This is a genomic window from Paenibacillus sp. JCM 9796, from assembly GCF_055379675.1.
The window spans coordinates 5291141-5348811 of sequence record NZ_AP043723.1; the positions used below are offsets into that span (position 1 = coordinate 5291141).

The following is a 57671-nucleotide window of genomic DNA, read 5'->3' on the forward strand; positions in this document are numbered from 1 at the left end:
TTATCCCGGTCATCTCGCGCGTCATGGCCGCTGCCAGATTCGCCGGCCTGATGATCGTTCATACCCGGGAGGGGCATCTGCCCGATTTGTCCGATTGTCCGCCGTCCAAGCTTAGGCGGAGCCGGAGACAGGGGGCCGGGATTGGAGACGAGGGACCGATGGGGCGAATTCTGATTCGTGGAGAAAGGGGACATGCTATCGTTCCCGAACTCACCCCCGAAGCGGGGGAGATCATAATCGACAAGCCTGGAAAAGGAGCGTTTTTTCAAACGGATTTACAAGCGATTCTTGAAGAAAACCGGATAGAAGCGTTAATTTTATGCGGGGTCACGACACATGTTTGTGTGCATACCACACTCCGGGAAGCGAATGACCGGGGGTATGAATGTCTTGTGCTGGAAGATGCAACAGCCGCCTTTGAACCTGAAGATCATGCGGCTGCACTGCGAATGATTTGGCAGCAGGGCGGAATTTTCGGGTGGACGTCGATGTCGGAGCCGGTTGTAAAAAGCCTGCGAAACGCTTGACAACGACTGCATTGAAAACAGACACGAAGTGCGCACCGGGAGGAATAAACGATGGAAAAGGAAGCTGTGTACGGCTTTACTGTAAAAGATCTTTTCTCGATCCCTCATTTCAAGGAGGCTGTTCTTCTTGGGGGACGGTCCGGCTTGGAGCAGACGATAAGCAGAATCAATGTGATGGAAGTTCCCGATGTGATTAATTGGGTAAAGCCTGGCGAGTTCTTAATGACAACGGGGTATCCCTTAAAACATAATCCGGAATTGTTTGTCACCTTAATTGAGCAGCTTGTGCAAAAGGGCGTAGTCGCTCTGGGCATCAAGACGAAACGATTTATAGACACCGTGCCCGACTCGGCTGTGAAGGCCGCCGAGTTTCATGGACTCCCCTTAATCGAGCTTCCCCCGGATACCGCATTCTCCGATGTTGTCCGCGAAGTGATGGAACGCGTTCTCGTCACGGAAGTAAGACAGCTAACGCTTCTTCAAAGCCGGGTCCAACGCCTGTCCCAAGTGCTATTGCACGGGGATGGGCTTCATGCGTTTTTACACCATCTGCAGCTTCTCATTCAAAACCCGGTTGTATTGCTGGACCCGGGCAATCGCTGGATGGCTTCACCTTCAGCTGAGCATTTATGCAGGCAGGTAGACGAGGCCGGATGGGAGAGACTCAGGGAGGACCGAACCCTTGAAACCAGTTTCATCCAGGCAGGGGAGCAAATGATTCGCGTATACATTACATCGGTGCCCGATGGACAAGTGCAGCAGCCGTCTCTTTTGCTGATGCTGGAGCAGCAAAGCGAATACGGAATTGTCGATACGTTGACGATGAACTGGGCCAGCGAGCTAATCGGCTTTGAAATAAACAACTCGCAAGTCAGGAAGAAAATTGAGGCCAAGTATATCGACCAATTTCTGCAGGATTGGATAGCCGGGCGCATCGTTTCCCCCGCGGATTTGCGGATGAGGGCGGAAGCATGCGGACGCCCGTTCATCGAGGGATCGTCCTTTTTGGTAGGCGTCGTAACCTTTCATGAACGAAAGCCGGAGGTGAGCGACCTTCAGGAAATAGCCCGAAGATTAAACTGGGATGCCGCCGGTAAAAAAGATATGATTTGGACGGTTCTCGAAGAGAGCTTAGTCGTCCTTATCACGTTGATAAACAGCGGTGAGAAAGATCAGAAATGGAGAAAAGATGCGCTGGGAGACGTATGGTCTCTGCTGCGCCCCAAACTTCTGGAGAAGCGCGCGACATTATGCTTGGGCCGGGAGGCTCAAGATCAAAGCGGTGTACCGGCCAGCTTTCGCGAAGCCAAACGCGCAGCGGAAGTATGCCGTGAAAGCCATGTGAATGATGCGATTGTTCATTATCGCGATTTAGGCATATATCTTTTGCTGTACCGCTTGCAAGGAACCGAGGAACTGGAGGAATATAAGCGAATTTTTTTACAGCCGCTAATCGAATATGACCGTAAGCATCAAGGCTCGCTTTTACAAACATTGCGAACTTATTTTCTTAGTAATTGCAATGTAAAAGAAACTGCGGAGCGTTTGTTTATTCACTATAATACCGTCAATTACCGGATCGAACGAATACGCAACGAGCTGGGATTTCATCTTGATGATCCGGAAACGAGGCTGCAGCTGCAAATTGCCGTCAAATTGGACGGATTAAATGGATAGAGGGCAGCAGACATGCAAAAAAGCGCGCAGTCTATCCATTCGATAGAGCTGCGCCTGAGGAACTATTGCCAACTCCGGTTCAGGAAGGCTTTCGTTCGGTCAAACCGGGGAGTTGTAAAGAGCTGCTCCGGATGGCCGGTTTCGATGATCTCTCCATGATCCATGAACATCACCTGATTGGCCACTTCCTTGGCGAATCCCATTTCATGCGTCACGACAATCATCGTCATATGCTCTTCGGCGAGACTCTTCATCACCTGCAGTACCTCGCCGGTCAATTCCGGATCGAGGGCGGAGGTGGGTTCATCGAACAGCAGGATCTCGGGATTCATCATTAGCGCCCGGGCAATGGCGACACGTTGCTTTTGGCCGCCCGAGAGCTTGGCCGGGTAAGCCGACGCCCGTTCGGCGAGACCTACCTTTTCCAGCAGCCCGGTGCTTCGTCTGCGAAGTTCCGCACTCGGCTCTCTTTTGACCATTTTGGGAGCGAGCTCCAGATTTTCCTGGACCGTGAGGTGCGGGAACAGATTAAAATGCTGAAACACCATGCCCATCTTGGAGGTGATCCGCTTGATCTCCTGAGGCTTGGAGTAGACCCCGTCCTTGACAAGATAGTCTCCGGCTACGTTGATGCTGCCGCCATTAATCTGTTCGAGATGAACCAGACTTCGGAGCATCGTGCTTTTCCCGGATCCGGAGGGGCCAATCACCGCAACCACATCGTTTTTATTTACTTGAAATGTAATCTGCTTCAGCACATCCAGCGTGCCAAATGATTTTTTGAGGTTGGTTACTTCAATGATAGCCACGTTCGCCATTCCTTTTATTCAAATTTAAATCTTTGTTCCAGCCATTTGAAGAGTGCGGTTAACAAGAGCGTCATGAGCAGATAAATCATACCGGCTATAAAGAAAGGCACGATCGTAAAGTCCCTGTTCACTGCCGTCTGGGCAAAGTGCAGCAGTTCCGGAACGGCAACGGCATACAGAAGCGCGGTATCCTTGATCAGCGTAATCGACTCGTTGGACACTGCAGGCAGTGCAACGCGGAACATTTGAGGCAGAATAATTCGTGTCATGGTCTGCCATTTGTTCAAACCCAGCACCTGTGAGGCCTCATATTGGCCTTTATCAATCGCCAGCAGACCGCCGCGGAAGATCTCGGCAAAATACGCCGCATAGTTCAAGATAAAGCCCAGGCATGCAGCGGTAAACCGGTCCAGCACCAGATATTCGCCGACCAGCGGCAGCATCGGCAGCCCGAAGCAGATAAAGAGCAGCTGCAGAAGCAGCGGCGTCCCTCGCATGATGTAGATATAGGAATGGGCGAGCCAAGCGATAGACTTGATGCTGCTTTTTACAGCTAGCGTGAGCACGAAGCCCAGCGGAATGGATACCACAATGGCGATTAGAAACAAGAGGACCGTCATTTGGGCCCCTTGCAGCATCGGCTTGATCATGGTGGTGATGTAATCTGCGGACATGAAGAAATTCCCCCAAAAACAAAACAGGATTTCCGAGAAGAAATCCGGCTTGCCTGATCATCATTCGGTTTTGTTTACTTTAATACTTTGTCTTCGCCAAACCATTTTTGCGAGATTTTCGACGCGGTGCCGTCCTGGTTCATTTCGTCAAGCGCTTTTTGCAGCTTCTGAAGCAGGGCGTCGTTGCCTTTCTTTACGCCGATTCCGTACTCTTCCGGAGCAAGAGATTCACTGAGCAGCTTGAAGGTGCCCGTTTCCTTGGCCATATAATACTTAATCACGACCTCATCAATGACCACCGCATCGACACGGCCGATCTTCAGATCGCTCAGGGCGAGGACGTTATCCGAAAACTCCGTAACGGTTTTGATCCTGGATTTGATAGGGTGGTCATTCAAGGCATCTGCTGCGGAAGAAAGCGATTGAAGCCCTACAACCTTGCCTGCCAGATCATCGAGCTTGGTCAGGTTGGATTTTGCCAATGTCACAACCACCTGCGCATTTTTGAGATAGGGCTTGGTGAAGAGGACTTTCTCTTTGCGCTCGTCCGTAATCGTATATCCGTTCCAGATCAGATCGATCCGCCCGCTGCTCAGCTCGGATTCTTTTGTTTTCCAGTCGATAGGTTGAAATTCCACCGTGGTGCCCATTTTCTCGGCAGCCGCTTTGGCATAGTCGATATCAAACCCGACGATCTCATTCTTCTCATCCCGGAACCCCATCGGTGCAAATTTGTCGTCAATGCCAATCACCAGTTTGTTGTCCTCGCCTGCCGAGCCCTTCGAACCGGAGCATCCTGCAAGGAGGGAGAGCGATGCTGTGATAACCATAACCATAGTTGCCAAACGTTTCATCGAATGAAAAACCACCTTTTACTAAGTATCCATTGCTTTATTGCGTTACCACTTTATCAAGAATTATATGATATCACACTCTTGTAAATAGTGTCGATAGTTGATAATGAATGTCATATATTTCCTAATGTTTAAATGGGGACGAGTAGGGAACCGGAAAAACGAATAGTAGTATATAGACAGGAAAAGGATCGGATGGGGGCGGATTGAAAGACTAAATAAAATAATTAATCAAACATTGTCATATTAAGGGGCGTAAATATTCCGTAGCTGACTGGAGGAATTGACATGGCCGAAGACAACGCAGCAAACAACAAAAGCCATCCCGTAGGATGGCTTTCTCACGCAGCTTGCTGAGGATTAATTAAAAAACGTCACTAACTGTTTCTTTATTTCTTCGTTGGACCCGCCGACAACGGTCTGGATTTGCGGTTTGTCGAACAGCGCCTGGATTTGCTCGGGGTAGGTCTGACTGATATTGCGCAGCCGGATGGCTTCGTCGAACTTCGCCGGGTGGGCGGTTGACAGAACAACCGTGACCTCTCCCTCCGCCGCTGGCTTGTCGGATGCTGCTGCGCCGCAGGCGGTATGCGGATCCAGCAGATAACTGTACTTCTCATAATACGCACTGATGGTGTTTAGGCATTCTTCGTTCTCCACGCTGTAGGCCGAGAAGTCGGCTTGCACTCGCTTCAATACGTCTCCGGTGATGACGATGCGGCCTTCCGCTTTGAACTGCGCCATGAGAGAGGTCACGGTGTCAGCGTCCTCTCCATACAGGTAAAACAAATATCGCTCGAAGTTACTTGCTACTTGAATGTCCATGGACGGACTGTATGTTCCTCGGAAAGCGCCCGGTTGATATACGCCTTCATTCACAAAGCGTGCCAAGATGTTGTTCTCGTTCGTCGCCAAGATCAGTTTATGGATGGGAAGTCCCATTCTTTGAGCCAGGTAACCGGCAAATATATCGCCGAAGTTCCCTGTCGGTACGCTGAAGCTGATCTTATCGGCATGCTCTTTGTTCGCTACCTGGAAGTAAGCATAGAAGTAGTACACCGTCTGTGCGAGAATCCGGGCAATATTAATGGAATTGATGGCACGCAGGTGGTACCGGTGTTTGAAACTAACGTCGGCGAATAGTTCCTTAATGATTCGTTGGCAGTCATCAAAGGTGCCTTCCACGGCGAGGTTAAGCACGTTGGCGTCATTGACCGTGGTCATCTGAAGTTCCTGCACCTTGCTCACCTTCTGGTGTGGATGCAAGATACAGATGCGGATTCCTTCTTTGCCGCGCACGCCCTCGATCGCCGAAGCGCCTGTGTCACCCGACGTCGCTCCAAGAATGTGGATGATGGAGTTCGTTTTACGGGAGACGTAGGAATACAGATTGCCAAGAAATTGTAACGCGACATCCTTGAAGGCGAAGGTTGGGCCATGGAACAGTTCCAACACATATCGACCGTTGTCGAGCCGGCGTACGGGTGTTACATCCTCGTGGCGGAATGTCGCATAACTGTCGTCGACCAGTTTCTTCAGATCCGCACGTGGAATTTCATTGTTTACATATAAGGAGAACACCTCTAGGGCGAGCTCCGGATAAGTGAGTTTCTGCCATTGTTTAAGGGTATCGTCCGATAATTGCGGAATGTGCTCAGGCACGAGCAAGCCGCCGTCGTCGGCCAGTCCCATCAGAATCGCGTCGATAAATCCTGTGGGGGATACTTGTCCCCGGGTGCTGATATATTTCATAAATGATCCCCTTTTGCTATTGAGTTAGTATTATTGTAACTTATATGGGGTCCAGTGGTCGACAAAAAATTTGCCGTTACAGACAGTTAGGAGAATTCGAATCGCAGTAAACGAGAGGAATTGGTTAAACTTGGCATATTCGGGGGTATATTTCCCTTAGATTATGTGACAGAAAATATAGCATCCTACTGACATTGACAGTCAAAAAAAAATCCGATATAGTAATTTTATCCATTATGTAAGCGCATACAATCATAGATTATATTTAAGTATATAAACTATTTTAGGGGGGATGGAAGGTGAATGAAAAGAATGAATTACTCGATTATTGGGTAAAACTTGCGCCTAAAATAAAAGAGGGAATTCCTTTTGATGTGATGATTGGAGTAACCGATACCGAAAAGTTTCTATTATATCTTCCTGCTTCAAACCTGAACCTTGGTGCTATTGACGGGATGGCTGTTCCAGAAGGCGATGCTATTTATTTAGCTATGAAGTCCAATAAAGCACAAATGGTTAGTGTGCCTAAAGAGGCTTTTGGCATTGCTTTTAAAGCAAAGAGTGTACCCATCACAGATGAGCATGGAAAAGTTATTGGGGGTTTTGGAATCGGTATCAGTTTGGAAAATCAACAAAAACTAAGTTCTGTAGCTCAGCATTTCGCCTCTACTTCGGAAGAAATTGCTGCATCTACCCAAGAGCTTTCTTCCTCGGCTCTCGAGTTAGCTAATTTTATGGAATTATTGGGCACTGCGCAAAAAGAAATGAGCGAACAAGTTGATAAAACGGCAAAGATCTTAACATTCATCAACTCAGTCGCAGGGAAGTCTAAAATTCTTGGTTTAAACGCAGGTATTGAAGCAGCCAGAGCAGGGGAACATGGAAGAGGCTTTGCCGTTGTTGCCAAAGAAATTAGAAGCCTTGCTGAAGATAGTGCCAGATCGGTAGATGAAATCCGTGGTGTACTCCGTTTACTCAATCAAAAAGTAGAATTTATCGCTAATTCAGTGAAAAAAGCAACTGAAATCTCACACAAGCAGTCGGCTGCGACAGGAGAAATTTCCTCCGCAATTCATGGGTTGGTCACTTCAGCTGAAGATATAGAAGAATTATCCAGGCTGTTATAAGTGAATTTTCATAGTAGACAAACCTTTTTGCTAACGAAGAACGATAGCTCAATAACAGCGGCAGTCCAGGCTTCCTTGAATAGATTGTTGCTGCTGGAGGGATCTGCTATGATTTGGATAGTACGCTTGTTTGCAAAGGTTGAATACAAAGTCGGTCGTCGAGCGCGAATTTAAAAATGTGAACAAAGATGTCATCGTGGACTTTACGTATGCTTCTTTACCGGCAGTTACATTGACCGGACAGGAGATCCGGTTTAACCCCGAAACCGAGGAAGGGCTCGGGAGGGTGTCTGCATTTGTAGCCGGATTTGTGGGAAATTGGATAACGCCGAACGGAGTGGACCGCTTGTATAACGTGACGCTCAACAACTCCAGATTTCCGGAGGAGGACATCCGTTACTTTTCCGGTTTTTCGGCAGGCTCTTCGAACGAGCGGGAAAGCGGCGAGCTGGCTTTACTGGAGCTCCCCGCGTCCCAATATGCGGTTTTCCACTATAAAGAAGGCATGGGCAGCGTATTTCAGACCGCCATTCCGATTGTTTAAATGCCCGGCGCTGGCCGGGCTTTTTCTTTGGCTATGTTAAATTTTGTTGTTGATTTTGGGGGCCAAAAAGAAAACCGCCAACTGAAAAGGCGGTTAATCAACTATAGATATCCGTTTGTTGAATGAAAATCCATTACCGAATGTTCTTTTAGGCAATCGGTGTACCATTTTTAACTGGTTCATCTGGTTTTAATAGTACAACATCACCTTCCTCTGGAACACCTCCAATTACCAACACTTCAGATTCAAAACCAGCAATTCGCCTTACTGGAAAATTTACTATTGCGACCACTTGATTACCTATAAGTTGTTCTGGTTCATATCTTCTCGTTATTTGGGCAGAAGAGTGTTTGATACCGATTTCACCAAAATCAATTTCTAATTTTATTGCAGGTTTTCGTGCTTCTGGAAAAGGTTCTGCTTTAGTCACAGTACCTATACGGATATCTAACTTTAAAAAATCGTCAATTGTTGCCACGACGTGTATTCACTCCACCTTTTATAGATTACTTTACTTTAACTTTCTTACCCGTTTAATTGAGACAAAAGAAGTTTGTCGAAGTTTGGTGTCTGTCTCTTTTACAGTAAGCAGGCAAGAGGTGACCAACATATTTTTCTTATTCGACGTTGTGTTCTCATATTCCTTGCTGTCTAACTAGCGGAACCAAGCCAAATAATGTTGCAAATACTTGGTTGCAACACCATTAAAACGGTCGATCCAACGTTTCAAACGATTGTGATAGCTGGTTTACATTCTGAATGCGGTAAACTCCTTTAACACGTTGTTTTCCATCGGACTTAAAGCGGTAATGGTCTAAGCCTTTCGAATTCGCATAGGAACTAAATGCCCTCCACGAATCAGTACAAAGTACATTTGACTCAGTTAAATGACTGCCAATAGCCTCATCCAATTTCATTGTCCGAATTCGTTCACGCCCAAGTACGCCAGAAAAAGTCATCTTCTGACGGTCACGAGCAACCAACACACATATTTGGTCATTACTGATGCCACGATACTTAGCTTTGCCACCACGTTTACGAGGCTTGCGGTCAGATATATTCCGATATGATTATACCCATTATTGTAGAACGATTGTTCGTATATATCAAAAATCAACATTGAGAATTAACATAGCCTTTTCTTTTGAAAGGAATGAATTGCTGTAAAGAATGTCAAGAAGCGGGGAAAACGGAACGGTATACTGAAGTCAAATCAAATTGGCTTTGGAAGAAAAGGAGAGTAAACATGAGTACTGCTTGGCATATCTGTAAAGGCGAAACTAACTTCGTAGGCAAAAATCAAGATGTTATTTATGACGGGGTGTATATGTACACCAACCAGAGAGGGCTCGCCAAAACGGCATTCATCCTGCCGCCGGATCAGCCGGCATCTTGGGTGTCCATATATGGAAACTTGACCGTATCCCAAATCGGGAAGGAGTGCCCGAACGGCGGCATGAATGAGGAGGGACTCGTTGTCGAACAAACGACTCTATGGCAAGCCGCGTATCCGGCCCCGGATGAGAGGCCGGCGGTATCGGAGCTTCAATGGATTCAATATATGCTCGATACGTGTGCGACAGTTGGCGAAGTGCTGGAGGCAGCCTCCCGGGTTCGCATTGCCCAGAACCAATCGCATCTGCACTATATGGTGTGCGACAAGCGGGGAGACCGGGCGATCATCGAATTTCTGAATGGCGAAATGGCTGTGTACAAGGATGCCTCGCTTCCATGTCCCGTTATGGCTAATTCCCTGTACCAGGAAACGATTCGTACCAGGCATGAGCCGGCCGAGCAGGAGGAAGCGACCGGGGATTACGAAGCCAACTCCATGCACCGGTTCCGTAAGGCAGACCAATGGATTGCCAATAAGTTTGAGCTTCCGTCGATCAGCATCGAGGACGCATTCGAAGGGCTGCGGGAGATGCGCAGACCGGATACGGTGTTTAGTCTCGTGTACGATTTGAACCGAATGGAGATTCATTTTACGACAAGCCGTAATCCGGTATGTACAACCGTAAGAGTGACGGATTTCGACTATAGCGCCAGTTTGCCGGGCCATATACTTAACATGCAGCTTGTTCACGACCGTGGAAGCCGAATCGCTCACTTCGACCGTTACAGTGCAGCGGCTAACAAGCAGGCGGTCAGCGGCTTTTTTAAAGATCCGATTCTGACGGAGGTGTTCGGCTGGAGCATCACGGAAGAGATGATCGACTTTATCGCGACCTATCCGGACGCTTTCAAGAAAATATAGGGGAGGAATTAAAGGAGTCAAGCCCGCTATATAGATTTCATCCAGCATCTCGTGAATCACGGGACGTACCATCGAGGGAATGTCACCGCCATGCTCAGGCAGCTAGGACATCCTGGTACGGGTTGTAAAGCGTTGAGGCAAGAAACAGCCTGGACCTCATGTCCCAGGCAGTTTCTTGAGATTGACAAAGATCAGCTGTTCAGTAAAAATTAAGTATCAGACAGAAAAATAAGTTACTGGACGGTAAGTAACGGAGAACAATAGCTCAATTAACGATGCAGCCTGCCGCGGATCCAACCGGGCAGGCTGCACAATTTCCATGAGTTTACAAAGTCTAGATTAGAGTTACGAAAAATCAATACTGGAGGGGTCCATTGTGATTTAGAAATATTTTTGAAAACGAATAATATTTATGATCCAGAATTAAATCTTAACCATCCACCAAACAATAAATAACTCGATGATTACATATTTGTCGGATGGGTTTACTTTCGGCCCTTTTGCAATGCCCACAACACATTTCGCCCATGAAAAATCCCCTTTAAGTATAACGGTAAGAAATGATTCTTCTTACTGCCTACTTGAAGGGGATAATACCGGTTCAATCGCAGCCGGTTTTATTCATGCTACCCTAATCTATCTCGAATTGCACAAAGTCATTGGGGTTACTTCGTATACATGTACCTATGATTTTATGTGTTATCCATACGGCCTCGTGAAGGTTATCGAAAAGAGGTTTTACAAGAGACATCAATTCAGGATCATGATGTAGATCATTAGCTGAAACATCGAAATTTTCTAAACTCCTGGGGTGATTCCTTTTTTTAAGAATCTCTTCCAAACTCTCTAAGACATGCAGGGTGTTGCGATCACCGAAAAAACGCAACCCGCTTTTTAGCCCTGACCATCTCTCGGGTTGCGCCATAAAATAAGCACTCCACCAATAAAAATTAGCATCAGATTTCATGACGTGATTGTAATAAGCACGAAACACGAATAACGCTTTTTGTCCTCTTGATAGTTCTTTAAAAAGCCCTGTGCTGAAATCGTCTCCTCGAGTCTGGATTTCCTTATAAGCTTTGATGAGCGGCTCGACACAAGCAGTCCCGAGTGCCTCATCGTCTAATGCGTTGAATGCCTCTTGCCTCATTTTAACTAACAATATATGATCGCTCCTTCAACCCAATTATATATGAATTGGATAGAAAGAGGCAAGAATTGCATTGTCTACGGAATCAAGCAACGGGAAACGAAACGCAGTTTATCTTTGCCGGCTACATGAGGGCTATATAACGACGGGTAACCCCGCTTGCCAAAGTGGAAGTTGTTAGCATACGGATGGCCTCGTCGAAGGGAATACGGCGATAAGTCTCGGCTGCACGTCCGCCCTCCATTAACGCATCACGTTTCGCGCACAGCTGCTCGCGCTGCTCGGTGGTCAAGCTTTCGGAACTGTTGATCGAGGCGATGACAACCTGTTCGGCAGCCAAACAGCTTCGTATGAGGACATCGGCCCGGCGGGTTCGGCCGGTCGAAGAATACGCCACAGCGGATAGGATGCGCTGTTCGGCGCTGCTCACCGTTTCTTGAAGAAACGTTGCCGCCGACGGATTTATTTGATCCTCACGAATGGCCTCATACAGGGTAACGGCTGTTACGGGCGGGGTGTCCGGAACGAGCAGACGGGTTATTGCGCGATCGTTAATCGCTTCCAGAATTTGCTCGGGATCGTCGATAACCTCGACTTCCTTGTGCGGCGGCCATATATCCATCCAATAATGATCCATATGCCTCTGACCGACATGAAACACGTAGAACTCCGGATAAATCCTTAACTTACCGGGGGTATTGCCAAGCTTAGGCCGATAAAAGTCATAGACTTTGGCCATCGCCGCCATGATCAAAGCGCTGGCGCCAATACCTCCTCCGGACTCGCGAACCACGATGCCTACACGATCATGGGGCTTCATCCCGGGGAAGATGTCCTCAAGGGTTGCAGGCTGACCGTCAATGACGAAATCAAAATCGGCAGAACTGATCATAACGGTAGTATGCATGCGGCGATCGCTCCTTTTTATCCCATCTTGCAGTTATTTTATCCGGATGGCTTGACTTGCGGTAGGCCGTTTTATGAATAAATGAGAAACATGGAAAAAAATCAATGGTTCGGGAAATGAGTTATGTATATGTAATGGATAGTAACATTAAAAGATGAATCTGCAAAAAAGTTACGATATTATCAATAGTTGGGAAAGGAAGATATCTACAAACTCAAATTCATGAAATAATCATGTCATGTAAGATGACAAAAAATAACTTTGATGAGGGAGTGGATGGTGTGGCGGTCGATAAAGCAATCGATGATAGTCTGCTGATGAAAATTCCTGCATGGTGGAACTGTTTGCCCGGGTTTGAGCAAATGCATGCCGAAGCCAAGCTGATCGGCGAACAAGTTCTTCGGCCCAATGCCGACATCTCCGATCGGGAAGGGGTCTATCCCAGAGTCAGCCTGCAAGCCATTGCCGATGCGGGGTTTGGCGCCGTTACCGTACCGGAAGAATATGGCGGACTTGGGGCCGGTTGCACCGGATTTGCGGTATTGGCCGAAACTTTCGCCCAGTACTGCGGTTCAACTACGATGGTTTGGGTGATGCATACGGCCGCCGTTCAGACGCTGTTTATGGCTGGATCGCACGAACAACGGCTTCGCTTCATTCCGAAGGTTGTACGGGGAGCCGTCGGAGGTCTGGCATTTAGCGAACCGGCCACCGGAAGTCACTTTTGGAATGTGGTAAGTAAAGCGCCCCGTAGTGGCGAAGGATATATGCTGAACGCGGACAAATCCTTTGTGACAAGTGCGGGCGAAGCGGATTGGTACATTGTGGAGACGAATTCGCCGGAAAGCGCCAAGGCCGACAAGCTGATGTTTCTGATTGTGGAGAAAGGTCAGGACGGTGTGGAGGCCTTCCCGTTCGATGCACTCGGCTTAAGGGGGAACAATAGCGGTCCGATGAAATTCAAGGATGTGTTCGTTCCGGCTTCTAATCGTCTGGGAGAAGAGGGCGGTGCCGGTTACTGGAACGACATAGTCATCGATCCGTTCTTCCTGCTAGGATCAAGCGCCTGCTGGGTAGGGATTGCCCAGGGAGCCATCAGCGCTGCGGTCGAACAAGCGAAAAGAAAAGTTCATGCGGATACCGGTAAATCGGTGGCCGGTTACCAAGTGATTCGACATGAGATGGCTAAAGCGCAAATTCTCGTAGACAGTGCAAGAAGCATGTTGTACCGGGTCGCTGACAAGCTGGATCAGGCGGCGCTAAAGGGAGAAACGCTGGATTCCTGCCTGTACCCGCTATGGGAGCTGAAGACGCATGCAGCGGATATCGTCATTGACGTTACGAACAAGGCTTTGCAAATTTCCGGAGGTCGCGGTTACTTGCGCGGGAATGTAGAAAGGTTTATGAGAGACGGAAGAGCGGGCGCTATAATGGGGCCTACGAATGAAGTTTTGCGTGAATGGATCGGGAGAACATTAATCGGCGTACCGTGGCTGGAATAGTACAAACCATCTACTAGGAGGAATTGACCATGGCAATGAAAGTTGTGAAAGAAGCGATCAAAAGCGAGAAGCCTTCAATGGGAGTACCGGATACGAAAGCATTTCTTGTGGATACCCTAACGTCCGCTAACCCTGAAAAAACAATTACGAGCGGATTTTTCCGGATGGAAAAGTCCAAGCCGCTTTCCTATACCTATACGTACGATGAAATGAAAATTATTGTTGAAGGCGAGATTTGGATTACGGATGAAACGGAAAGGACAGTGAAGGGCATTCCGGGCGATGTGTTTTATTTTGAAAAAGGCAGCGAGATTACCTTCGACTCACCCGACTATGGAATCGGATTTTTCGTAGGGCTGCGCAAGGTTGGGGAGGCGTAATCACACAAAAGAAGATTTGATGCGGATGACGATCTATCTGACGGACTCTGCCCAATCTTATGCCGCGGATAGATCGTCGTGCGCGATGATCAGGGGGGACATGATCAACAGGCCCCGGCCATTCAAAGAACGCCTAGGCATTCTTGGGTGAACGGCGCCTGTTATTTGTCATCACTAACATTGGAGGAATAAGGCATGGATCAAATGATGGATATATCCGAAAGCAGACAGATGAACAACTGGCAGCTATTGGAAAGGTTTCCTTTTCCGTTTCAAGGGGACTCCTATCGGTACTCGAACAATTCCCGGGCATTAGTGCCCCCGATTTGCACGGACATTACGCTTGAGTATGTGGAGGAAGTGCTCGAGAAGAGGCGGCTTCTGGAGCGTTATCCCGAACGGACCTTCCAGTCGTTTGCTCATACACTGAATGCCCAGTGGGAAATTCTAGATATGCTGATGCATGAGCTTTCCGGTGTCTATGCCGATTATTTCAGTTTGGATAAACAAGGCGATCGATGGACATTTCGCAATCATTTGTTAAATGAAGAGCAGGCGTTCACCTTCGGCGACGTCTCCACGCTTCCGTGTGAGCCGCTCGATTTCATTGGGCGTCACATGCAGGAGGATTTGATTTATTTGCAGCAGCGGGACGGCGATTTATATATGGATGCCGGGCAATTGTGCTTTCCTGCGAATTGGTCTCTCGCTTTCGATCTGGGGATGACCTATCTGCAATTTCATTCGCCGGTTCCCATCTATTCGGACAGCGGCCTTGCGGAAAAGGTGCGCGGATTTCTTCTGAGAATGGAGGCCGGCAAGCCGTGGACGCGGTTAAACTGGACGATTAACGTCGGAACCCGGCTGGATACTTCTCCGGAGGCGTTTGGAGAGTGGGGGCGCGGTAAATTTGACTTGAATGCGGAAAATGTAGGCCGTGAGGTTCATCTTCGGACGGAGGATCAGCGATTATTCCGTATTCCAGGCAGCAATGGCATTTTATTCAGCATTCATACCCATCTGCTTCCGCTTGAGATGTTAGTGCAGAACCCGGACTGGGCACAAAGGTTTTATAAGGTCTTGGAGGATCTTCCGGACCCTATTGCCGAATACAAGGGATTTATATCCTATAAACCGTTGATGCTTGAATACTTGCGGACATTCGCAGGGGCTGAGGGATAAGATCGGGAGGTTTTCAAGGTGGAAACGGGTTATCATATCTTGCAGCCGGGAACGATTAGGTCCTCACCGTATGTTTAATTCACCGCTGAATTGACTCATGGGGAACTGGAGGCTCCGGTGGGTGTGGTTCGGGGTCTGCGGCTCCATAATGTGCGGATCGATCAAGAGGCTTCATTTGTCCGTTTAAGCACCGGGACAGGCGTTCAGGTAAGGCTGTATGTGGATCTGAACGATTGCCCGGATCAACAGACGACCGAGCTGCTGCGCGAATCACATTCGGGAGAGATTCGTTTAGATCCGCCGGCGCGGAAGATTTTCGTGAATTTGCATAAACATAAGTATATTTTGTTTGTCGATGAGAAGGGTATTCTTGGCTCCATCCCCCTATTACTGCTGTTGGCCAAACAGGGCATTCAAACGGAAGTATACTATGTTCAGAGCTATGCAAAGGATTCACCCAAGACGCTTAAGAGGTACGCCAAAAGTCTGGACATTCCGGTCCGTATCATTCGGGAGTGGAAGAGACCGTCCTTATCCTTATTGCTGGCTGAGCGGACGATTGACACCCAGCTCGTCGTGATTTGCCGCTGGCCCTTGTACAATAATTTGGTCAAGCTGGCGAGGGAATTAGGGTTTGCGAAGGAAGATATCGAAGGATATGATAACGGCGACAAAGAAGAAAGCGTGTTTTGCGTACGTTGCTACAAGCTACAGAGAAAGCCTGTCGAATCGGAGACCTCTTGCTTGCATTGCGGGGCCTCTCTTTCGATTTCCAATCATTATTCAGAGCGGTTAGAGGCTTATCTGGGTTATGTTCTGTGTAAGGAATAAGAGTGATCGTATAAGGAGGCGGGTAGGCTTGCAGAACCCGAGGCTAAAGGTAACCGTAGCTGAAATCGTCCAGGAGACGCCTGTGGTCAAAAGCTTTAAGCTGGTCGGCGCTCGCGGGAGGCTTCCGCGTTTCTCAGGCGGTGCGCATATTACGACGTATTTTACCGTGAATGCCGAAACCATGGAACGCCACTATTCCCTGGTTGGCAACCCTCAGCGGGATGATTATTATACGATAGCGATTCGGCGCAGTGAAACCTCGCGTGGCGGCTCCGTGCACTGGCATGACCAAATTCGAACCGGCGATGAAATCGAAATCAGTTATCCTAAGAATCACCTGCCTGTAAGCTTTGAAGCGAAGCATCATGTATTCATAGCCGCCGGAATCGGCATCACGCCTTTCATGGCCATGATGTCGGAGCTTGCGGCGTCCGGCAAGTCCTTTGAGCTGCATGATGCGGCCGCTTCCGAGGCGTATTGCCCTTTCTATGAAGAAATCCGCAAGAGGTACGGAGAACGGGCCAAATTTTACTTCTCCGGCAAACAGCAGCGTCTGCCCGTCGCCGTCATGTGGAAGCAGCCGATCGGAACGCATGTGTATTTCTGCGGACCGGAGGAGATGATTTCGCAGTTCAGACAAGCGGCGATTCATTATGGTTACCCGGCATCCAATATCCACTATGAGCTGTTTAGTCCGCCTAATGTGGGCCCGAGCTATCCGTTTCAAGCCGTTCTTGCGAAAAGCAACGTCACGTTACAGGTGCCGGAAAGCAAGAGCTTGCTTGAGGTGATGCTGGAGCAAGGGATCGCCGCCGCCTACTCCTGCAAAATCGGCGGCTGCGGAAGCTGTGAGATTGAGGTGGAGGACGGGGAAGTGGATCATCGCGATTTCTTTCTTTCGGAGCAGGAAAAAAAGACTCGCAAGGTGATGATCCCATGCATCTCCCGCGCCAAGAGCCCGTTGATTATTAATCTGTAGATGCTTAAGATACGTGTTACGGGAACGACGATCAGCATAAAAAAGAGCCGTCAGGGATCATCATCCCGGGCGGCTCCTCTCTTGGCTATTGGTCCAATGCTTCCTGGCCGTGCTGGCCGGTACGGATACGGATGACGTCGAGCACTTCCGTGACGAAGATTTTTCCGTCGCCGACTTGACCCGTTTTTGACGCATCGATGATGATTTCAATGGCTTTCTCATAAATCGCGTCGTTAACAACCGTTTCAATTTTACATTTCGTGACAAAGTCTGTTTGGTACTCGACGCCCCGGTAAATGGTTTTCACACCCTTCTGGATGCCGTGGCCCCGGACATCGCTGATGGTCATGCCGGTTACGCCGATCGTATACAAGGCAGCCGTAATATTGCTGATTTTCTCCGGCCTTACAATAATGGTCAGCAGCTTCATCGGATCTAGCTCCCTTCAACATGGTATGCGCGGACCTTGCTGTTTAATAGGTTTGGGTGATCGGACTTTTCTCGATTTCGAATGAGGCAAACGATGGCGCTGCCATTTCGCTTCTTCCGGATTCAAGCTCATTGTAAGCGTGCTCGCCATGGTGGCTTATATCGAGACCCGCCTCTTCCTCTTCGGCAGGGACGCGAAGCGTTGTGAATAGTTGAATCGTCTTCAGGATGACGAGGGTTCCGGCCGCCGCCCAACCAATGGCTATGAGGATATCGATGGCTTGAATGACAAGCTGGCTGGGATTGCCGTACAGCAGGCCGTTGTTCCCCGCCGGGTTCACTTCCTTGCTGGCGAACACTCCGGTGAGGAGCGCACCCCATATGCCGCCGACGCCGTGAATGCCGAATACGTCGAGTGCGTCATCGTATTTGAATTTGGCCTTGAGTGTGTTGACGGCCCAATAGCATACGAAGCTGGCGCTGCCGCCAATCGCCATAGCGGATAATACGGATACGAATCCGGCTGCCGGGGTGATGGCAACAAGGCCGGCTATGATCCCGGTAACCGTTCCGACTAGCGTAGGTTTCTTATGGAAGATCCACTCGATAAGCGCCCAGCCGGCACCTCCGGCACATGCGGCCATATGAGTGTTGGCGAAGGCGAGAGTAGCCAAGCCTCCGGCGGCAAGCGCGCTTCCGCCGTTGAAGCCCATCCATCCGAACCAGAGGCACATGGCGCCTATGAAGAAGAAGACAATATTATGGGGAGGGAGCGTTTTGCCGGGAAACAATTTTCTCGGACCGAGCACGATGGCCGCTGTTATGGCGCTCACGCCTGAAAGGATATGTACGACGGTGCCTCCTGCAAAATCAAGTCCGCCTAATTTGAATAACCATCCGCCTCCCCAAACCCAATGCGCGAAGGGCGTATAAATGAAGGTAACCCAGAAGATGGAGAAGACGATCCATACGGAAAATTTGATTCTCTCGGCAACCGCCCCGGAGATGAGCGCGACCGTAATGGCCGCAAATAAAGCCTGGAATATAGCGAATATAAGATGGGGGAATGTGAGCGTGCTGAACGGATCCATGCCCACCCCCTCGAAGAACAGAAAGTCAAGTCCGCCGATGATTCCGAATTGGTCGGTGCCGAACGTCAGCGTGTGACCCCACAATACCCATACGATGCTGACGACAATCAGGCTGCCCGTGCTCTGCATGATGGTGGAAAGAACGTTCTTGCGGCTAAGCAAACCACTGTAGAAAAGAGCTAGTCCGGGGAGGAACATGAACAGAACAACAGTCGTCGCGACGAGAAGCCAAGCCGTATCTCCGGTATCTATCTTGGGCGGCTCCGATTGGGCGAAAGCCGTCATGGGAAAGCTAAAGCACAGCATACACAGCATACTGATTCGCATAAATATGGATTTAAACATCTGTGGCATCGTATAACCCCTCCTGGATAATGATTCAATTTTGGCCCCTTGCATAGTACTCACTCCCTCCTTAATATCATGTCATTATTAATAACGTTATAATGACATGTGATTTTGCGGTTTAATAGTTATTCATCCCAGAATGTGGTATCATGTCTAAAAAAATAAAAATAACCCATAAATATAACATTAATGTTACATTGAATAAGCTGCGGCAGCATGGTTTCCTTTTGACACCAGGGCACTTAAAAGTGTGTTCTTGCTCTTTGCTAGCCTTATAAGTACCATATAAATACAATGATTAACCAGAAATACCAAATTTATGGTCTGGGAGGTATGTTGCTGATTGTGTAAGGAAACATCACATTATGACTTGGGGTGAGATCTATGTGCGGAGTCATTTCAAAAGCTATTCAAATTTTGGATGTCCTTGTTCCGCAAGGCAGCGAAAAGGAAATGAGTGTCACGGAAATCAGCAGGGAGCTCGGTATGCCGGTGCAAAGTGTCCATAGAATTCTCAATTCGTTGTCCAGACATGGATTTGTTGCCCAGAACAAAAAAACGAAAAAGTACAAGTTAGGTTTATGTGTGATGAAATACGGCTTTCTCATGTGGGACAGCTTAATGCTCAGATCTTTGGCGAGGCCCTTTATGGAGGAGCTTTCGCAAAAAACGAAAGAATCAGTTTATCTCGCGACCCGAGAAAATACGGAAGGGGTTTATATCGATTCTATCGATTCCCCGCAGATGCTCAAAATATCCGAGCCGATCGGGCTAAGGCTGCCTCTGTTCGTTGGGGCGTCCAACCGCGTCATCCTTGCTTATCTGTCCAAAAAAGTACAGGATACGCTGCTGATGAATGTAGATTGGGATAAAACTCCTTCATTAATCCGGTTATCCGCAGACTATATCATGAAAGATTTGGAGGTCATTCGCGCTCGCGGTTATGCCATGACCTCTGGCGAGGCAACCGAGGGGACGACAGGAATTGGCGCCCCCATCTTCTCGTTTGAGAACACCGTAATCGGTTCGCTGAATGTAGCGGGTCCTTCGCTGCGGTTTACGCCCGAGAAAATCGAGACCTATGCGTATCAAGTGAAAAAATATGCCGATTTGATATCTAAAGAGCTGGGCTACAGAAACAAATACAGATGGAGTTAATCAACCTCATTCATCAAACAGGATGGATCAACCTGACGGAAGATTTTGGCTTGTTTTTTTTGTGCGCGCCTGCTTTTCCCAAATCGTGAGAAAATGCGAAAATTCATTTGAGGTATTCCATTATTCGGGAAAAGCAGCTAAACATGGTTATCTTTATGTTATATGATCGTTACATAACTTAACACACTTCATGAGCATTGGTGTTCAAAGTTGACATTTTAAAGAGAGAGGGAGAGCTTACATGGCTGAAACTATCGTTAAACATCCTCTGGAGCCGCTTAGCAAGGAAGAAATTCAGGCGGCAGTCTCCATCGTGAAAGTGCAGAAGCAATTGGGAGCCTATGACCGTTTCGTCTCGATCGAGCTCAAAGAGCCGAAGAAGGAAAAGGTACAAAGCTTTGATGGCACCCAGTCCATTCCGCGTGAAGCCTTTATTATCCTCTTGAACAATCGAGCGGGCGCTTGTTATGAAGCGGTTGTTTCCCTTAACGAGGGGAAGGTGACTTCTTGGGAACTGATTCCGGGCGTTCAGCCGATGATTATGCTGGATGAACATATCGAGTGCGAAAAAATTGTACAGGAGAGCCCCGAATTCCATGAAGCGTTGAAGCGTCTAGGCATTGAAGATCCCGGTTTGGTTATGGTCGATCTCTGGTCGGCTGGCAACTTCGGCACCGAAGAGGACTCGACCGTTCGTCTGGCGCGTCCGCTGTGCTTTCTTCGCAGCGACGCGAAGGATAACGGCTATGCCCGCCCGCTTCCGCTCGTACCCATTGTAGATCTGAACAAGATGGAAATATTGCGTGTCGAGGAATACCAATATACGAGAATCCCCGCCGAGGCATCCAATTACACGCCGGACCGTGTAGGCCCGCTGCGCACCGGTATCAAGCCCGTTGAAATTACACAGCCGGAAGGACCGAGCTTTACGGTGAACGGCCATGAGGTCGAATGGCAGAACTGGAGTTTCCGCATCGGCTTCAATCCCCGTGAAGGTCTGACGATCCATAACGTTTCCTACGAGGATCAAGGACGTAAGCGTCCCGTTATGTACCGTGGCGCTCTGTCGGAGATGGTCGTGCCATATGGTGATCCCGGCGCGATCCAAAACCGTAAAAACGCATTTGACAGCGGTGAATACGGTATCGGTCAGCTTGCGAACAGTCTGGAGCTAGGCTGCGATTGCGTAGGGTATATTAAATATTTCGATGCTCCGATGACCAACAGCAAGGGCGAGCTGGTCACTATCAAAAATGCGATTTGCATGCATGAGGAGGACTTCGGCATTTTGTGGAAGCATACGGACTGGAGATCCAACGATGTCGAGGTGAGACGTTCCCGCCGTCTGGTCGTTTCTTCCATCTCCACGGTTGCCAATTATGAATACGGGTTCTTCTGGTATTTTTACCAAGACGGCAATATCCAGTTCGAAGTGAAGCTGACGGGCATTTTGTCAACGGCGGGTTTACATCCGGGCGAAACTTCGAAATATGGCACGATGGTAGGGCCGGATCTCTATGCGCCGAATCACCAGCATTTCTTTAACGTGAGAATGGATATGCAAATAGACGGCAACGAAAATTCCGTATACGAAGTCAATGTGCTCGCGGAGGAATTGGGCGGGGACAACCCGCGAGAGAATGCATTCTACGCCAAATCCACGCTTCTTGAAACCGAGCTGCAGGCAAGAAGGAAGCTCAAGCTGGAAACGGCAAGGTATTGGAAAATCGTCAATGACAATGTGAAGAACAGCTTGGGTCAATCGGTCGGATACAAGCTGGTGACGGGCGAGAACTGCTTCCCGTTCGCCTCGGAGCAGTCCAGTTTGCTTAAGCGTGCGGGGTTCATCAAGCAGCACCTATGGGTCACGCCGTATAACGAAAAAGAAATGTACGCCTCCGGCAATTATCCGAACCAGAATATCGGCGGAGAAGGACTGGAAGCTTGGACCGCACAGGACCGCCCGGTCAGCAATACCGACATTGTGGTCTGGTATACGATGGGTCACACCCATGTGCCTCGTCCGGAGGACTGGCCTGTCATGCCGGCGGCTTATATCGGCTTTATGCTGAAGCCGGTCAGCTTCTTTGACCGCAGTCCGGCAATCAACCTGCCGCCGTCCCCGAAGAAAAATTATTGCAGCAGCTCGGTCAAAGCGAACGGCTGTCAAAGCTAAGGAGTGATTCGTGATGATGCAGAAATTAAGACATATGGGGACAGAAATGAAATATGCGATGGTGTCTACGCTTTCGGTGCTTCTCGTCTTGGCGCTGCATCTCGTTCACTGGTTATCCGCCCCGCTGCTGATGGGAGCCATGGAAATGCACGAACACCATCATGGCTTGAACCATGATGCTTCCGGCTATATGGAAATGTTCACCGTAGTGCTGCTTATTGCCAATGGAGCGGGCATGTACTTCGCCCTCCGGCAATTGGCGTTGGCATTGAAACAAAGAAAGCGCGGATGGCATCATGATGCATGCACGGTGATTTCGCTTGGAGTCCTGGTCATGGGCGTCTATACGATCACGACGGTTTCATGGCCGTTATAGCTGGAATAATTTCCACCGCTGAGCAATCAGCCAAGACTTGGGAGCACATTCCCGGGACTTGGCTGTTTATTATTTTCGGATGATTTTTCGCCCGAATCGTGCTACATTAAGGTTTACAAAGTTTTCATTCGATGGAAGGAGACATTGGCTCTTGAAGAAGAAACACGTACTTTCTTTTACCCTGCTCGCAGCGCTTTTGGCGGCCCAGGAGCATACGGCGTCAGCACAAGTATCCGGCACCAAGCTGCATTTGCAGTTGCAGGACAAGCAATTATCCGCGACAGTCAACGGCTCTGCCGTATCTTTAGAGACAGCGGCTCAAATTGTGGACGGAAGCTTCTACATACCGATTCGTTGGGCTGCCCAGCAGCTTGGACTGGAGATGAAGTGGAACGAGGAACGAAAGACGGCAGGACTTACCACGCCAAGCGCCTATTTGGAGTGGGATTTGGTGCGCCAAACGGTCAGTGTCAACGGAGCATCGACGCCTTTGAAGGAGACGTCCTTTATGGATGAAGGGGCACTGCTGGTAAAGCTGAGCTGGATCGCGCCCTACTTACAGGTGCAATATGCATTTCAACCGAATCCTGGCCGAGTGGACTTAGCCTACATACAGCCCTTTGATACCGCCTATCGTGAGTCCCGCTACTCCGAGGACACCCAGCCGAATTCGCGTCCCATCGCTATTTTTGTTACCGACAAGCCGTCGTACCGGCTCGGTGAGCCGATCACTTATATAGATTTGAGCTATGACCCCGATGCCGAAGGGCTTCCGGAATATCGATGGTCCGGCAACAAGATGGCCTTCTTTGAACCGGGGACCTACTCGGTTTCCTTGCAGGTGCGTGATGGGAACGGGAATTGGAGCGAGCCTGAGGTTCAGAGCGTGAAGGTGACGGATGAACCCTACTTAAGCAAATCGGAATTTCCTTGGTATACCCAACCGGCCGGCACCGTAATCAAGGACGAATCCGAACAATGGAATCGCGCGCTTTCTAGCGCTCCTCAGCTTTCTGCTATTGTGAAGAGGTCCACGGAGAGAAAGCGAATGAGCAGCGGGGAAAACCGGGTGATCCGACATACAGGGCTCATTGGGCAGCAATCCGTGAACGGCAAAGCTCGCCTATTTATGCATCACAGCAATGGGATGGCGGAAAAGATGCAGTTTGCAGCTGTCATCCATAATCCGGATCAGAGCAAGACTCGAACGGTACATATCACGCGTGAAGGACTGCTTCAGCCGACCCTCTTGCATCAGGCGAATGCGAGAGAAGCGGCGGTCAATTATATGACCCAGCCGGCCTTGGAGGAAAGCATCGAGGTGAAGCCGGGGGAGACGGCGGTTTTAAAGCAAGTTACGCTTGAGCCTGGGCAAGGCTTTGCAGCGATTCAGGACATCGAGGCGGATGGCCAGGCAGTAATCGGCTTTGTCGCAGCCAAGGAGAGCGAAACGATGAAGCCCTATGGCTCCAATTCCGCAACAAGTGTCGTCGAGGCCGTTTATGATGCTGCTGCCGACATTCGCTTCGACGCGGATATCGATAGGAAGAGTTTGCCGGTGTTGTCCAAATGGACGCTGGACACTCCCCAAACCTCCGATAGAGGTACGGTGTATGCCATGCACTTCTATCATCCGCATCAGGCCGTCATTGCATTTCGTGCGAAGGAAGGCTATGTCAACGGCATCGTAAGAGTCAATGGCCAAGTGCTGGCTTTGCCCCAAGGAGGCTTGACGGATCAGGATGGCGCCTTCGTGGTCTACAGAGCGGAGGGATGGGAGTCCGAAGTACATATCGATTGGTTGGCCGCCCCTGGAAGCACGTCTCCGGTCGAGTGGATCTTCTATCCTTTAGAAGAAAAGAAGTAATCATAGAAAGGATTTCATACGCTGATGCAACCATTACGTCAACTCTTGCTGTCACTTTCGGCGGTCTTCGCTTTAGGGGTCGTGAGCGGACAGGCCGCGGCTGCCCCGGAGGATAGCCACTTGTTACTCTATCCCGGCAATACGGCAGTCTATATCAACGGGTCGAAAACACAAACCCAAGTCGCAACGCTTGAACTGAACGGAAGGTACTACTTGCCCGCTGCGGAACTGACCGGCTGGTTCGGTATTCCTGTCAAGTGGGATGAAGGGAAGCAGGCGGTGCAAATCACGACGCCGAAGGCGTTTCTGGAGTACTCGCTTGCCGACCGGACGGTCCTTGACAACGGTGCAAGCCGCAATTGGGGTACCGATGCTGATCTTCAGGGAGATAGGCTGTACCTTGAATTGACCTCGCTGCAGCCCTATATTTCTTTTCAAGCCAAGGTCGATCAGGAGCTGAAACGAGTCGAACTGCGCTATGTAAAGCCGGAGGCGAACCGGACGCTGTTTACGAACGACGCGGCGCCAAACATCAAGCCTGTTGCCAAGTTCACCGTGGACAAGGAATCGTACCGGATCGGCGAACCGATACAATACAGCAATCTCAGCTACGATCCGAAGGGAACGGAACTCACGGACATCAATTGGATCGGTAATGCGCGTACGATTTTCACGCCGGGCCTGTACAAGGTGTCTCTCACGGTAAAAGACAGCCTCGGCAATGTCAGCGATACGTATTCCCGCAATATTCTCGTCAAGGACGAGCCTTACTTAGATGCGTTTGAGCACAAGGTCTATTACGAGCCTGTTGGCACCTACGTCCGAGAGGAAGAAGCGGTGCTTCGCAAATATTTGCGCGGAATCCCGCAGATTCCCAAACAAGAGCGGAAGCCTGCGGACCGTCCTCTGATTGTGAGCGATAGTCCGGAGACGTTTACGGAGAAGGGCATTTTGTACCAGGAGAAAGTAAACGGGAAAGCCCGGCTGTATGCAACCCATGTCAACGGTATGGATCGAAAAATGAAATTTGCCATCCTTGTACGAAATAGCGATCCGACCCGCAGCGTTACGATCAAGACGACCAATCAAGGGGAAGTGTACCCTTCGATCTACGCCAACCTGATGGGGAATGAACCGACGATTGAGTTTCTGCAGGGGAAGAGGGCTGAGCAAACGATGGTGCTTAGGCCGAACGAAACGGCTTATTATAAAGCCATGCCTGATTTCTACCCGGGACAAGGGATAAATGTGCTGTATGATGTGGAAACGGATGGAGAGGTGATCTTTTCCTTCGTAGCGATGGAGCAGGAGGATGAGCTCGATACGATCGGCTTATTCCCAAGATTGGCTTACAAAGGGAATGTACGAGGGACGTTCAGCGGTTCGGAAGTTCAATGGAACATCGATGCTTCCTCGATCAAGAGTCCTTCCAGCTTCGCGATCGGCGACGGCACGTCGGATCAATTTGTGACCGGAACGGATTTCTTCAGTAAAGAGCCGGCGCTCAATCTGGGCAACTACGGTGTGGTATACAAAATCCATATCAAGGCTCCGCCGAAAATGTCCGTGCTGATTCTCCCGCGCGGCGGCGTGTTTAAAGGGCCATTCCTGGTGAATCAAAAAATCGTGCAAAGCCCGCCGTCGGGAGTCATGATGGATTATCAGGGGTATACGATCATTGCCAGGACGAACGGGACCGAGCCGTCACTGGACCTGGAATTTTCTCCGGCCTCGGGATCGGCATTCCCGATCGACGTCATTTTTTATCCGCTCAATCGTAAATAGAACAAAGTACCCGCCTCTACACGGTGATCGCTCTTTATGACCGGTCTCGTGTAGAGGCTTTTGTATTGGCATGAATCGTGTAATAATAGATTAAAATATTCACTTTTTTACAATGAATTAAGATTGGGATCAATCAGAGTTAACAAAGCGCCTGTATGATTGGATGGTCTAGACATCCCAAAAAACTTAATGTGACATGACTTTTTTGATACGATTTAAGAAAATGAAGGAGAAAGAAACGTATGATGGCTTTATGAAGCATAATTACCTTAGAATTAAAGAAGAACTGGAACGGCAAATGCGTACGGGGGAGCTCGCAGTAGGAACCAAGCTGCCGTCAGAGCCCGACATGGCCAGCGAATTCAAGGTCAGCCGCGAAACGATTCGAGCCGCTGTCAAGCAGTTGGAACGTGAAGGCAAGCTGCGGGTGCGCAGAGGAATCGGCCGATTCGTTGTCCGCCCATTGGCTGTAATTCCCAGCAGTATAGACCATCTGAGCTCCACTTCCGAAATGATTAATTCCTCCTCATTAAAGGAAGGGGAGCGCCACGAATCGATACGGATTGAGCCGTGTCAGGAGGAATGGGCACACTTTCTTGAAATTAGCCCGCAGGATCCCGTAACGATCATTGAGCGTATCCGAATGGCGGATGGGGAACCCGTATCTTTCAATATCAACATTATGCCTTATGCGCTAGTTGGAGAAGTGTTTCAAACGAAACCTCTGCAAGGTTCTCTGATGCAGATGCTTGAGACCGAATGCGGTATTCGGATAGTAAGCGCCAACACGGAGCTGATTGTGCCTCCTCCCTCGGACAGGAATTGCGACAAGCTCAAGGAAAAGCCTGAAGCAACCGTCATTTTGCTGAAACAGACGCATTATGATGAGGATCAGGTACCCATTTTATTTTCATATGATTATTTCCGCAATGACGTATTCAAATTCTGGGTGCGTCGTGTAAGGTAGGGTAACCGGATATCAAACAAAGCATAACCGCTCTTCTTTGGATAACAAAGAGGGGGGGTTTTTTCTGGTTTACGCGCGCCTAGCCAAGCTAGGCACAACTAGCCGGTGGAAGTCCGGTCGAGGTAAGAGCCAAGTCGCCTCGTAGCTGACGGGCAACTGGTGGAGAGATCCTAAGGTTGAAGCCCCGTGACAAAGTAACTCTGCGGAGTGCGAGCAAATCGACAGGCCGTAACATGAAGTGAATCCTGCCGCATCGTCAAAAAAGACCCGAGAGGGACAAGAGAGAGCCGAGCCTCGGATAACTGGGCGAAGGCCATGGGACGCGTGAAGCCCTTGGAAGCGCAGCGCGGAAGAACTCTCCGGTGTATGGGGAACGGCATGCCGAGAAAGTTGTGTCTGGAACTAGGGAGACCCTCCCTCGCACGATATTTTTTTTTTTTTTTCGTAAGGAGCAGACCTATAAGCCCAAAAGGTGAAGTGGCGAGCTGCGGGAAGGGAGTCGGAGGGGGCTATAGTACCTGTGAAGTGAGGACAACAAAACCTCATGGAGGGAAGGGCCCCTGCTTTGTTCAAGTACTTGGAGGAGGTAAGAGTCAGTGAATGCGGCTAAACCTGCTAACGACGCCAAAGTAAAAGCTCAACAACTCCAACAAGCACTAAGCCTTGCAGCCAAGGGAAATCCGAGGCGGCGGTTTCATGCGTTATACGACAAGGTTCACCGCAGCGATATTCTGTGGGAAGCGTGGAAAAGGGTCAAAGGAAACGGCGGAAGCGGTGGGGTAGACGGAATGACCATCGATCACATCGTCAAAGTCATCGGCGAAGGACGATTTGTAGATGCAATCCAGACGACGCTGAAGAACGGGGAATACCGACCATTGCCCGCAAGGCGCAAGGAGATACCGAAAGCGGACGGGAAGATGCGGCCGCTGGGCATTCCGGCGATTCGGGACAGAGTCGTGCAAATGGCGACGAAAATAGTGGTGGAACCGATCTTCGAAGCCGACTTCAAAGACTGCTCATACGGATTCAGGCCGAAGCGCAGCCAGCATGGGGCGATCCGGCATATCCGCCGAGCGGTGAAGAAGGGCGTCTACTGGGTGGTCGACATCGACATTCGGGGCTACTTTGACAACATTGCCCATGACAAGCTGATGCAACTGGTGGAACAGCGGATCAGCGACCGAAGGGTATTGAAGCTGATCCGGCAGTGGCTGAAAGCAGGATTCGTGAAAGATGATCAGTTTCACGAAACCGACTTAGGGAGTCCTCAGGGCGGCGTCATCTCCCCATTACTTTCGAATCTGTATCTGAACTACCTGGATACAATCTGGGAGAAGAAGTTCGCAGAGACGGGAACCATGGTGCGATACGCCGATGATCTTGTGATCTTGTGCAAAACCAAAGAACAAGCGCTAAGAGCGATCGACGTACTCAAGGCGGTATTCGGAAGGCTGGAAGTCGAAATGAACAGGGAAAAGTCCAAGCTCATCAACCTGTGGGACGATAAACAAGGATTTGACTTTCTGGGGATGCATCACCGGAAAATACCAAAGAAACTGAAGGGGAACAAAACAATCTCAATCCTTCGCAGTTACCCGTCCCAGAAGGCCATGAAGAGCATGAGACAGAAGGTGAAGGAAGCGACAGAGCCGAGAAACCGCCTGTACTGGACGATGAACCAGATGGTGGCGGAACTGAACCCCAAGATACAGGGGTGGAAGAACTACTATGGACTCGATGTCTTTGCCGACCCATTCCTGAACAAGATCGACTGGTACATCCGAAAACGCCTCACGCTGTTCTGGAACAAGAAGCGAAATCGTCGTAATAAACACAGCAGGTCCAAGCAAGCCGCCATGGCGGCACAGCTTGCAGGACTAAAGAAACTCGCCAGCTAGAGAAAGTACCGTAACGCTGAAGGAAGAAGAACATCGGAAAGCCGGATGAGGGAAAACCTCACGTCCGGTTTGATGCAGGGGGAGCTGGAAAAGTAAAAGGAGGGCTTGCGCCCTCCGATGAAATTTCAGTTCTCTACTCTACATTTCATATACAATAAACGTTATATTAGGAATTTTATGAAAATTGGGGGTTACTACGTTGATGTCAATCGCAAAATCAAGCAAACTTGTCAGCTTGATGCTCTCCTTCCTGGTTCTATCCGTCCTATTCCTACAACCCGCTGATGCGCAAGCGGCAGGGTCTGCGGACCGATTTGCCGTTTCAACCCAGAGCTTCAATGATCTTGGACCTATTCAGGATTATCAACCCTTGTCGGATGGCGGATATATAGCGTGCGGATACACAGGAGACTCCGCCTTTGTGGTGAAATATCGTGCAGACGGTACGGAGCAGTGGCGTAAAGTGTTGAGCGATCCGAGTATGGGCACCAGCCAATTTCCTCTAACGCGGATATAGCTACAGTTCAGGCGAATGGGCTCGTTACGGGCGTTTCTCCCGGCAGCGCATCGATAACTGCGCAGTACAAAGGCATCCAGACTGTAATTTCGGTGGAGGTGTGGAGGGAGGCTTCGTCCGGCAGTTCGGACAGTTCGTCAGAGCCTTCAACGAACTCTGCGCAGACGACCACCACCACATGCAGCGGAGGGCATTCTTGTACGGCAAGCTTAGGCGATGAGGTTAAAGTTGATTTGCCGGCGGATCTGACTGAAGGAAATTTCACGCTTACCATTCATAAAATGACGTCGACTTCAGGAATAGTGCCTGATTCCATGACGCTCCTCAGTCCCGTTTTTGAACTGTTGAAAAGTTTCGACGGCAGCTTCAAGAAGCCTGTTACGCTTCGCTTTAAAATTCAGGCTAAGCTATTGGGAGCCGACCGGCGGGCGGGCATGTTCTACTATGACGAAACGAACGGCAAATGGATTGAAGTCGAAGGTCATGCGGAGAATGATGAATTCGTCGCGACGGTCCATCATTTTACGAAATTTGCCGTTTTCAGTGTGGCAAAGGAGGCTCCTCCTCAAGTGAAGCCGGAGAAGCCGCTTCCGCCAGTCGTACATTTCAACGATTTGAAGGGACACTGGGCGGAGGTCATGATTCAAGAGACCGCTGCGAAGGGAATCGTCTCAGGCTATGATGACGGCAGCTTTAAACCGGATCAGTTCATCACACGCGCAGAATTTACCGTTATGCTGATGCGGGCGCTTGCACCCGAAGCTGCGGACCCTAATAGCGGAGTTTCTTTTACCGATTCTGACAAGATCGGAATATGGGCGCAGCGTTACGTCTCGGATGCTGCCCGGCTGCATGTGGTGAGCGGTTACGCGGACGGCACTTTCCGTCCGGATGAAGATGTGACTCGCGCCGAAATGACAGCGATGATTATTCGCGCTTCGAAGATCTCGACGGATGAGGGCGGACCCTTGTCATTCTCCGACGCGAACGAGATTCCGGATTGGGCCAAGGGCGCAGCCGCAGCCGCACTGCGTTGGGGAATCGCTCAAGGGCGCACCGGCAATGAATTCGCGCCTGACGGAAAGGCAACTCGCGCGGAAGCCACAGTAATGCTGATGCGGATGCTGCAGTTGAACAAATAGCAGTTCAAGAGCTTTAGATAAGCAATTCATTCATTTCTGTTTGCATAATTATGGAGAATCGGCAGCTAACATGAAACTAGCCGGATCAACCTGGAAGGGCAGGCTGATCCGGCTAGTTTGTCTACGACTGACCCATTCAAAGGATCAGAAGAAACAAAAAAACCACCTTCTCACGGAAGGTGGGTTACAAACGTTATCGCCTGGTGGCTCGAGAAAAGCGATCTTTAATGTGCTTGTTGTTACGCTTCATCGCGGCGCGCTGCTCACGGAGAATTTGAGAGGAGCTTTTTCTGGAAGGAGCGAACAACAGAGCTTCTTTTGGCTGCGTTCCTATGGCTTCCGACACGCTTCCGTTCTTGGAAACGAATACCCCGGTACTCATGGTTGCATCCCTCCTAAGAATAATTTGATGAATTCGATCAACAAAGGATTTTTACTAATTATAGCATGATTGGCGCATCCTTTAAAGAGGATGAATTTTTTATTGTCCCAATCAGGGTCAGACGGGAAGTGCAGGGTTAATACATAATGGCCTGATCGAACGCTATAATAAAACATTTGCTTTGATTCTTTAAAATAGACCTGTTCTGCGTGTTCACCCATGTTATACGTAAGCACGACGTAAGAAGCTTGATTGGATAATTTATAATGCGCTTCGCCAAAGGCGTCGCCCACCTTAGCCACAATGTCCATCTGGTCACCGTTGAGGACATACAGGGTGGCAGCGGAACAATCGCCGTATTCCCCGACCTTCTCTGACATATATTGCCCGTATGATTGCTCGATTATTCCACCTGAAAGACGGGACATAATGCTCTTCAGAAATGCCTCGGGGTTATGGAAGCATGAAATCTGAAGATGCGGCACCAGGTTAGTCACGACTTCGTAGGCTTCATCGAATTGCTCAAGCCTATCACTGTTTTGCTCAATCGAATCCTCCAGAGGCAGCAGGATGGAGCCCCTGCGAAGCAAATCGCTAAAATAAGTCTTCCAATCGATTTGAACCCCCAGCGAGAGATCGTCAATATACACTTTTCTTAGTGATATATCGTAAAGCAGGTACCAGACATACGGCTCAATATTTTTCGGTACCCGATCATTTTGCTGTAAAGCGTCCATAATATCCTTTGGTGAAGGAAACTGCTCGGTTTCTGCGATGAAGCGCTCAACGAACTCCTCAACGAGCTGTTTCACCGTTCCGAAGAATGCGTTCTTCACCTCGACGTCACCAAATACCAAGATCGTCTTGCCTTGCTCATGAGCCTTGATGAATTCAATGTGCGTCACTGTCCGGGCGGCGTGCGCGTAGTATGTGCCTGCCTTACTGCCTATAAAGAGGAGGTAGATGTCCGATTCCTCAACGGCTTCCAAACACTTCACTACCGGATCTACGTTAGCCGGCCAAGGACCTAAATTTTCTTCCCACATTATAGGTTCATGCCCAAGTCCGGTGAGCTCACGAAAAACGGCACGTCTTAGAGGCTTAAGACCGTCTTCGTTAACGGAGCTGATGAAGATTTTTGTTTTAGCCACCCGATCCAACACTCCTATAATCTCTAGATTCTATCTCCCATTATACTCCAGTTCGGGAAGTTTTAATAGAAAAAGTACATCTCCGGTCTGAAGAATACGAATCACATCTGGGAAAACCTGCATCCTGTTTTGGGAATGCGGTTGTTAGGAGGGATCATCATAGTTAACATAAATAATATTATGTCAACTAATTACAGTATGGCACATTATGACTTACATGCATATTCGACTTTTGATTTACTTTCGGGAGTTTTGTCTTCATCATGCATAAAAGAATCATTGTGCCGATTTGCAGGAATAGGTAAATACCGCCGAAGAAGGGATTGACACATCTCGAAAAGCCATGCTACGATACAAAAATATAATCAACTAAATAAATAGGAATTGTAAGTATTCATGCTGACCGATCAATCGGAGGTGTAATCCAATATCAAGGATTCACCTCTGTTTTTTTTGCCCGGGATATGCAAATGAGAGGGGGGGACAGGTAAATTAAGGACGCGATAATGAAGCCATAGACAAAACTTAGGATAAAAGGATGGGATCAACATGGAAATATTCTGGTTCATTCCTACACACGGAGACGGTCGGTATTTGGGGACATCTAAAGGCGCACGATCCGTAGACAAACATTATATGAGGCAAATCGCACAAGCTGCTGATAAGCTTGGATATGGCGGCGTGTTGCTGCCGACAGGAAAGTCGTGCGAGGATGCGTGGATCACTGCGGCTTCGTTGATTCCTGTTACGGAGCGTTTGAAGTTTCTGGTAGCGTTACGCCCGGGCCTCATGTCACCGACCCTTGCCGCCCGGATGTCCTCCACATTCGATCGATTATCAGACGGGCGGTTGCTGATCAATATCGTGACCGGCGGAGATCCGGTCGAGCTGGCAGGTGAAGGATTGTTCCTCGACCATGATACCCGCTATGACTTGACGGACGAGTTTCTTTCCATCTGGAGAAACATATTGCGAGGAGAGGAAGTCAGCTTCGAGGGAGACCATCTGAAGGTCGAAGGAGCCGATGTCATTTACCCGACGATCCAGCAGCCATATCCGCCGCTATATTTCGGAGGCTCTTCGCCGGCCGGTCAACAGGTGGCTGCGAAGCATGTCGATGTGTACCTGACGTGGGGCGAGCCTCCGGCTCAAGTCGAGGCGAAAATCAAGCATATGCGCGAATTGGCTTCGCAGCAGGGACGGACGGTAAGGTTCGGCATCCGGCTGCACGTCATCGTGCGCGAGACGAACGAAGAGGCATGGGCTGCCGCAAATGAGCTGATCCGTTATGTCGATGACGATACGATCGCTGCCGCTCAGAAAATATTCGCCAGGTACGACTCCGAAGGGCAGAAGCGAATGTCGGCGCTGCATAACGGGAATCGCTCCTCCCTGGAAATCAGTCCGAATTTGTGGGCCGGGATCGGTTTGGTTCGAGGCGGGGCCGGCACGGCTCTTGTAGGAGATCCTCAGACGGTTGCCGCGAGAATGATTGAATATGCCGACCTCGGCATCGAGACGTTCATCTGCTCAGGCTATCCGCACCTGGAAGAGGCCTACCGAACTGCAGAACTATTGTTCCCGTTGCTTCCTCTGACGAATATACAGCAGCGCTCGGAGCAGCAAGGATATATGAGTCCGTTCGGAGAGATCATCGCAAACACCGAACCCCCGAAATCAGCGGGGAATAAGCGCGTACAAGAGGTGCAGTCATAGGGAGTAACCATACGCCACCGGCCATATAAAGCTTAGTTCGCCGGGATTCCGGCGTTGATTCATTATTGCTTGGCAAATTTACCCGGGATGCCTGGCCGGTCGCGAGTTGTTTTCTTACGGGAGGGACACGATGAACACAAACCATGTTCAAACGAAAAAACATGAGCCAAAAAAATCCAGTTGGAAGCAGGCCTATTTGCTGCCCAAGACTTTGCAGGAGCTGCAATTAAAGCGGCCTGGGAACTACAGCCTGGAAGAAAGACATGCCAACTTTTCATCGGGGCTGCCGGATTATGCCCAAGCGCTGGTTTCGGGATGGTTCGCTCACCGGAATGTCGAACCGATTGCCGCTTTCGCTTGTTCCAAGCGAATTGAAAACCTGTACAACTTATGCAGCCGAAACGACAGCCTGATCACGACTACGTTTCACAGTATTCATCCTGTTGAAGAAGGAAACGATGTGAAACCCGCGGTACAAATAACGACCGATGGCATTTGGCTTAGCGGGAAGCAGACGTTTGCATCCGATGCTCTGTACGCGGATGAACTGCTTGTATTCGTTCAAGAAAAGGATGAGACAAAACCTTCAACCGTTGTACTGATTCCTACAAACAGTCCAGACCTGCGCCTGCCTCTCGAAGCGGCTGCCTACGCCAACGTGACTGTTTCGTACGATCGTTTGTTTGTCCCTTGGGAGCGGGTGATTTCCCTGCAAAACCAATCGGAAGTAGACCTGCTGTTAGGACATCCGGAATTGAAGTCTCTTGCGGACTATCAGTGGGTATCCCGCCAAGCGGATTTGATCGAACTCGTTACTGCGACTGCGGTTGCATTGGCGGAGAAAACCGGACGGCATAAGGAGTTGCATATTCAAGGACTGCTTGGCGAACTGCTGCAGAATCTGGATACGATAAAGGCGTTCATTCATGCAGCAGAAATAAACGCATACTTCAGTCAAGAAGGCATATGCCTGCCGTCTGCAGTTCCACTTGGAGCAGCAAAAAAAGCGGGCGGGACGTTCTATAAAGCTGCCGCTGAGGCACTGCTGCGCATCGGTAATGGGGATATCGGCTTCGAAGCGCACAGTGCAGACGAGCCTTTACGCCATTTGGTTAGGACCTTTGCAGGCAGTGAGGAAGCCGTAAACCGAAGACAGCACGAGGAATTCGCATTCGACGACCCGATCCGTTTGTCTACGGAGCTATATCGTGTATATCCGCAAGAAAAGCTTGTGAATCGCTATGAAGCGTTTTGGAGAGAACGAAGCGAAAGGTAATGCGAACGGGGCCAAAAAATCCGCAAGAAGTGTGTACATGCAATTTACGGTCAGAAACGAAGCAGAGAGGAGCCGGTTTATGAGTACGGGTCAAACATATCTTAATCGGTTAAAGGACGGAAGGAACGTTTGGTTTCATGGTTCGATCGTACAGGACATTGCCGCTCATCCCGCCTTCGCGGGTACGGTCTCATCTGTTGCCCGCGTATTGGATTTACAAGATCGACCGGAAACGAAGGAACGACTGACCTTTGTGACGGATAATGGCTTTAGAGCGAATCGGGCGTTTCAGGTTCCATCCGAAAGAGAACATATTTTTCAACGAAGTGACTCCTTTCGACTATGGTCCGATGCAACGTTTGGAGTGATGAGCCGCGTTGCCGGCTTTTATCGCGCCCAGTTAACCGGATGGTTCATCAGGCGGGAGTTAATACGCTCCAAACAAACGTATTTTCCCGACAAAATACAAAATTATTATACGTATTTACGCGACAATGATTTGCTCTTGACCGCTGCGGGTCACGATCCGCAAATCGATCGAACGAAGCTTGCTTCCGAGTTAGGGGATCTATATACGGCGGTTCGTATCTTAAAAGAAACGGAAGACGGGATTATCGTTCGGGGCGCCAAGATGATTGCCACCGGAGGGCCTTATATGGATGAGATTATGGTTTCACCGCATAGCCCGAAGTTACAGGAAGAGCAGCGGTACGCCGTCATGTTCGCTATTCCGGTTAACCACCCTGGAGTCCATCTGATCTGCCGGGATTCGTTCGCCTCCGAACGGGAGGAAGACTATCCGTTAAGCGCTCACTATGACGAGATGGATGCGATCTTAGTGTTTGATGATGCTCTAATTCCATGGGAACGAGTATTTATCAAGGATGACCCCGACGCCATCTGGAGTATTCGATCGGATCAATACGTATCCGCCATAAGTCTTCATGAATCCATAGTAAGGCTCGTCAGCAAGTTAGAGTTTGTGACAGCCGTGGGCAATGAACTGGCTTCATCCATCGGCATTAAGAAATTCACGCACGTTCAGGAGAAGCTAGCGGAGTTATTTTTCCAATTGGAATCGATTAAAGCACTGCTTATATCCGCAGAGCATAACGCTGAGCTTCACACCGATGGGGGATGGTCGCCCGAACTGCGACAACTCAATACGGCGAAGAACCTCGGAAACCGTTACTATCCGAGGGCCATAGAAATTTTACAGCAACTTTCCGGCGCGGGAATGCTTCAAGTCCCTTCGTCCATAGCGGAGCTTCACGGCCCATTGGGCGCTAAGCTGCAAACGTATTATCGAGGCGCCGACCGGAATGCGCAAGAGCGGGTAAAGCTGCTTAAGTTGGCATGGGATCTGGTGGGAAGCCAACTGGGCGGTCGTCATGAGCTGTATGAACGGTTCTATGCAGGAGACCCGGTTCGCACCTACGCGGCGCAATATTTGGAATACGACAAGAAAGCATTGTCGGATCGGGTTGGATGAGAAAGCTTAACGTTTACCGCATGTGAGTTTGGTTCGTCTTGCTTGGAATCGTCGTTTTATTCGGTACGTCCCTCGTTTGCTGTCATAGCCGGATTTTTCGTGCTGCTTCGTCGAACATGGGCAGACGGCGTATGGCTTCTAACGATGATAGGCGCAAAGGGACTCAACGGCCATGCCATGGGATTCCGAATTCCTGCGATTACAATTGAAAAGTTTAGTTTACAGCACCTATGTCTGTATCGCTGCGCTCGCGACACATGATTATAGGTGCTTAATCGTTTTTGCGACTGATTTTCGCCATAATCCGATAATCGTACGTCTGTCATCAGCTGACCGACGTGAAGAAGCGTTGCATGATGAGTGAATTAAAGATTTAAGATCATATGTGGTATTATTTAAGTTGAGAATTTCGCTCAATCAGCAATTGAGTGGTATACCGGATATATAATCAGGGGGAACATCATGGCCAAAGGAAAAGCAGCAAAGCGACCCACTCGAGATGAATTTGTACTAGAGGAGATTGGAAATCAACTGGCAGAAGCGAAACAGGAAAACTCCGAAGTTTTACTGACGGTATGGGGGTGGGAAGAACCGGTCCGCGGTCAGATTGTGCTAATGGATTCACGAACGGGGAAAGTACATATCCAACGGAATGAAGAGACTGCAAAGGTCCCTTTCATGGACATCATGAAAGTGGATTACCCAAGAGATTAGATTACAACAGGCATCATTAATACGCTAAGCGCCTATGTTTGTGTCGCCGTACAGCAGCAGTAGCAGTGCCGGCTTACCTTAGCCGGCATTACAAATCGCCCAAAAGCAGCACCAATCCCGCCCGGCATTAAAGGATAAAAAGCTCAGCAGCCATAAATTAAGACACACCTTTGCGACTACTCACTTCCGCCGCGGAAACGATTTATGGACGTTGCAGGAGCTTCTTGGGCATGCTTGAAGCGTTAGCGTAATGTTGATGCGACATACGGTGAAGCCGGATTGCTTGAGGAGCGGCGGTGCCGCCGCCAGAACGGGTTTCAAGCATGCGTTCTGTCATTGTCGGAGGTTAAGGAGGGGGACAAGCCGCTCTACAAGGCGACGACTGAAGACTTGGCGCTGCTTGAGCTCGGATCGTTTCAAGAAAGTCTGGGGGAGCTAAGTATCCGCCAGGGCCTTTTAAGCTTATTTGCACGATCCGTATGATTGAGATGTCGTTCGTAAGTTGACTGATCGGGTACAGAATTGGGGGCAAATCCTTCATTTTTTATGTTCGGATCTTTGATTTAAGGATTTACAACAAAATTATTTACATATTATAAATAAAAATCAATATATTTACATCATCTTGGGGAATACTGCGGTGCTCTTCGTGCGTGGCCCCAGTATTATGTCCCGGATGCTGTTGCTGACTAATCTAAAATCGTATTGTCCTTGCTTAGTTTAATAAACTCCTGCAACACTTTTGATTTCTCCTCACTACGCCACACAAAGTACGTCTCCAAGGTAGAAGTGACATCTGTCAGCTCCCGATACACAATACCCTTGTTCTGCTGATGACGGAACGAAGCTGGAACTATGGAAACACCCATTCCTTGCGAGACGAACGCCATGATCGTTAAAATTTCGGGGAGCTCTAATGCGATGTTCGGCGAAAATCCTGCTTGATAGCATAAATGAATGACAGTGTCGTGATAGGTGGAGCCTCTCGTAGTTAAAATAAATCGTTCATTCTCGAGGTCTATCATACGCAGCGCTTCTCTCTGTGCCATCGGATGCCCTTCAGGGAAAATCGCGACAAACTTCTCGCTGCAAATCACTTCTGAGACGATGTTAGGACTATGAATGTGCGTTCGAACAATCCCGAGATGTATGCTTCCCTCATGAAGAGCATGCAACTGATTGGCGGTTTTCATCTGATGAAGCGTAATGTTGATTTTAGGGGAATGAAGCAGGAAGCGATGCAACAGCGGCGCTACCGAATAAGTGGACGAACCGACAAAGCCGATGGAGAGCCTTCCCAGCAAGCCTTGATTCGCCTTCTGAGCGACTAAACAAGCTTGTTCGACTTGAGCAATCGCAATTCGTGCCTCTTCAAGAAAAACCTTACCCGCCTCGGTCAATTTCACATGCTGTTTATTTCGATATAACAAGGGGAAGCCCAGCTCCTCTTCCAGTTGACGGATTTGCTGGCTTAATGGCGGCTGGGACATGTTCAAACGCGTCGCGGCTTTCCCGAAATGGAGTTCTTCAGCAACGGTAATGAAATATCGTAGATGTCTTAATTCCATAGTTTACCCCTTCTCTATCCGGATTCTATACTCTTACTATCGCTTAGGCGGAACAACCAAGTCAACAAAAATCCTTAATTATGGTCAAGGGGATGTAGTATGCAAAACATATTAAGTAGGATGAAGACGATATTGGATTTGTTCAACCCGGCATGTCTATGATTAAGAGGCAGGGAGTTATCTAATTTATGGTAAGGGAGTCAGGTGAATATGAATGAATTATTCCAACCCGGTCTTGAAAACGTTATCGCTAGCGAGACCCAAATTTCATATCTGGATGTGGCCAACGAAGAAATCGTGCTGCGTGGTTATGACCTGATTGAATTGGCCCAAAAAGTGACTTACCTGGACATCGTCTCTTTGCTGTTGAACGGCATCTTGCCTAACGAAGAACAATACAAGGGGCTTGAACAAGCTTTGAGGAATGAAGCCGGGTTATCGAAAGAAATGTTTGAACTGCTCAGGCTTCTTCCCAAAAACACACATTTGATGGACGTACTCAGGACGGGGATTTCAGCACTGGCCGGGGACGAAAAGGAAATCGACGACCGATCCAGGGAGGCTAATTACCGCAAGTCCATTCGTTTATTAGCCAAAGTTCCACAAATCGTTGCGGACAGCTACCGGGCTATTCACAATCTGGAGCCGGCCCAGCCTAATAAAAATCTTTCATACAGTGCGAACTTTCTGCATATGATCACGGGACGTGTTCCGACCGAGATGGAATCGAAGGTTTTCGACCAGTCCCTGATCGTCTACAGTGAACATGAAATGCCAAACTCCACATTTACGGCTCGGGTCATTGCTTCTACGCAAGCGGATATCATCGGAGCTTTGACAGGTGCCGTCGCTTCGCTCAAAGGAACGCTTCATGGTGGAGCAAACGAAGCGGTTATGCAAATGCTTTTAGTAGCCGGAGCCGTTGAAGAAATGGAGCCCTTGATTCTCGGCAAGCTGTCTCGCAAAGAGCGTATTATGGGCTTCGGACACCGGGTTTACATGAACAAACCGGATCCGCGCGCCCTTCTTATGAAAGCTGCTCTTCAACCGCTAGCGATTGCAAAAGGCCAGGAGCATTTGTATCACATGTGCGTAATCGGTGAAGAGGTTATGAAACGGGAAAAAGGACTGTATCCCAACTTGGATTACTATGCGGCTCCGGTGTATTACTTGCTTGGAATCCCAATCGATCTATTCACTCCTGTCTTCTTAGCGGCACGAACGATCGGAGTATGTGCACATGTCATCGAGCAGCATGAGAACAACCGTCTTTTCCGTCCAAGAGTTCTTTACAGTGGCCCGCGCAATCTTCATCCATAATACAACAAGGAGAGATAGATGTTATGAGCTCAATTGCTTATGATAAAGGAAATATTTTGGAGCAGGCAGACAAGTTGCTGGTAGATATAGCCCAATATACAATTTCATATGAAATAAAAAGCAAAGAGGCCTATCAAATCGCTCGTCATGTCGTTATGGACTCTCTCGGAACAGCCATGCTGGCGCTGCGCTTCCCGGAATGCACCAAGCACCTGGGGCCTATCGTTCCCGGGATTCGCGTGACGAACGGCACACGTGTACCGGGAACCCAATTTGAGCTCGATCCGGTACATGGGGCATTCAACATCGGCACCTTGATTCGTTGGCTCGATTTCAACGACACATGGCTTGCGGCGGAGTGGGGGCATCCCTCCGACAATTTGGGCGGCATTCTGGCCGTAGCCGACTATGTTAGCCGTAATCGGATCGCTGAAGGGAAGGAACCGCTGAAGATGCGCGATGTGCTTACCGCAGCGATTAAGGCTCACGAAATTCAAGGCGTTCTGGCTTTAGAGAACAGCTTAAACCGTGTCGGATTGGACCATGTGTTGTTCGTTAAAGTTGCTTCGACAGCTGTCGTTACCGCTTTGCTTGGCGGTGGCCGGGAAGAGGTGATCAACGCCCTCTCCAATGCATGGTTGGATGGCGGAAGTTTACGTACGTATAGACATGCGCCAAATACAGGCTCCCGGAAGTCTTGGGCAGCCGGCGATGCGACAAGCCGTGCCGTACGCCTTGGCCTAATGGCAATGAAAGGCGAAATGGGCTATGCCACCGGCCTTTCCGCCAAGCTTTGGGGATTCCAGGATGTACTGTTCAAAGGCAAGGAGCTGAAGCTTGCCCGTTCGCTGGACAGCTACGTGATGGAGAACGTGCTGTTCAAGATTTCCTTCCCGGCCGAATTTCATGCGCAAACGGCAGTGGAGTGCGCATTCGAGCTGCATGAACTTGTGAAAGACCGTATCGATGACATTAGCCATATTACGCTGACGACGCACGAGTCCGCCATACGGATTATTGACAAGAAGGGGCCGCTCTACAATCCAGCCGACCGCGACCACTGTCTCCAATACATGGTAGCCATCGGCCTGTTGTTCGGTAACTTGACGGCCGAGCATTACGAGGACGAGATTGCGAAAGATCCGAGAATCGACGACCTTCGTGAAAAAATGGTTGTCGTAGAAGATGAGAGATATAGCAAGGACTATCTTGATCCGCAGAAGCGCTCGATCGCGAACGCGGTACAAGTTCATTTCAAGAACGGTACGGAAACAGCAAAAGCCGAATGTGAATATCCGATCGGTCACCGCAGACGCCGTGAGGAGGGAATCCCGAAAATCGTGGAGAAATTCCAATCCAGCTTGCTGACGCGCTTCCCGAAAAAGAGAGTTGAGCAAATTATCGAACTTTCCTTGGATCAGCAGCGCTTTGAAGAAATGGCCGTTCAAGATTATATGAACTTGTTCGTCATTTGACCTTCAGCCTGAGGGCACAAGAAAGGGGAATTACTATGGCTTGGTTGATTGAGGATGAGCCTGGGCAGAAGCAATTAGCCGAACAATTTATGCGAATGATCCGCAGCGGTTCCATTGTAAAAATTCCTGGAACTCATGATGCTATGGCTGCCAGAATCGCGAAGCAGTTCGATTTCAAAGCCATTTATTTGTCAGGGGCCGCTTATACGGCTAGTCGAGGTTTACCGGATCTCGGACTGATCTATTCCAATGAAGTGGCGGACCGTGCTCGGGAGCTGATCAGGGCTTCGGGACTTCCCCTGCTTGTCGATATCGACACAGGCTTCGGAGGTGTGCTGAACGTTGCCCGAACGGCGAAAGAAATGCTGGAGGCCAAGGTGGCTGCCGTTCAGATCGAAGATCAGGAAATGCCGAAGAAATGCGGGCACCTGAACGGAAAGAAGCTCGTCTCTGCGGAGGAGATGATGCAGAAAATCAAGACGATAAAGGAAATCGCGCCCTCCCTCGTTGTCATTGCCCGTACGGACGCTAAGAGCGTAGAGGGGATGGAGGCTGCGATCGAAAGAGCCAAGCACTATATAGCTGCGGGGGCAGATGCAATTTTTCCGGAAGCGCTGGAAAACGAAGAAGATTTCAAACGGTTCCGAGCAGCTATCGATGTACCCCTGCTGGCCAATATGACTGAATTCGGGAAAACCCCTTATTATACCGCCGAGCAATTCGAAATCTGGGGCATTAACATGGTCATATATCCGGTGACCTCGCTTCGGGTTGCCGCTAAAGCATACGAGCGGGTGTTTGCGGAAATTAGCCAAACCGGGACGCAGGTGCAATCTTTGGCGCATATGCAGACACGAAAGGAACTTTACGAAACGATCCGGTATTACGATTATGAAAATTTGGACGGGAAAATTGCCAAAACTGTTCTTCAAAACGAATAATCTTGCTTTGGTAATTCCCAATATCGTTGAGTTTGACTTCTGTATGCATTCATCACTGGATAACCCGCAGCCCTGGCCACGGCTGCGGGTTATTTCTCTGCCCGACAAAGAACATGATGTTTGTTCGGGGACGTTTCCAGCATAAGGGGAGAAGGGGGGAGTACGGCGTGACACAATCATGTCAGCTTTCATTTTAACGCTGGTAATTTACCCTTGATATTTCCCTGCGCCGCCCGCAGTTGTTTATTGTCGACATGAGTATAGATCTGTGTGTTCTCTATACTGGAATGGCCGAGCAATTCCTGGACAGAACGTATATCAGTCCCGCTCCGGATGTGCAGTGTTGCAAAGCTATGGCGCAGCTTATGACTGGATAGTTTCTTCTCGTTCTCCGGCTTGGATTCTTGAAAGGCGGCAAATGCCTGCTCGGTTACATGCTGAACCGTCCGTCGCGCGATTCTCCTGCCAAATTGAGAAGTAAAGAGAGGAATATCTTTTCCGCTCCGGTGAGGAATGCGAATCGGCATGTACCGGTCCAATGAATCGATGATTTCCGGGAGCAGAGGAACCACTCGCCATTTATCTCCTTTTCCTTTCACTCTGAGGTACTCCTCGTCTCTATGATAGTCCTTCAAATTCAGACGGTGTATTTCAATGACGCGCAGCCCTGCGTACGCCATTAACATGCAGATGGCCACGTTTCGAATCACATATCTTCCGTCTACCTCTTGGAAGAAATGGACAAGCTCCTGCTCATCCAGATAGGTCGGAATCCGATTTTTTTCAACCTTCGTCTTCTCCACCTCCAGGGCGGGGTTTCCCTTGATGATTTCCATAAGATTAAGGAATTTAAAAAAGGTACGAATGGAGGAAAGCTGCCGATTTCTCGCCGATCCGCCCGTTCCGCCCTTACGAATGCTGGTTAGGTAACGCATGACGTCGAGCTTGGTTATGTCTTCGACGGGCTTGGGGTAAACACTCCCGAGGAACCTTCTGATGTCCAGCATATACTCACGCTGCGTGAGGATCGAATAGTCCTTATCTTTCATGATGATTGAGAATGCATCGAGCTCGGTTTCGTATTGCTCCATGATGTCGTATTTCTTACTCTGCAAAGTCATCTGCCACCTGTCTGCGCCTGCTTGTCCATGGTATAGGGTAGCGGGAGTTGCGCCTTTTCTTTGATATAACAGAAGTTGCACGAAATCCGTATTTTGTGCAATTTTTTGCGCTTGTCTAATGCACGCGTGAAGCAGGCTATAGCATCTTATGTAGAGGAATAACCGATCCAATTCGCTCTGCCGTTAGGGGGATTCACCGAGGTTGTATTCACGCTGCGACCAAGGACGAATCAACGGGGCATAGACGTCGCTTTACAGGAAACGTGTCCATTTTAAAGGATGGAACAACAACAACTTCTGAAATCAAATGTGATTGACACATACTTCCAAACATGTTACTTTAGTTTTGGGGAGTAAAATGAGTCAATCAGCTCATTATTTTAAAGCGATCGAAAGTTGCAGCAACTACTTTTACTTTACCCGGATTTCAATGTATGGCTAAAGCTGCACGTCGAGGTGACAAGGGCGGGATCAGGATGAACATTTTCCTGAAAGCGCCTACATGCGTCGGCTATTTCAAGGGTGGGGAAAGGGGAAGTGTTTATTGATGAGTGTCATGAAAATCGATTTGCACATTAATCATGAAGATGTACCAACCGAGCGTTATTCCGAGGTTCGGGATCCGGGCCGACTTACAGATGTCGTGGGACAAGTAGCGATCGGAACCGTGCAGCACGTAGAGCAAGCCGTGAACGCCGCACATCAAGCCTTCTTGTCATGGCGCAAGTCTGCGCTTGAGGAACGCCTGGATGTTTTGTCTCGAATCGCGAAGCTTCTGGAGGATGAAAGCCAATCTCTGGCCGAGACGTTATCGAGAGAGAACGGGGTTCTGTTGTCTACATCCTTAGGTGAAATGAATATGGCTATCCATGCGGTTCATGCCACGATCAAAAACGCGGAATCTTTCTTCAATCCCAAACAGGCGGAGGACGAAACCAGCTGGGTGAGCGTGGAGAAAAGGCCAATCGGTGTCATAGCGGGAATCGTGCCTTGGAATGCGCCGATGGTGTTAACGATCCAAAAAATCGCACCGGCAATCGTAACCGGCAACACACTCGTCATGAAGCCTTCGCCGAATGCTCCGATGGGCGTAAGTATAATTATGAAAAAAATCGCAGCCCTGCTCCCTGCCGGCGTCCTCAATGTTATTCACGGAGACGGGGACGTCGGCTCTGCCTTAACGAAGCATCCGCTTGTACGTAAAATATCATTTACAGGCGGCGGCAAGATCGCAAAGTTCATCATGAAGGATGCAGCGGAATCTCTTAAAGGCGTGCACTTCGAACTGGGCGGAAACGATCCGGCAATCGTACTCGATGATGCGGACCTGGACAACATCATTCCCAAAATTATGGTCAGCGCATTCCGCCGTTCGGGCCAAGTATGTTTCGCCACTAAAAGAATCTATATTCCGGAGAAGATGTATGATTCTTTCTATACCAAAATGTGTGATCTGGTCGATCAGTATAAGATCGGGCATGGCTTGGATCCGAGCGCCACTTTCGCACCGTTGAACAACAAAGTTCAATACGACTTCGTCAAAGCGCTTGTTGAAAGAATCAAACAAAGCAGCGCCAAGATTGTGGAGTTGGGTGAGAAGCTGGAGCCTGATAACTGGGACAACGGCTATTACTTGCATCCGGCAATCGTCCGTGATGTGGAGCCATCGCAAGAAATTGTCACATGCGAGCAATTCGGTCCGATCATGCCGTTAATCTCCTATCGTTCGGAAGAAGAAGTAATCCGTTGGGCCAATATGACCGAGTACGGTCTGGGTTCCTCCGTATGGACTGCCGATTTTGAACGCGGCCTGAAAATTGCGAGAGAGATTGAAGCCGGTATGACGTTCATTAACGGGAGCGGCCAATCCCATCTCGGCTATGAGCAAATGCCGTTTGGCGGTGTTAAACAAAGCGGAATCGGCAGAGAAAATTCTGAGCTCGGCCTTCATGAATTCATCGAGTATCATGCGATTAATTATCATAAAACCAGCTGATTTCCATATTTGTACCCGCTTTAATAAGAAATGAAAGAAGGTAATGGAAATGAATAAATTTCCTGACTTGCCCATTTACACAGGCTTCAATACGCCAAGCCGGATGGAAGTTGATATTTACGACGTGGAAGTGGATGGCGACATTCCGGCCGACATCAACGGGGCTTTCTACCGGGTCGGGCCCGACCCGCAATACCCGCCTTTACTCGGCCATGACATTTACTTCAACGGAGACGGCATGGTAAGCATGTTCCGGTTTCAGAACGGCCGTGTCGACTACAAGTCCCGGTATGTTCGCACCGATAAGTTCGAACTGGAACGCAAGGCGCAGCGCGCTTTGTTCGGCGCCTACCGGAACCCGTTTTTCGACGATCCGAGCGTACAGGGGCAGATTAGAGGAACAGCTAATACGAACATTGTTTTTCATGCCGGGAAACTGCTTGCGCTTAAGGAAGACAGTCCGCCGATCGTTATGGATCCGTTCACGCTCGAATCGCAGGGCTATTACGATTACGAAGGTAAAATGACGAGCGAGACATTCACGGCGCATCCGAAGCTGGATCCCCAGACGGGGGAAATGATAGCGTTCGGTTATGCCTCCAAGGGCATCGACACGGATGATATCACGTACTATGTGATCAGCCCTAAGGGGGAAATTGTTCACGAGGTCTGGTTTAAAATGCCATATGCCTCCATGCAGCATGATTTCGGTGTGACCCGTGATTATGTCATTTTCCCGGTTGTGCCGATCGTAAGCAGTCTGGAACGGGCAAGAGAAGGAAAACCGACTTTCGGTTGGGACGGCACGAAGGACATCTATCTTGGAGTCATCCCGCGCAGAGGCGAAGCCCGCGACATTCGTTGGTTTAAAGGACCGAATCAATTCGCATCCCACGTCATGAACGCCTTCAACGTAGGCTCCAAGATACATATCGACATGCCGGTTGCCGAAGGCAACATGTTCCCGTTCTTCCCGGATATCCACGGCGCGGCATTCGACCGGGAGAAGGCGGATTCCCGCGTCACCCGCTGGACAATCGATTTCGAATCCGGCAACAATACGTTCGAACATAAGCAGCTGGGTAATATGATCGGGGATTTCCCGCGCATCGATGACCGCTATGCGATGGAGTCTTACCGCCACGGCTTCATGTGTGTGACGGATTTATCGAAACCTTATGATTCCAAGCGCGGTGGCAGCATTTCGGGGATGTTCATCAATTGTTTGGGTCATATCGACTTTTCCACCGGCAAGGAGAAAACCTTCTTTGCGGGGCCGACTTCCACGATCCAGGAATCTACCTTTATTCCGAAATCGGATCATGCTCCCGAAGGTGAAGGGTACCTTATCGCGTTAGTTAATCGGCATGAAGAGATGCGTTCGGATTTGGTTATTCTTGACGCCCAGCATATCGATGACGGCCCGATCGCCACGGTGCGTTTGCCGCTGCGGCTCCGTCAAGGCCTGCATGGGAACTGGGTGCCGGATTCCCGGCTCAATACGGCGAAAGCAGCTGTCTGATTCATAGATTCACCAATATTGAATATACATGGAGGAGTTACTACTATGGGAGAACTTGCATTAAACTCGAATGAGCACATTGCCACTTTGGAGAAAAAGATCGAGCAATTAACGAATCAAGTTGGTTTACTGGAAGATACGCAGGCGATCAGGCATTTGCATCATAAATACGGCTATTATATCGATAAGTGTCTGTACAACGAAGTGGTGGATCTCTTTGCAGAAGACGGAGAGGTTCACTTCATGGGCGGCATTTTCAAAGGTAAAGAGGGAGCGCGCCGGCTCTATGTCGAACGGTTCCAGAAAAATTTCACTAACGGCAATAACGGACCTGTATACGGTTTTCTTCTCGATCATCCCATGATGCAGGACATCGTGGAAGTCTCCCCGGATCGGCAAACGGCCAAAGGAAGATTCCGCTGCCTGATGCAAGCGGGACGTCACGAGCTTGCAGAGGGTGAAACCAGACAATGGTGGGAAGGAGGAATCTACGAGAATGAATATGTAAAGGAACAGGGCGTATGGAAAATCAAAGTATTGAACTACCGCGGATTGTGGCACGCCGATTTCGATAAAGGCTGGGCGCATACTCCACCGGGATTATACCCGATGTTCTCGACGACTTTCCCGGAAAACCCGGTTGGTCCGGATGAATTGATCGTGCCGACTCCTGTTCTCTGGCCGGATACGGATGTGATGGCATTCCATTATCCGCACCCTGTGACCGGTCAGCGCTGAAGCGAATAAGGCCTGTCAGACGCGGAAACACATTTATTATCATAAAACCAACGTGCAAAGGGGTAATATCGATGGCGATTCCAGAGGAAAAGATTCCTGTAACGCGATATGAGGATCTTAACAAAAGCTATATCAACGGAGAATGGCGGGAAGGTTTAAGCGAGAGGACTTACGATATTACGAATCCTTACGACAATTCGGTTGTGACGACCGTGCGGCTCGCGACAGCTAAACAACTGCAGGAAACGTTTGAGATTGCAAGAAAGGCGCAGCGGGAATGGTCCCAATCATCCGTTGAGGAACGCAAGGCGGTCATTCATAAAGCTGCGGAATATTTGCACGCCAACCATGATGCGATTGTCAACGTCATTGTCCGTGAAACGGGCGGAACAATCTTAAAAGCCAACGTAGAAGTGCATCTTGCGCTGGAAGTGTTGGAGGAGGCCGTCAATTACGCCGATGCCATTGATAAAGTGCAGGATATTCCGTCGGCTGTTCCGGGCAAGGTGAACCGGGTTCGCCGCCTTCCGCTGGGCGTGGTCGCATCGATCTCCCCATTCAATTTCCCGATGAATTTGTCCATGAGAACGATCGCGCCTGCTATCGCCCTGGGGAACAGCGTAGTGCATAAGCCTGATATTCAAGTCGGCTTAACGGGCGGTTCGATTATTGCCAAGGCGTTCGAATATGCGGGTCTGCCGAGAGGCGTCTTCAACGTGATTCTGACGGATATTACGGAGATCGGCGACGAGATGCTGACGAACCCGCACGCCGGTTTGATCAGCTTCACCGGCTCTACGGCGGTCGGCAAACATATCGGCGAAATTGCCGGTAAAAACTTAAAGCGCGTCATTCTCGAGCTGGGCGGAAACAGCCCGTTTGTCGTACTGTCGGATGCCGATGTCGATCGTGCGGTTGATGCCGCAGTGTTCGGAAAGTTCATTCATCAAGGACAAATATGTATGATTATTAATCGTTTCATCGTGCATAAAGACAAGCATGATGAGTTTGTGCAAAAGTTTGTCGAGCGGGCGAAGGCTCTTCCCTGCGGCGATCCAAGAGATCCGAAGACCGTAATCGGACCGCTTGTTAATGAACGCCAGCTGCAGAAAGCGGTCAACGTCATCGAATCGGCCAAGCAGGAAGGCGTGACTATTGCGCTTGAAGGCAAGAGGGAAGGCAATGTGCTGACGCCTTATGTGTTTACGGGTGTGGATAACACGAGCCGGCTGGCACAAACCGAGCTGTTTGCGCCGATCGCGACGATTGTCAAGGCCGATACGGATGAAGAAGCGGTTCGAATGGCAAGCGAAACCGAGTACGGGTTAAGTTCTTCGATCTTCACTTCTGATTTGGCCAAAGGCGAAGAGTTTGCGATGCAAATCGAGAGCGGCATGACGCATATCAACGACCAGACGGTTAACGATAGCCCGACGATTCCTTTCGGCGGCAACAAGTCGAGCGGAAGCGGCAGATTCGGGAATCCGTGGATCATCGACGAATTTACGATTACCAAATGGGTTTCGATTCAACAACAATATCGCAAATTCCCGTTCTAATCAGAGACTCGGCACCTGCGTTTGTTCAAGCTAAAGAAGCCCTGCACCTATGCAGGGCTTCTTGCGGTACGCCCGGGAGGGGCGTCATCTCCAGCTTGCACTATTTATCAGACACAATGGTGTTGAATATAGAGGGAATGGGTTTGCTGCTAATCCGTGATCTCGTCAAGACGGTAACCCATTCTGGAAGAAATGTTGTTGGAAGCTTCAATGACGAGTTGCTTGATATTTGCCAATTGCTCTATAAGGTGAACTTCAGGTCCAACGACGCCAATTGCGGCGATGGGATAACCATGTATATCAAATATGGGTGCGGCTATGCCCGTCACTCCCAGATTGGTTTCATGGGAGCTGGCAAATACCCGGTCCCGCCTGATTTGCTGCAATCGCTCACGTAAGAGAACGGGATCTGTAACCGTGTGCTTGGTGTATGCTTTAGCAGGCAGGGACAAAATATGGTCAATTCGAGACTCGGGGAAAAAAGCCAGCACCGCCTGGCCCAGAACGCCGTACAAATACGGCCGACGCAGCCCGACGAGCGTACCTACACTTAAGCCTTCATAATTTTCATTTTCTCGTTTATAAACGTAAAAAATTTCTTCCTTCTCCGGTAAAGCCATCAGGATGGTTTGCTTCGTTCGAAGGTGAAGCTCATCCAAGAACGGCTCCGCCTCTTGCCGTACGTCAAGGGTGGATGATTTAAGCATCGAAAATTCCAAAAGCCGCAAACCAGGTTGATAGGTTAACGAAGTGGCGTCAAATTGGACTAACCCTCTGCGTGCAAGGGTATATAAAATGCGATATACCGTATTTTTGGGCAGATGGGCAATTGCCGAAATTTCTTCGATCGTAAGCGAAGTGTTTCCGGCACTGAACGCCTGTAGCACATCGATCGCCCGGTCAATGGTTTGGATGGAGTTCATATTAATGTCCCTCATGTTAAAAACCCCCGATGATCATGGATAATATTGCATGATTTAGCCTGTGGGATTATTGACACCTACAGGCAACCATGTTAACTTATATCATATAGAAATAAAATGAGTAATACAACTCAAAAAATGAGGGGATGTTATGAAGTGAAAATTGTTCTATTCAATGACTATATACCTGGAGTAGTAAAGGATGATCGCGTACTGGATGTTAGCGGTATCGTTCCCTGGGATGCGGCTAAACCGCAGGAATCCCTTGTAAATTTGATTGTGCGATTTGAATATTTCAAATCCGCCATTGATCGGGGGCTGGCATACGCCGATTCGTACGCATTGCACCAAGTGAAATTACGCCCTCCCGTTCCGAATCCAACGAAAATCGTGGCGGCGCCGGTGAATTATTATCTTCACCAGGATGAAATGAACGAGCAATTCAATAACGCGGAGTACACGATTGAAAAACTAGGCTTCTTTTTGAAAGCGCCTTCTTCAATCATCGGTCCCGAGGATACCGTCAAATTGCCGTTTAAAGACCGCAGGACGGACCACGAAGCGGAGCTGGCGTTCGTCGTCGGCAAGAGAGCGAAGGATGTGCCCGCATCGGAAGCCTATAAGTACATATTCGGCTATTTCGCCCTGATGGACATCACGGTCAGAGGCAAGGAAGACCGCCCATGGCGCAAATCCTTTGATACATTTACGCCGATCGGGCCCTGGATTGTAACGTCGGATGAAATCGGGAATCCTAATGAGCTCGGATTTCGCTTATGGGTGGATGAGGAGCTCCGGCAGTCGGCGAATACCAAGGACTTGATATACGATTGCTACAAGTTTTTTGAAGCGGCATCGGCAGCGATGACACTGGAGCCGGGGGACATTCTTACAACGGGAACGCCCGAAGGGGTCGGTCCTATCGAGAAAGGCAACAAGGTCCGGATTCAAATCGACCGGATCGGCGAATTTTCGGTTTCTGTCGATTACAAGTAACGGAGGTGACGGGATGAAAGAATCAGATGAGCTTAAAGCATTTGATGCGAAATTGCAGAGCGAAAACCTGGGGCCGCTGTGGTCGTCGATCCATGCCTTAAATACGATTGAGCCGAAAGCGAAGCCGATTCCTTATTTGTGGAAGAAAGCGCATATCGAAAGGCATCTGGAAGAAGCGGCGAGATTGATGGAGGTCGGAGGCGCGGTGGAACGCAGGGCGGTTTTCCTGATCAATCCAGGTATGAAGGATTTGCAGCCTTTGGGCTGGGGAGGAGCTACCCAAACGCTGTATGCGGCGGTTCAGGCCGTGAAGCCCGGGGAGATTGCGCCAGCACATCGGCACACGACGACGGCCTTGCGGTTTATTATGAAAGGACGCGGGGCCGAAGGAAGAGTGGATGGGGAGAAAATCCCGTTTGAACCAGGCGACTATCTGATCACGCCGACATGGGCCTGGCACGATCATGCGAACCAAGGCGATGAAACGGTGCTCTGGATGGATTGCCTGGATACGCCCTTCACCATGTACATGAATGTGTGCTTCACGGAATTTCATCCCGACAAGCAGCAGCCGTTGCAAGTCCCGGACGATTATAGCGCGCAGCGCTATGAGGGGGGCATGGTCCGCCCGGTGTCCGACCGTACTCCGCAAATCGCGCCGTTAGGCCGTTACAAGTGGGAGCAAACCAGTCGGGGATTGGAAGGATTAAGCCGGTTCGATCCGGACCCGATCGAAGGCTATGCGGTGGAATATATCAACCCGTCGACGGGCAAAGACGCCAACGACCGCATCGGCGCCCGCATGCAGAAGCTTCCTCTGAAGTTTCGCGGGAAAGCCCACCGTCATGTACACAGCTGCGTGTACCATGCGTTCAAAGGAAAAGGCTACACCGTGATGAACGGTGTGAGGTTCGACTGGTCGGAAGGAGACTTCTTCGTTATCCCTTCCTGGACATGGCACGAGCATGTGAATACTTCGGATGAAGAAGAAGCGCTCCTGTTCTCCACCAACGATCTGCCGATTATGGAAGCATTTCAGTTCGAAAGAGCCGAAGAACTCCAGGAGCATGACGGGCACCAACAAATACAAGAGGTTTTTGAACCAATTCTTTAATAGATGAAATGGAATGATAAAGAACTAGAAGGGAGCGATTCCACGTGTCGCAACATCCAATTGTGATTGTCGGCGCAGGGCCAGTCGGATTAACGGCCGCCACCATTTTAACTCAAGCGGGCCTGCCGGTCATCGTCGTAGAGAAAAGCAATGCGCCAAGCCGGGAATGGCGGGCTTCTACATTCCATGCAGGAACGCTTGAGCTGCTGGAACCGTACGGAATCGTTGAAGAATTAATGAGCCGTGGATTGCTAAGTGAGAAAGTGCAATACCGGGATCGGAAAAACGGCTTGTATGCGGAATTTGATTTCAATCTGCTCAAGAATGATACGAAATATCCGTTCCGTCTGCAATGCTCGCAGGCGACATACGTACAGTTATTGTTCGAGAAACTGAAGAAGCGCGCGAATGCCGAATTGAGGTTCGAGGCCGAGATTACAGGCTTTACCCAAAATGAAAGCGGTGTCACTGTTTCGGTCAAGACGCCAAACGGAATGGAACAGCTTCAAACGCCGTATCTCCTTGGTGCGGATGGAGCAAGAAGCGTGGTCCGCAAAACGCTTGGCTTCGCATTCGACGGATATACGTTTGAAGAACGCTGGCTGCTGGTAGGCACGCCTAACGCACTCGATCAGTACATTCCGGGCTTGGCGTATGTCAATTACATTTCCGATCCGGAACAATTCTTGTTCATGCTTCGCGTACCGGAAGCATGGCGCTTCCTGTATCCCGTGCCTCCCGAAATACCGGATGAGGTCGCGCTCAATATGGATAACATCCAGCGAACGATGCGGGAAGCCTTACATACAACGGATCACTTCCCAGTCGTTGAAAATACGCTGTATCGCATCCATCAACGCGTCGCGGAGAATTTTTATGAAGGAAGAGCGATTCTGCTCGGGGATGCGGCTCATCTGAACAGCCCGATGGGCGGATTGGGATTGAACAGCGGCATCCACGATGCGGTAGACTTGAGTATCAGGCTTATCCGAATCGTTAACGGTGCCGATCGGAAAGCCGAGTTGGACAAGTACAGTGACGCGCGCCGGCGTGTGGCGGTCGAATATGTCAAAAGCATCAGCGAGAAAAATACCCAAGTTGTGAAAGAAACGGATCCGGAACATCGTATAAAGCTGCAGCGGGAGATGGCCGAGCTCGCTAACGATCCGGTCCGCGCCAGACAGTGGCTGCTTCGTTCGGCGATGATCGCGAGCATCCGCGAACAAGGAATCGGCGATGCGCCGTAATCGATCGACGATTAGAAGCCAAGCGCTTCATGCCGAGGGATAAAACCTGAAGCGTAATCCATTGGCTGATGCAGGGAAGCTGACGATCGTGAATGCAAGCCATGCGGACGCGTTTATGCCCAAGTAAGCCGGCCGTAAAAACCCAATGAAAGAGGAGAGCCATGCAGGATAACGAAATCGTGTTCTCGCTGAGGAAGATATCCAAAAGTTTTCCTGGCGTCCTGGCGCTGAACGATGTCTCGGTTGACTTTGTGCGGGGAGAGGTACATGCGCTTCTGGGAGAGAATGGGGCGGGCAAGTCTACTTTAATTAAGGTGCTTGCCGGAGCCCACGCTCCTGACGAAGGGGAAATTCAAATCGGCGGGGAGTGCTACAAAGAGATGACGCCCCGTCTGGCGAAGCAGCTGGGGATCCAGGTGATCTACCAGGAATTCAATCTGATCCCGACGCTGTCGGCTGCGGAAAATATATTTTTGGGCGATTTCATCGGCAACGGCTGGCTGGTTGACAAGAAAGCGATGGTCAACAAGACGAAGGAGCTGCTCGACAGCCTCCAGATCCAATTGGACCCGCGCCGTCTTGTGCGGGACATGTCCCCGGCCCAGCAGCAGATTGTTGAAATTGCCAAAGCGATTTCCAAAGACGTCAAAATCCTGGTCATGGACGAACCTTCCGCCCCGTTGACCATCAACGAAGTGGAAGCGATGTTCAAGATCGTGCGCGTGCTCAAAGAGAAGGGCGTCACCATCATTTATATTTCGCACCGGATGGAAGAGTTGTTCGAAATCTCCGACCGCATAACGGTCATGAGGGATGGCCGGTACGTTTCGACCCAAGCAACCCAAGCGACGAACCGCCAGGAGCTGGTCAGTCTGATGGTCGGCCGGGAGCTGAAGGAAACGTATCCGTCCCGCAGCATAAAGCCGCAGCAAACGCTGCTCGAGGTCAATCGTTTAAGCGGCAACGGCTTTGAGAATATTTCCTTCCAGTTGAAGAAGGGTGAAATTCTCGGGTTTTCCGGCTTGGTAGGCGCCGGACGGACGGAGCTGGCGAGGGCGTTGTTCGGGGCGGATCCCGCCCACACGGGCGACATTGTGTTCGAGGGGCAGAAGGTGAACGTGAGATCTCCGCAAGATGCGATCCGGTTAGGAATGGGACTGATCCCGGAGGACCGGAAGCAGCAGGGGGTCATCCTGAGAAGCACGGTGAAACGGAATATTACGCTGCCCAGCTTGAAGTTTCTGTCGCGGTTTGGGGTGGTCAAGACGAAAGAAGAGCTGGAGCAGGCGGAAAGCTTCAAGAACACCTTATCGATCCGAACCCCTACCTTAGAGCAGAAAGTGAATCATTTGAGCGGCGGCAACCAACAAAAGGTGGTGCTCGCCAAGTGGCTGGCCAGGGATTGCAAAGTGCTGATCTTTGATGAGCCGACACGAGGGATCGACGTCGGGGCCAAACAGGAAATTTATAAACTGATGTGCAGCCTGGCGGAAAGCGGAGTCGGCATCATCATGATTTCGTCCGATATGGAGGAGCTGCTGGGGATGTCGGATCGGGTGATCGTCCTCTCCAGCGGCAGAATGACCGGGGAGCTGGGAAGGGAAGCGTTCGCGCAGGAACGCATCATGGACATGGCGTCACAGCATTGAAGCGGAGGAGATGCGATATGGCACTGAACGAATTTTTTAGGAAATACGGCATATTTATCGTGCTGGCGCTATTGTTTATCTTGTTCTCATCCATGACGGAAGCATTCTTGACGATCAACAATTTGCTCAATATTCTGCGTCAGGTTTCGATGATGGGGATAGTCGCAGTCGGGATGTGCTTCGTCATGATTGCGGGGGGAATTGACCTCTCGGTCGGTGCGCAAATCTCCTTGGTCAGTATACTGACCTCTTGGCTGATGGTCCATGCAGAGGTGCACCCGGTATTGGCGGCGGTTGCCGGAGTGGCGGCGGCGACGCTGGTCGGGTTCGTCAACGGCTATCTGTGGGTGACGTTAAACATCCACCCGTTGATGATAACGCTGGCTACGATGACGATCGTGACAGGGCTAAGCAAAATGATCAGCGGGGGGATGTCCATCTTCGGGTTTGATAAATCGTTTAGGGTTCTCGGACAAGGCTATGTCGGAAGCATCCCGATCCCGGTCATTATACTGATTGTCGTAGCCCTGATCGGCAGCTTTATTCTGAATAAAACGTATTTCGGCCGATATGTGTATGCGCTTGGGGGCAATGAAGAAGCGGCGAGGCTGTCGGGAGTCAATGTCAAGCGAATGAGAATGATGCTCTTCTCCCTGGGCGGATTCATTACGGGCATCGCGGGTATCGTCCTCTTATCGCGTATGAACTCGGGCCAGCCGAACGCGGGGGCCGGGTTTGAGTTCGACGTATTGACGGCGGCGATTCTCGGCGGCATTAGCATCATGGGCGGTGAAGGGAGAATATCCGGCGTACTGACCGGTGTTCTCATCATCGGGGTGCTGAGCAACGGTCTGGTTTTGATGAATGTAGGCGATTACTACCAAAGCATCATCAAAGGGGTCGTGCTGATTGCGGCAATCGGTCTGGACGGTCTCCAGCATAAAAACAGAAAGAAAAAAGCTGTGCCGTCGGTCCAGTTGGCGGCTGGGGGTTGAAGGGATAATCAACGGAGGCAAATCTATTGAAAAGAGGGATATCTTACATGTCGATGCAGGAAGAAAACCAACCCGTGAAGGATCAAGGAGCAATTGGTGGAGAGAACGTGAAGGTTGAATTTGAGGACGGTATTGCCTGGGTGATCTTGAACCGTCCGCACAAGCGGAACGCGATGAGTCCGGCGCTGAACGAAGAGATGGTTGAGATTTTGGAGCAATTGGAGCTGGACGATCGCTGCGGCGTCGTCGTGCTGACGGGCGCGGGAGATTCCTTCTCGGCCGGTATGGATCTTAAAGAATACTTCCGTGAAACCGAGAGGAAGTCACAAGCCGAGATCGCGAAAGTGCGCCGAACGGCAACGAATTGGCAGTGGCGAAAGCTGATGTACTACTCCAAGCCGACAATCGCCATGGTGAACGGCTGGTGCTTCGGCGGAGCCTTCACCCCCCTGATTTCCTGCGATTTGGCCATTGCTGCAGAGGATGCCACTTTCGGTTTGTCTGAAATTAACTGGGGAATCATTCCGGCAGGGAACGTTACCCGCGCGGTTGCCGCGGTAATGGGGCAGCGCAACGCGCTCTATTATATTATGACCGGCGAACCGTTTAACGGCGTAAAAGCTGTGGAAATGGGCTTGGTGAACGAAGCGGTGCCGAAAGAAAAACTGCGGGAGCGGACGGTTGAACTGGCGAGAACGCTGCTTAGCAAAAATCCGGTTGTTCTGAACGCGGCGAAGATGGGCTATAAATATTCCCGCGACATGCCATGGGATACGGCTGAAGATTATTTAGCGGCGAAACAACAGCAGCAAATATCGCTTGATCCGGAACGCGGACGGCAGCAGGGGCTCAAGCAGTTCCTTGACG

General features: G+C 49.8%; 49 protein-coding genes and 3 pseudogenes (2 of these 52 running past the window's edge). 37 read left to right on the plus strand and 15 right to left on the minus strand.

All coding sequences use genetic code 11. The features are described 5' to 3' along the window. Together ACZ439_RS25465 and ACZ439_RS25470 are read left to right on the plus strand one after the other, a co-directional pair. Positions 1-527: the 3' portion of a cysteine hydrolase family protein gene (locus ACZ439_RS25465; RefSeq protein WP_464620349.1), read on the plus strand. Its footprint begins 160 nt before the window's first position; only the last 527 of its 687 coding nucleotides appear in the window; its start codon lies off the left edge, out of view; it ends in the stop codon at positions 525-527. Between the two features lie 51 nt (positions 528-578). After that, positions 579-2204, plus strand: coding sequence for a PucR family transcriptional regulator (locus ACZ439_RS25470; protein ID WP_127604280.1), 1626 nt, complete (start codon positions 579-581; stop codon positions 2202-2204). Positions 2205-2266: 62 nt separating this feature from the next. On the opposite strand, the gene ACZ439_RS25475 is transcribed toward ACZ439_RS25470, so the two are convergent. The 4 genes from ACZ439_RS25475 to thrC all read right to left on the minus strand — a co-directional run bounded on the left by ACZ439_RS25475 (position 2267) and on the right by thrC (position 6293). Then, the gene (locus ACZ439_RS25475) at positions 2267-3013 is read right to left on the minus strand and encodes an amino acid ABC transporter ATP-binding protein (protein ID WP_141333973.1); all 747 of its coding nucleotides are present in this window, start codon (positions 3011-3013) and stop codon (positions 2267-2269) included. 14 nt (positions 3014-3027) lie between these two features. After that, a complete protein-coding gene (locus tag ACZ439_RS25480; RefSeq protein WP_054799498.1) occupies positions 3028-3687 on the minus strand; it encodes an amino acid ABC transporter permease in 660 nt (219 codons plus the stop codon). Positions 3688-3761: 74 nt separating this feature from the next. Next, a complete protein-coding gene (locus tag ACZ439_RS25485) occupies positions 3762-4541 on the minus strand; it encodes an amino acid ABC transporter substrate-binding protein (protein ID WP_054799497.1) in 780 nt (259 codons plus the stop codon). Between the two features lie 360 nt (positions 4542-4901). Next, on the minus strand, positions 4902-6293 hold the full coding sequence (gene thrC / locus ACZ439_RS25490) for a threonine synthase (protein WP_464620350.1): 1392 nt from the start codon (positions 6291-6293) through the stop codon (positions 4902-4904). Between the two features lie 299 nt (positions 6294-6592). Between thrC and ACZ439_RS25495 the strand changes: the two genes are divergently transcribed. Together ACZ439_RS25495 and ACZ439_RS25500 are read left to right on the plus strand one after the other, a co-directional pair. Continuing rightward, positions 6593-7420 carry a methyl-accepting chemotaxis protein gene (locus tag ACZ439_RS25495; protein ID WP_464620351.1) on the plus strand — a complete coding sequence of 276 codons (828 nt, stop codon included), beginning with the start codon at positions 6593-6595 and terminating at the stop codon, positions 7418-7420. Positions 7421-7550: 130 nt separating this feature from the next. Then, a complete protein-coding gene (locus ACZ439_RS25500; RefSeq protein WP_054799494.1) occupies positions 7551-7964 on the plus strand; it encodes an AraC family transcriptional regulator in 414 nt (137 codons plus the stop codon). A 148-nt stretch (positions 7965-8112) separates the two neighbouring features. Here ACZ439_RS25500 and csaA read toward each other — a convergent pair whose 3' ends face one another. Both csaA and ACZ439_RS25510 read right to left on the minus strand, forming a co-directional pair. Further along, a complete protein-coding gene (gene csaA, locus ACZ439_RS25505) occupies positions 8113-8442 on the minus strand; it encodes a chaperone CsaA (protein WP_054796698.1) in 330 nt (109 codons plus the stop codon). 33 nt (positions 8443-8475) lie between these two features. Further along, positions 8476-9028: pseudogene (locus ACZ439_RS25510) on the minus strand (IS1595 family transposase); the annotation flags it as partial. Between the two features lie 182 nt (positions 9029-9210). Here ACZ439_RS25510 and ACZ439_RS25515 point away from each other — a divergent pair. Together ACZ439_RS25515 and ACZ439_RS25520 are read left to right on the plus strand one after the other, a co-directional pair. After that, on the plus strand, positions 9211-10221 hold the full coding sequence (locus ACZ439_RS25515) for a linear amide C-N hydrolase (protein ID WP_164751687.1): 1011 nt from the start codon (positions 9211-9213) through the stop codon (positions 10219-10221). 27 nt (positions 10222-10248) lie between these two features. Further along, positions 10249-10434 (plus strand): annotated as a pseudogene (locus ACZ439_RS25520) (DinB family protein); the annotation flags it as partial. A 418-nt stretch (positions 10435-10852) separates the two neighbouring features. On the opposite strand, the gene ACZ439_RS25525 reads toward ACZ439_RS25520, so the two are convergent. Both ACZ439_RS25525 and ACZ439_RS25530 read right to left on the minus strand, forming a co-directional pair. Further along, entirely contained in the window at positions 10853-11383 is a 531-nt protein-coding gene (locus tag ACZ439_RS25525) for a hypothetical protein (RefSeq protein WP_464620352.1), read from the minus strand. A 112-nt stretch (positions 11384-11495) separates the two neighbouring features. Continuing rightward, positions 11496-12278 (minus strand): hypothetical protein, encoded by a 783-nt coding sequence (locus tag ACZ439_RS25530; RefSeq protein WP_054799492.1) that lies wholly within the window; start codon positions 12276-12278, stop codon positions 11496-11498. Positions 12279-12559: 281 nt separating this feature from the next. Here ACZ439_RS25530 and ACZ439_RS25535 point away from each other — a divergent pair, with 281 nt between their 5' ends. The 5 genes from ACZ439_RS25535 to ACZ439_RS25555 all read left to right on the plus strand — a co-directional run bounded on the left by ACZ439_RS25535 (position 12560) and on the right by ACZ439_RS25555 (position 17152). Continuing rightward, positions 12560-13780, plus strand: a complete 1221-nt coding sequence (locus ACZ439_RS25535; RefSeq protein WP_054799491.1) for an acyl-CoA dehydrogenase family protein — start codon at positions 12560-12562, stop codon at positions 13778-13780. A gap of 29 nt (positions 13781-13809) precedes the next feature. Next, positions 13810-14160, plus strand: coding sequence for a cupin domain-containing protein (locus tag ACZ439_RS25540; RefSeq protein WP_196426840.1), 351 nt, complete (start codon positions 13810-13812; stop codon positions 14158-14160). 195 nt (positions 14161-14355) lie between these two features. Beyond that, positions 14356-15342 (plus strand): heme-dependent oxidative N-demethylase family protein, encoded by a 987-nt coding sequence (locus ACZ439_RS25545; protein WP_054796692.1) that lies wholly within the window; start codon positions 14356-14358, stop codon positions 15340-15342. 117 nt (positions 15343-15459) lie between these two features. Beyond that, the gene (locus tag ACZ439_RS25550; protein ID WP_464620353.1) at positions 15460-16173 is read left to right on the plus strand and encodes a hypothetical protein; all 714 of its coding nucleotides are present in this window, start codon (positions 15460-15462) and stop codon (positions 16171-16173) included. A 28-nt stretch (positions 16174-16201) separates the two neighbouring features. Continuing rightward, complete coding sequence (locus ACZ439_RS25555) at positions 16202-17152, plus strand: PDR/VanB family oxidoreductase (RefSeq protein ID WP_372813731.1); 951 nt, start codon at positions 16202-16204, stop codon at positions 17150-17152. A gap of 85 nt (positions 17153-17237) precedes the next feature. Here the strand turns inward: ACZ439_RS25555 and ACZ439_RS25560 are convergent, their stop codons facing one another. Continuing rightward, on the minus strand, positions 17238-17582 hold the full coding sequence (locus ACZ439_RS25560; RefSeq protein ID WP_054796690.1) for a P-II family nitrogen regulator: 345 nt from the start codon (positions 17580-17582) through the stop codon (positions 17238-17240). Between the two features lie 43 nt (positions 17583-17625). Continuing rightward, positions 17626-18924: an ammonium transporter gene (locus ACZ439_RS25565; RefSeq protein ID WP_464621168.1), complete on the minus strand. Its 1299-nt coding sequence runs from the start codon at positions 18922-18924 to the stop codon at positions 17626-17628. 480 nt (positions 18925-19404) lie between these two features. Between ACZ439_RS25565 and ACZ439_RS25570 the strand changes: the two genes are divergently transcribed. The 8 genes from ACZ439_RS25570 (at position 19405) to ACZ439_RS25605 (ending at position 30909) form a co-directional block, all read left to right on the plus strand. Continuing rightward, complete coding sequence (locus tag ACZ439_RS25570; protein WP_127604247.1) at positions 19405-20178, plus strand: IclR family transcriptional regulator; 774 nt, start codon at positions 19405-19407, stop codon at positions 20176-20178. A 241-nt stretch (positions 20179-20419) separates the two neighbouring features. Further along, positions 20420-22354: a primary-amine oxidase gene (locus tag ACZ439_RS25575; protein WP_372813733.1), complete on the plus strand. Its 1935-nt coding sequence runs from the start codon at positions 20420-20422 to the stop codon at positions 22352-22354. Positions 22355-22367: 13 nt separating this feature from the next. Further along, a complete protein-coding gene (locus ACZ439_RS25580; RefSeq protein WP_054796689.1) occupies positions 22368-22730 on the plus strand; it encodes a hypothetical protein in 363 nt (120 codons plus the stop codon). 151 nt (positions 22731-22881) lie between these two features. After that, the gene (locus ACZ439_RS25585) at positions 22882-24597 is read left to right on the plus strand and encodes a stalk domain-containing protein (protein ID WP_464620354.1); all 1716 of its coding nucleotides are present in this window, start codon (positions 22882-22884) and stop codon (positions 24595-24597) included. A 24-nt stretch (positions 24598-24621) separates the two neighbouring features. After that, on the plus strand, positions 24622-26382 hold the full coding sequence (locus ACZ439_RS25590) for a stalk domain-containing protein (RefSeq protein WP_054796686.1): 1761 nt from the start codon (positions 24622-24624) through the stop codon (positions 26380-26382). Between the two features lie 223 nt (positions 26383-26605). Next, positions 26606-27349, plus strand: a complete 744-nt coding sequence (locus ACZ439_RS25595; RefSeq protein WP_164751685.1) for a GntR family transcriptional regulator — start codon at positions 26606-26608, stop codon at positions 27347-27349. Positions 27350-27945: 596 nt separating this feature from the next. Continuing rightward, positions 27946-29250, plus strand: a complete 1305-nt coding sequence (gene ltrA, locus ACZ439_RS25600) for a group II intron reverse transcriptase/maturase (protein WP_054796684.1) — start codon at positions 27946-27948, stop codon at positions 29248-29250. Between the two features lie 831 nt (positions 29251-30081). After that, positions 30082-30909, plus strand: a complete 828-nt coding sequence (locus tag ACZ439_RS25605; RefSeq protein WP_464620355.1) for an S-layer homology domain-containing protein — start codon at positions 30082-30084, stop codon at positions 30907-30909. Between the two features lie 193 nt (positions 30910-31102). Here the strand turns inward: ACZ439_RS25605 and ACZ439_RS25610 are convergent, their stop codons facing one another. After that, positions 31103-31291: a hypothetical protein gene (locus tag ACZ439_RS25610; protein ID WP_054796679.1), complete on the minus strand. Its 189-nt coding sequence runs from the start codon at positions 31289-31291 to the stop codon at positions 31103-31105. Continuing rightward, entirely contained in the window at positions 31288-32442 is a 1155-nt protein-coding gene (locus ACZ439_RS25615; RefSeq protein ID WP_464620356.1) for a DUF4062 domain-containing protein, read from the minus strand. The genes ACZ439_RS25610 and ACZ439_RS25615 overlap by 4 nt, the downstream gene beginning before the upstream one ends. Positions 32443-32991: 549 nt before the next feature. Between ACZ439_RS25615 and ssuD the strand changes: the two genes are divergently transcribed. The 5 genes and pseudogenes from ssuD to ACZ439_RS25640 form a co-directional block, all read left to right on the plus strand. Beyond that, positions 32992-34158 carry an FMNH2-dependent alkanesulfonate monooxygenase gene (ssuD, locus tag ACZ439_RS25620; protein ID WP_054799485.1) on the plus strand — a complete coding sequence of 389 codons (1167 nt, stop codon included), beginning with the start codon at positions 32992-32994 and terminating at the stop codon, positions 34156-34158. Between the two features lie 130 nt (positions 34159-34288). Beyond that, positions 34289-35434: a 4-hydroxyphenylacetate 3-hydroxylase C-terminal domain-containing protein gene (locus tag ACZ439_RS25625; protein WP_464620357.1), complete on the plus strand. Its 1146-nt coding sequence runs from the start codon at positions 34289-34291 to the stop codon at positions 35432-35434. Positions 35435-35513: 79 nt separating this feature from the next. Continuing rightward, positions 35514-36926 carry a 4-hydroxyphenylacetate 3-hydroxylase family protein gene (locus tag ACZ439_RS25630; protein WP_054796675.1) on the plus strand — a complete coding sequence of 471 codons (1413 nt, stop codon included), beginning with the start codon at positions 35514-35516 and terminating at the stop codon, positions 36924-36926. Positions 36927-37388: 462 nt separating this feature from the next. Then, complete coding sequence (locus ACZ439_RS25635) at positions 37389-37640, plus strand: YolD-like family protein (RefSeq protein WP_054796674.1); 252 nt, start codon at positions 37389-37391, stop codon at positions 37638-37640. Between the two features lie 142 nt (positions 37641-37782). Continuing rightward, positions 37783-37875, plus strand: a pseudogene (locus ACZ439_RS25640) (tyrosine-type recombinase/integrase); the annotation flags it as partial. 454 nt (positions 37876-38329) lie between these two features. Here ACZ439_RS25640 and ACZ439_RS25645 read toward each other — a convergent pair. Further along, the gene (locus tag ACZ439_RS25645; RefSeq protein ID WP_054796672.1) at positions 38330-39208 is read right to left on the minus strand and encodes a LysR substrate-binding domain-containing protein; all 879 of its coding nucleotides are present in this window, start codon (positions 39206-39208) and stop codon (positions 38330-38332) included. Positions 39209-39418: 210 nt separating this feature from the next. Here ACZ439_RS25645 and mmgD point away from each other — a divergent pair, with 210 nt between their 5' ends. The 3 genes from mmgD to prpB are packed head-to-tail and all read left to right on the plus strand — an operon-like array spanning position 39419 to position 42944. Next, positions 39419-40528 carry a citrate synthase gene (gene mmgD / locus ACZ439_RS25650; protein ID WP_464620358.1) on the plus strand — a complete coding sequence of 370 codons (1110 nt, stop codon included), beginning with the start codon at positions 39419-39421 and terminating at the stop codon, positions 40526-40528. Between the two features lie 23 nt (positions 40529-40551). Beyond that, positions 40552-42003: a bifunctional 2-methylcitrate dehydratase/aconitate hydratase gene (locus ACZ439_RS25655; protein ID WP_464620359.1), complete on the plus strand. Its 1452-nt coding sequence runs from the start codon at positions 40552-40554 to the stop codon at positions 42001-42003. A gap of 35 nt (positions 42004-42038) precedes the next feature. Beyond that, positions 42039-42944 carry a methylisocitrate lyase gene (gene prpB, locus ACZ439_RS25660; RefSeq protein ID WP_155614110.1) on the plus strand — a complete coding sequence of 302 codons (906 nt, stop codon included), beginning with the start codon at positions 42039-42041 and terminating at the stop codon, positions 42942-42944. 188 nt (positions 42945-43132) lie between these two features. Here the strand turns inward: prpB and ACZ439_RS25665 are convergent, their stop codons facing one another. Continuing rightward, on the minus strand, positions 43133-44059 hold the full coding sequence (locus ACZ439_RS25665; protein ID WP_181410192.1) for a tyrosine-type recombinase/integrase: 927 nt from the start codon (positions 44057-44059) through the stop codon (positions 43133-43135). A 553-nt stretch (positions 44060-44612) separates the two neighbouring features. On the opposite strand from ACZ439_RS25665, the gene ACZ439_RS25670 reads away from it, so the two are divergent. From ACZ439_RS25670 to ACZ439_RS25685, 4 genes are all read left to right on the plus strand, one after another. Beyond that, complete coding sequence (locus ACZ439_RS25670) at positions 44613-46061, plus strand: aldehyde dehydrogenase family protein (RefSeq protein ID WP_464620360.1); 1449 nt, start codon at positions 44613-44615, stop codon at positions 46059-46061. A gap of 49 nt (positions 46062-46110) precedes the next feature. Continuing rightward, positions 46111-47583 carry a carotenoid oxygenase family protein gene (locus tag ACZ439_RS25675; protein ID WP_054796667.1) on the plus strand — a complete coding sequence of 491 codons (1473 nt, stop codon included), beginning with the start codon at positions 46111-46113 and terminating at the stop codon, positions 47581-47583. A 45-nt stretch (positions 47584-47628) separates the two neighbouring features. Next, a complete protein-coding gene (locus ACZ439_RS25680; RefSeq protein WP_054796666.1) occupies positions 47629-48321 on the plus strand; it encodes a nuclear transport factor 2 family protein in 693 nt (230 codons plus the stop codon). Between the two features lie 71 nt (positions 48322-48392). After that, positions 48393-49880 carry an aldehyde dehydrogenase family protein gene (locus ACZ439_RS25685; RefSeq protein ID WP_054796665.1) on the plus strand — a complete coding sequence of 496 codons (1488 nt, stop codon included), beginning with the start codon at positions 48393-48395 and terminating at the stop codon, positions 49878-49880. Between the two features lie 149 nt (positions 49881-50029). Here ACZ439_RS25685 and ACZ439_RS25690 read toward each other — a convergent pair whose 3' ends face one another. Then, positions 50030-50818 (minus strand): IclR family transcriptional regulator, encoded by a 789-nt coding sequence (locus tag ACZ439_RS25690; RefSeq protein ID WP_127604147.1) that lies wholly within the window; start codon positions 50816-50818, stop codon positions 50030-50032. A 141-nt stretch (positions 50819-50959) separates the two neighbouring features. Between ACZ439_RS25690 and ACZ439_RS25695 the strand changes: the two genes are divergently transcribed. The 6 genes from ACZ439_RS25695 to ACZ439_RS25720 form a co-directional block, all read left to right on the plus strand. Next, positions 50960-51799 (plus strand): fumarylacetoacetate hydrolase family protein, encoded by an 840-nt coding sequence (locus ACZ439_RS25695; RefSeq protein ID WP_141335865.1) that lies wholly within the window; start codon positions 50960-50962, stop codon positions 51797-51799. 13 nt (positions 51800-51812) lie between these two features. Continuing rightward, complete coding sequence (locus tag ACZ439_RS25700; protein WP_127604143.1) at positions 51813-52913, plus strand: cupin domain-containing protein; 1101 nt, start codon at positions 51813-51815, stop codon at positions 52911-52913. A 44-nt stretch (positions 52914-52957) separates the two neighbouring features. Then, positions 52958-54160 carry an FAD-dependent oxidoreductase gene (locus ACZ439_RS25705; protein ID WP_464620361.1) on the plus strand — a complete coding sequence of 401 codons (1203 nt, stop codon included), beginning with the start codon at positions 52958-52960 and terminating at the stop codon, positions 54158-54160. Between the two features lie 161 nt (positions 54161-54321). Further along, positions 54322-55809 (plus strand): sugar ABC transporter ATP-binding protein, encoded by a 1488-nt coding sequence (locus ACZ439_RS25710; protein WP_464620362.1) that lies wholly within the window; start codon positions 54322-54324, stop codon positions 55807-55809. Between the two features lie 17 nt (positions 55810-55826). Beyond that, a complete protein-coding gene (locus tag ACZ439_RS25715) occupies positions 55827-56804 on the plus strand; it encodes an ABC transporter permease (protein WP_141335868.1) in 978 nt (325 codons plus the stop codon). A 26-nt stretch (positions 56805-56830) separates the two neighbouring features. Continuing rightward, on the plus strand, positions 56831-57671 hold the 5' portion of the coding sequence (locus tag ACZ439_RS25720; protein ID WP_464620363.1) for a p-hydroxycinnamoyl CoA hydratase/lyase. The gene runs 47 nt beyond the window's last position; the window shows 841 of its 888 coding nt (coding positions 1-841); the start codon lies at positions 56831-56833; its stop codon lies off the right edge, out of view.

What these genes read in the sequence shown, in the direction of transcription:
- ACZ439_RS25470 (WP_127604280.1), top strand. Translation starts at nt 579, where the DNA reads ATGGAAAAGGAAGCTGTGTACGGCTTTACTGTAAAAGATCTTTTCTCG.
- mmgD (WP_464620358.1), top strand. Translation starts at nt 39,419, where the DNA reads ATGAATGAATTATTCCAACCCGGTCTTGAAAACGTTATCGCTAGCGAG.
- ACZ439_RS25610 (WP_054796679.1), bottom strand. Translation starts at nt 31,291, where the DNA reads ATGAGTACCGGGGTATTCGTTTCCAAGAACGGAAGCGTGTCGGAAGCC.
- ACZ439_RS25710 (WP_464620362.1), top strand. Translation starts at nt 54,322, where the DNA reads ATGCAGGATAACGAAATCGTGTTCTCGCTGAGGAAGATATCCAAAAGT.
- prpB (WP_155614110.1), top strand. Translation starts at nt 42,039, where the DNA reads ATGGCTTGGTTGATTGAGGATGAGCCTGGGCAGAAGCAATTAGCCGAA.
- ACZ439_RS25690 (WP_127604147.1), bottom strand. Translation starts at nt 50,818, where the DNA reads ATGAGGGACATTAATATGAACTCCATCCAAACCATTGACCGGGCGATC.
- ACZ439_RS25540 (WP_196426840.1), top strand. Translation starts at nt 13,810, where the DNA reads ATGGCAATGAAAGTTGTGAAAGAAGCGATCAAAAGCGAGAAGCCTTCA.
- ACZ439_RS25670 (WP_464620360.1), top strand. Translation starts at nt 44,613, where the DNA reads ATGAGTGTCATGAAAATCGATTTGCACATTAATCATGAAGATGTACCA.
- ACZ439_RS25675 (WP_054796667.1), top strand. Translation starts at nt 46,111, where the DNA reads ATGAATAAATTTCCTGACTTGCCCATTTACACAGGCTTCAATACGCCA.
- ACZ439_RS25515 (WP_164751687.1), top strand. Translation starts at nt 9,211, where the DNA reads ATGAGTACTGCTTGGCATATCTGTAAAGGCGAAACTAACTTCGTAGGC.
- ACZ439_RS25605 (WP_464620355.1), top strand. Translation starts at nt 30,082, where the DNA reads ATGACGCTCCTCAGTCCCGTTTTTGAACTGTTGAAAAGTTTCGACGGC.
- ACZ439_RS25560 (WP_054796690.1), bottom strand. Translation starts at nt 17,582, where the DNA reads ATGAAGCTGCTGACCATTATTGTAAGGCCGGAGAAAATCAGCAATATT.
- ACZ439_RS25575 (WP_372813733.1), top strand. Translation starts at nt 20,420, where the DNA reads ATGGCTGAAACTATCGTTAAACATCCTCTGGAGCCGCTTAGCAAGGAA.
- ACZ439_RS25655 (WP_464620359.1), top strand. Translation starts at nt 40,552, where the DNA reads ATGAGCTCAATTGCTTATGATAAAGGAAATATTTTGGAGCAGGCAGAC.
- ACZ439_RS25545 (WP_054796692.1), top strand. Translation starts at nt 14,356, where the DNA reads ATGGATCAAATGATGGATATATCCGAAAGCAGACAGATGAACAACTGG.
- ACZ439_RS25480 (WP_054799498.1), bottom strand. Translation starts at nt 3,687, where the DNA reads ATGTCCGCAGATTACATCACCACCATGATCAAGCCGATGCTGCAAGGG.
- ACZ439_RS25635 (WP_054796674.1), top strand. Translation starts at nt 37,389, where the DNA reads ATGGCCAAAGGAAAAGCAGCAAAGCGACCCACTCGAGATGAATTTGTA.
- ACZ439_RS25630 (WP_054796675.1), top strand. Translation starts at nt 35,514, where the DNA reads ATGAGTACGGGTCAAACATATCTTAATCGGTTAAAGGACGGAAGGAAC.
- ACZ439_RS25680 (WP_054796666.1), top strand. Translation starts at nt 47,629, where the DNA reads ATGGGAGAACTTGCATTAAACTCGAATGAGCACATTGCCACTTTGGAG.
- ACZ439_RS25595 (WP_164751685.1), top strand. Translation starts at nt 26,606, where the DNA reads ATGAAGGAGAAAGAAACGTATGATGGCTTTATGAAGCATAATTACCTT.
- ACZ439_RS25485 (WP_054799497.1), bottom strand. Translation starts at nt 4,541, where the DNA reads ATGAAACGTTTGGCAACTATGGTTATGGTTATCACAGCATCGCTCTCC.
- ACZ439_RS25590 (WP_054796686.1), top strand. Translation starts at nt 24,622, where the DNA reads ATGCAACCATTACGTCAACTCTTGCTGTCACTTTCGGCGGTCTTCGCT.
- ACZ439_RS25570 (WP_127604247.1), top strand. Translation starts at nt 19,405, where the DNA reads ATGTGCGGAGTCATTTCAAAAGCTATTCAAATTTTGGATGTCCTTGTT.
- ACZ439_RS25625 (WP_464620357.1), top strand. Translation starts at nt 34,289, where the DNA reads ATGAACACAAACCATGTTCAAACGAAAAAACATGAGCCAAAAAAATCC.
- ACZ439_RS25700 (WP_127604143.1), top strand. Translation starts at nt 51,813, where the DNA reads ATGAAAGAATCAGATGAGCTTAAAGCATTTGATGCGAAATTGCAGAGC.
- ACZ439_RS25580 (WP_054796689.1), top strand. Translation starts at nt 22,368, where the DNA reads ATGATGCAGAAATTAAGACATATGGGGACAGAAATGAAATATGCGATG.
- ACZ439_RS25530 (WP_054799492.1), bottom strand. Translation starts at nt 12,278, where the DNA reads ATGCATACTACCGTTATGATCAGTTCTGCCGATTTTGATTTCGTCATT.
- thrC (WP_464620350.1), bottom strand. Translation starts at nt 6,293, where the DNA reads ATGAAATATATCAGCACCCGGGGACAAGTATCCCCCACAGGATTTATC.
- ACZ439_RS25685 (WP_054796665.1), top strand. Translation starts at nt 48,393, where the DNA reads ATGGCGATTCCAGAGGAAAAGATTCCTGTAACGCGATATGAGGATCTT.
- ACZ439_RS25715 (WP_141335868.1), top strand. Translation starts at nt 55,827, where the DNA reads ATGGCACTGAACGAATTTTTTAGGAAATACGGCATATTTATCGTGCTG.
- ACZ439_RS25645 (WP_054796672.1), bottom strand. Translation starts at nt 39,208, where the DNA reads ATGGAATTAAGACATCTACGATATTTCATTACCGTTGCTGAAGAACTC.
- ssuD (WP_054799485.1), top strand. Translation starts at nt 32,992, where the DNA reads ATGGAAATATTCTGGTTCATTCCTACACACGGAGACGGTCGGTATTTG.